The 57354-nt window shown below is 43.9% G+C and carries 56 protein-coding genes, 2 pseudogenes, 1 riboswitch and 1 other annotated feature (2 of these 60 running past the window's edge); of the genes and pseudogenes, 39 read left to right on the top strand and 19 right to left on the bottom strand.

All coding sequences use genetic code 11. The annotated features are described in order from the left end of the window. The 3 genes and pseudogenes from cotS to G4P54_RS21670 all read left to right on the top strand — a co-directional run. A protein-coding gene (gene cotS, locus G4P54_RS15690) for a spore coat putative kinase CotS (RefSeq protein WP_167873171.1) crosses the window boundary here: on the top strand, positions 1-804 show its 3' portion. The gene continues 252 nt to the left of window position 1, outside the view; only the last 804 of its 1056 coding nucleotides appear in the window; its start codon lies off the left edge, out of view; the stop codon is at positions 802-804. Between the two features lies 1 nt (position 805). Further along, positions 806-1087 (top strand): annotated as a pseudogene (locus G4P54_RS21675) (hypothetical protein); the annotation flags it as partial. Between the two features lie 75 nt (positions 1088-1162). After that, positions 1163-1357, top strand: a pseudogene (locus G4P54_RS21670) (hypothetical protein); the annotation flags it as partial. A gap of 74 nt (positions 1358-1431) precedes the next feature. On the opposite strand, the gene G4P54_RS15680 reads toward G4P54_RS21670, so the two are convergent. From G4P54_RS15680 to G4P54_RS15670, 3 genes are read right to left on the bottom strand one after another with little or no spacing between them, the layout of a single operon-like run. Next, positions 1432-2655, bottom strand: a complete 1224-nt coding sequence (locus G4P54_RS15680) for a glycosyltransferase family 4 protein (RefSeq protein WP_024714708.1) — start codon at positions 2653-2655, stop codon at positions 1432-1434. Between the two features lie 2 nt (positions 2656-2657). Continuing rightward, complete coding sequence (locus G4P54_RS15675; RefSeq protein ID WP_167873169.1) at positions 2658-3608, bottom strand: NAD-dependent epimerase/dehydratase family protein; 951 nt, start codon at positions 3606-3608, stop codon at positions 2658-2660. After that, the gene (locus G4P54_RS15670) at positions 3605-4891 is read right to left on the bottom strand and encodes a UDP-glucose dehydrogenase family protein (RefSeq protein WP_167873168.1); all 1287 of its coding nucleotides are present in this window, start codon (positions 4889-4891) and stop codon (positions 3605-3607) included. The genes G4P54_RS15675 and G4P54_RS15670 overlap by 4 nt, the downstream gene beginning before the upstream one ends. A 173-nt stretch (positions 4892-5064) precedes the next feature. On the opposite strand from G4P54_RS15670, the gene G4P54_RS15665 reads away from it, so the two are divergent. Continuing rightward, positions 5065-5883 carry a UTP--glucose-1-phosphate uridylyltransferase gene (locus tag G4P54_RS15665; protein ID WP_167873167.1) on the top strand — a complete coding sequence of 273 codons (819 nt, stop codon included), beginning with the start codon at positions 5065-5067 and terminating at the stop codon, positions 5881-5883. An 8-nt stretch (positions 5884-5891) separates the two neighbouring features. Here G4P54_RS15665 and G4P54_RS15660 read toward each other — a convergent pair whose 3' ends face one another. Then, positions 5892-6611, bottom strand: a complete 720-nt coding sequence (locus tag G4P54_RS15660) for a yteA family sporulation protein (protein ID WP_024714704.1) — start codon at positions 6609-6611, stop codon at positions 5892-5894. A 291-nt stretch (positions 6612-6902) separates the two neighbouring features. Here G4P54_RS15660 and G4P54_RS15655 point away from each other — a divergent pair, with 291 nt between their 5' ends. From G4P54_RS15655 to menC, 6 genes are all read left to right on the top strand, one after another. Then, complete coding sequence (locus G4P54_RS15655) at positions 6903-8318, top strand: isochorismate synthase (protein ID WP_167873166.1); 1416 nt, start codon at positions 6903-6905, stop codon at positions 8316-8318. Next, positions 8315-10057, top strand: coding sequence for a 2-succinyl-5-enolpyruvyl-6-hydroxy-3-cyclohexene-1-carboxylic-acid synthase (gene menD / locus G4P54_RS15650; RefSeq protein WP_167873165.1), 1743 nt, complete (start codon positions 8315-8317; stop codon positions 10055-10057). Before G4P54_RS15655 ends, menD begins: the two co-directional genes overlap by 4 nt. Continuing rightward, entirely contained in the window at positions 10045-10869 is an 825-nt protein-coding gene (menH, locus tag G4P54_RS15645; protein ID WP_167873164.1) for a 2-succinyl-6-hydroxy-2,4-cyclohexadiene-1-carboxylate synthase, read from the top strand. The genes menD and menH overlap by 13 nt, the downstream gene beginning before the upstream one ends. A gap of 34 nt (positions 10870-10903) precedes the next feature. Continuing rightward, on the top strand, positions 10904-11722 hold the full coding sequence (menB, locus tag G4P54_RS15640; protein ID WP_003219322.1) for a 1,4-dihydroxy-2-naphthoyl-CoA synthase: 819 nt from the start codon (positions 10904-10906) through the stop codon (positions 11720-11722). Between the two features lie 90 nt (positions 11723-11812). Continuing rightward, positions 11813-13273 carry an o-succinylbenzoate--CoA ligase gene (locus tag G4P54_RS15635; protein ID WP_167873163.1) on the top strand — a complete coding sequence of 487 codons (1461 nt, stop codon included), beginning with the start codon at positions 11813-11815 and terminating at the stop codon, positions 13271-13273. Next, complete coding sequence (menC, locus tag G4P54_RS15630) at positions 13270-14385, top strand: o-succinylbenzoate synthase (RefSeq protein ID WP_167873162.1); 1116 nt, start codon at positions 13270-13272, stop codon at positions 14383-14385. Before G4P54_RS15635 ends, menC begins: the two co-directional genes overlap by 4 nt. A 461-nt stretch (positions 14386-14846) precedes the next feature. Here the strand turns inward: menC and G4P54_RS15625 are convergent, their stop codons facing one another. From G4P54_RS15625 to G4P54_RS15615, 3 genes are read right to left on the bottom strand one after another with little or no spacing between them, the layout of a single operon-like run. Then, a complete protein-coding gene (locus G4P54_RS15625; RefSeq protein ID WP_032682083.1) occupies positions 14847-15005 on the bottom strand; it encodes a DUF1540 domain-containing protein in 159 nt (52 codons plus the stop codon). Between the two features lie 53 nt (positions 15006-15058). Continuing rightward, positions 15059-16099: a cytochrome d ubiquinol oxidase subunit II gene (locus G4P54_RS15620; RefSeq protein ID WP_024714697.1), complete on the bottom strand. Its 1041-nt coding sequence runs from the start codon at positions 16097-16099 to the stop codon at positions 15059-15061. 42 nt (positions 16100-16141) lie between these two features. Continuing rightward, positions 16142-17473, bottom strand: a complete 1332-nt coding sequence (locus tag G4P54_RS15615; protein ID WP_167873161.1) for a cytochrome ubiquinol oxidase subunit I — start codon at positions 17471-17473, stop codon at positions 16142-16144. 206 nt (positions 17474-17679) lie between these two features. On the opposite strand from G4P54_RS15615, the gene G4P54_RS15610 reads away from it, so the two are divergent. Together G4P54_RS15610 and G4P54_RS15605 are read left to right on the top strand one after the other, a co-directional pair. Then, positions 17680-17928, top strand: coding sequence for a type B 50S ribosomal protein L31 (locus G4P54_RS15610; RefSeq protein WP_024714695.1), 249 nt, complete (start codon positions 17680-17682; stop codon positions 17926-17928). A 119-nt stretch (positions 17929-18047) separates the two neighbouring features. Then, on the top strand, positions 18048-18611 hold the full coding sequence (locus G4P54_RS15605; protein WP_024714694.1) for a beta-class carbonic anhydrase: 564 nt from the start codon (positions 18048-18050) through the stop codon (positions 18609-18611). On the opposite strand, the gene yidD is transcribed toward G4P54_RS15605, so the two are convergent. After that, on the bottom strand, positions 18608-18835 hold the full coding sequence (gene yidD, locus G4P54_RS15600) for a membrane protein insertion efficiency factor YidD (RefSeq protein WP_024714693.1): 228 nt from the start codon (positions 18833-18835) through the stop codon (positions 18608-18610). The genes G4P54_RS15605 and yidD overlap by 4 nt on opposite strands. A gap of 128 nt (positions 18836-18963) precedes the next feature. Here yidD and G4P54_RS15595 point away from each other — a divergent pair, with 128 nt between their 5' ends. Both G4P54_RS15595 and G4P54_RS15590 read left to right on the top strand, forming a co-directional pair. Beyond that, positions 18964-19437 (top strand): S-ribosylhomocysteine lyase, encoded by a 474-nt coding sequence (locus G4P54_RS15595; RefSeq protein ID WP_014114882.1) that lies wholly within the window; start codon positions 18964-18966, stop codon positions 19435-19437. A gap of 119 nt (positions 19438-19556) precedes the next feature. After that, a complete protein-coding gene (locus tag G4P54_RS15590) occupies positions 19557-19994 on the top strand; it encodes a FixH family protein (RefSeq protein WP_167873160.1) in 438 nt (145 codons plus the stop codon). Here G4P54_RS15590 and ytzI read toward each other — a convergent pair. Further along, positions 19988-20128, bottom strand: coding sequence for a YtzI protein (gene ytzI / locus G4P54_RS15585; protein ID WP_024714691.1), 141 nt, complete (start codon positions 20126-20128; stop codon positions 19988-19990). The genes G4P54_RS15590 and ytzI overlap by 7 nt on opposite strands. A 130-nt stretch (positions 20129-20258) precedes the next feature. On the opposite strand from ytzI, the gene G4P54_RS15580 reads away from it, so the two are divergent. The 3 genes from G4P54_RS15580 (at position 20259) to ytkD (ending at position 21951) form a co-directional block, all read left to right on the top strand. Beyond that, a complete protein-coding gene (locus G4P54_RS15580; protein WP_024714690.1) occupies positions 20259-20696 on the top strand; it encodes a Dps family protein in 438 nt (145 codons plus the stop codon). A 166-nt stretch (positions 20697-20862) separates the two neighbouring features. Next, positions 20863-21267, top strand: coding sequence for a phage holin family protein (locus G4P54_RS15575; protein WP_167873159.1), 405 nt, complete (start codon positions 20863-20865; stop codon positions 21265-21267). Between the two features lie 207 nt (positions 21268-21474). Continuing rightward, on the top strand, positions 21475-21951 hold the full coding sequence (gene ytkD / locus G4P54_RS15570; RefSeq protein ID WP_024714688.1) for an RNA deprotection pyrophosphohydrolase: 477 nt from the start codon (positions 21475-21477) through the stop codon (positions 21949-21951). Positions 21952-21976: 25 nt separating this feature from the next. Here ytkD and G4P54_RS15565 read toward each other — a convergent pair whose 3' ends face one another. Genes G4P54_RS15565 through G4P54_RS15555 form a run of 3 tightly spaced genes read right to left on the bottom strand, consistent with a single transcriptional unit; the run spans position 21977 to position 24563 of the window. Beyond that, positions 21977-22789 (bottom strand): ABC transporter permease, encoded by an 813-nt coding sequence (locus G4P54_RS15565; RefSeq protein ID WP_167873158.1) that lies wholly within the window; start codon positions 22787-22789, stop codon positions 21977-21979. Continuing rightward, a complete protein-coding gene (locus G4P54_RS15560; protein WP_167873157.1) occupies positions 22764-23546 on the bottom strand; it encodes an ABC transporter ATP-binding protein in 783 nt (260 codons plus the stop codon). Before G4P54_RS15560 ends, G4P54_RS15565 begins: the two co-directional genes overlap by 26 nt. A 12-nt stretch (positions 23547-23558) precedes the next feature. After that, complete coding sequence (locus tag G4P54_RS15555) at positions 23559-24563, bottom strand: ABC transporter substrate-binding protein (RefSeq protein WP_167873156.1); 1005 nt, start codon at positions 24561-24563, stop codon at positions 23559-23561. A gap of 149 nt (positions 24564-24712) precedes the next feature. On the opposite strand from G4P54_RS15555, the gene G4P54_RS15550 reads away from it, so the two are divergent. Both G4P54_RS15550 and G4P54_RS15545 read left to right on the top strand, forming a co-directional pair. Then, positions 24713-25486, top strand: a complete 774-nt coding sequence (locus G4P54_RS15550) for an alpha/beta hydrolase family protein (protein WP_167873155.1) — start codon at positions 24713-24715, stop codon at positions 25484-25486. Positions 25487-25537: 51 nt separating this feature from the next. Continuing rightward, positions 25538-25780 carry a DUF2584 domain-containing protein gene (locus tag G4P54_RS15545; RefSeq protein ID WP_024714683.1) on the top strand — a complete coding sequence of 81 codons (243 nt, stop codon included), beginning with the start codon at positions 25538-25540 and terminating at the stop codon, positions 25778-25780. A gap of 38 nt (positions 25781-25818) precedes the next feature. On the opposite strand, the gene pckA is transcribed toward G4P54_RS15545, so the two are convergent. Beyond that, complete coding sequence (gene pckA / locus G4P54_RS15540; RefSeq protein WP_167873154.1) at positions 25819-27402, bottom strand: phosphoenolpyruvate carboxykinase (ATP); 1584 nt, start codon at positions 27400-27402, stop codon at positions 25819-25821. A 199-nt stretch (positions 27403-27601) separates the two neighbouring features. Then, positions 27602-27740: riboswitch (SAM riboswitch) on the top strand. Between the two features lie 167 nt (positions 27741-27907). Here pckA and metK point away from each other — a divergent pair. The 3 genes from metK (at position 27908) to alaP (ending at position 32683) form a co-directional block, all read left to right on the top strand. Beyond that, a complete protein-coding gene (gene metK, locus G4P54_RS15535) occupies positions 27908-29110 on the top strand; it encodes a methionine adenosyltransferase (protein WP_003223309.1) in 1203 nt (400 codons plus the stop codon). Between the two features lie 148 nt (positions 29111-29258). Next, entirely contained in the window at positions 29259-31157 is a 1899-nt protein-coding gene (asnB, locus tag G4P54_RS15530) for an asparagine synthase (glutamine-hydrolyzing) (protein WP_024714681.1), read from the top strand. A gap of 134 nt (positions 31158-31291) precedes the next feature. After that, positions 31292-32683 carry an alanine permease AlaP gene (gene alaP / locus G4P54_RS15525; RefSeq protein WP_167873153.1) on the top strand — a complete coding sequence of 464 codons (1392 nt, stop codon included), beginning with the start codon at positions 31292-31294 and terminating at the stop codon, positions 32681-32683. Between the two features lie 248 nt (positions 32684-32931). Here alaP and G4P54_RS15520 read toward each other — a convergent pair whose 3' ends face one another. Next, positions 32932-33447 carry a gamma carbonic anhydrase gene (locus G4P54_RS15520; protein WP_024714679.1) on the bottom strand — a complete coding sequence of 172 codons (516 nt, stop codon included), beginning with the start codon at positions 33445-33447 and terminating at the stop codon, positions 32932-32934. Positions 33448-33495: 48 nt separating this feature from the next. Here G4P54_RS15520 and ytpA point away from each other — a divergent pair, with 48 nt between their 5' ends. Then, positions 33496-34275 (top strand): phospholipase YtpA, encoded by a 780-nt coding sequence (gene ytpA, locus G4P54_RS15515; RefSeq protein WP_167873152.1) that lies wholly within the window; start codon positions 33496-33498, stop codon positions 34273-34275. A 20-nt stretch (positions 34276-34295) separates the two neighbouring features. Further along, entirely contained in the window at positions 34296-35399 is a 1104-nt protein-coding gene (gene tbcS, locus G4P54_RS15510) for a tetraprenyl-beta-curcumene synthase (protein ID WP_167873151.1), read from the top strand. Here tbcS and mnmM read toward each other — a convergent pair. The 3 genes from mnmM to G4P54_RS15495 all read right to left on the bottom strand — a co-directional run bounded on the left by mnmM (position 35384) and on the right by G4P54_RS15495 (position 38693). Then, positions 35384-35974 carry a tRNA 5-(aminomethyl)-2-thiouridylate-methyltransferase MnmM gene (gene mnmM, locus G4P54_RS15505; RefSeq protein WP_167873150.1) on the bottom strand — a complete coding sequence of 197 codons (591 nt, stop codon included), beginning with the start codon at positions 35972-35974 and terminating at the stop codon, positions 35384-35386. The genes tbcS and mnmM overlap by 16 nt on opposite strands. Further along, complete coding sequence (mnmL, locus tag G4P54_RS15500) at positions 35971-36939, bottom strand: tRNA modification radical SAM protein MnmL/YtqA (protein ID WP_167873149.1); 969 nt, start codon at positions 36937-36939, stop codon at positions 35971-35973. Before mnmL ends, mnmM begins: the two co-directional genes overlap by 4 nt. An 86-nt stretch (positions 36940-37025) precedes the next feature. Next, positions 37026-38693, bottom strand: a complete 1668-nt coding sequence (locus tag G4P54_RS15495; RefSeq protein ID WP_167873148.1) for an MFS transporter — start codon at positions 38691-38693, stop codon at positions 37026-37028. A 373-nt stretch (positions 38694-39066) separates the two neighbouring features. Between G4P54_RS15495 and G4P54_RS15490 the strand changes: the two genes are divergently transcribed. From G4P54_RS15490 to bceB, 12 genes are all read left to right on the top strand, one after another. Continuing rightward, on the top strand, positions 39067-40215 hold the full coding sequence (locus G4P54_RS15490; protein WP_240939675.1) for an ArsR/SmtB family transcription factor: 1149 nt from the start codon (positions 39067-39069) through the stop codon (positions 40213-40215). Positions 40216-40550: 335 nt separating this feature from the next. Then, on the top strand, positions 40551-40823 hold the full coding sequence (locus tag G4P54_RS15485) for a YtzC family protein (RefSeq protein WP_167873147.1): 273 nt from the start codon (positions 40551-40553) through the stop codon (positions 40821-40823). A gap of 350 nt (positions 40824-41173) precedes the next feature. Continuing rightward, positions 41174-41566 (top strand): GntR family transcriptional regulator, encoded by a 393-nt coding sequence (locus G4P54_RS15480; protein WP_167873146.1) that lies wholly within the window; start codon positions 41174-41176, stop codon positions 41564-41566. Beyond that, positions 41559-42437 carry an ABC transporter ATP-binding protein YtrB gene (gene ytrB / locus G4P54_RS15475; protein ID WP_024714672.1) on the top strand — a complete coding sequence of 293 codons (879 nt, stop codon included), beginning with the start codon at positions 41559-41561 and terminating at the stop codon, positions 42435-42437. The genes G4P54_RS15480 and ytrB overlap by 8 nt, the downstream gene beginning before the upstream one ends. Continuing rightward, a complete protein-coding gene (locus G4P54_RS15470; protein WP_167873145.1) occupies positions 42431-43402 on the top strand; it encodes an ABC transporter permease in 972 nt (323 codons plus the stop codon). The genes ytrB and G4P54_RS15470 overlap by 7 nt, the downstream gene beginning before the upstream one ends. A 31-nt stretch (positions 43403-43433) precedes the next feature. Continuing rightward, positions 43434-44411, top strand: coding sequence for an ABC transporter permease YtrD (ytrD, locus tag G4P54_RS15465; protein ID WP_167873144.1), 978 nt, complete (start codon positions 43434-43436; stop codon positions 44409-44411). Between the two features lie 14 nt (positions 44412-44425). Next, positions 44426-45121, top strand: a complete 696-nt coding sequence (gene ytrE / locus G4P54_RS15460) for an ABC transporter ATP-binding protein YtrE (protein WP_167873143.1) — start codon at positions 44426-44428, stop codon at positions 45119-45121. After that, on the top strand, positions 45111-46427 hold the full coding sequence (locus G4P54_RS15455) for an ABC transporter permease (RefSeq protein WP_167873142.1): 1317 nt from the start codon (positions 45111-45113) through the stop codon (positions 46425-46427). The genes ytrE and G4P54_RS15455 overlap by 11 nt, the downstream gene beginning before the upstream one ends. 96 nt (positions 46428-46523) lie before the next feature. Continuing rightward, positions 46524-47219 carry a two-component response regulator BceR gene (gene bceR / locus G4P54_RS15450; RefSeq protein ID WP_167873891.1) on the top strand — a complete coding sequence of 232 codons (696 nt, stop codon included), beginning with the start codon at positions 46524-46526 and terminating at the stop codon, positions 47217-47219. Beyond that, positions 47212-48216, top strand: coding sequence for a two-component sensor histidine kinase BceS (bceS, locus tag G4P54_RS15445; RefSeq protein WP_167873141.1), 1005 nt, complete (start codon positions 47212-47214; stop codon positions 48214-48216). Before bceR ends, bceS begins: the two co-directional genes overlap by 8 nt. Before the next feature lie 100 nt (positions 48217-48316). Beyond that, complete coding sequence (bceA, locus tag G4P54_RS15440) at positions 48317-49078, top strand: bacitracin ABC transporter ATP-binding protein BceA (RefSeq protein WP_167873140.1); 762 nt, start codon at positions 48317-48319, stop codon at positions 49076-49078. After that, a complete protein-coding gene (bceB, locus tag G4P54_RS15435; RefSeq protein WP_167873139.1) occupies positions 49068-51008 on the top strand; it encodes a bacitracin ABC transporter permease BceB in 1941 nt (646 codons plus the stop codon). Before bceA ends, bceB begins: the two co-directional genes overlap by 11 nt. Positions 51009-51044: 36 nt before the next feature. Here bceB and G4P54_RS15430 read toward each other — a convergent pair whose 3' ends face one another. Next, complete coding sequence (locus tag G4P54_RS15430; protein ID WP_167873138.1) at positions 51045-51791, bottom strand: sunset domain-containing protein; 747 nt, start codon at positions 51789-51791, stop codon at positions 51045-51047. A 188-nt stretch (positions 51792-51979) separates the two neighbouring features. On the opposite strand from G4P54_RS15430, the gene G4P54_RS15425 reads away from it, so the two are divergent. Continuing rightward, positions 51980-53173, top strand: coding sequence for an MDR family MFS transporter (locus tag G4P54_RS15425; RefSeq protein ID WP_167873137.1), 1194 nt, complete (start codon positions 51980-51982; stop codon positions 53171-53173). Between the two features lie 30 nt (positions 53174-53203). Here G4P54_RS15425 and ytvA read toward each other — a convergent pair whose 3' ends face one another. Next, positions 53204-53989 (bottom strand): YtvA family blue-light photoreceptor, encoded by a 786-nt coding sequence (ytvA, locus tag G4P54_RS15420; RefSeq protein WP_167873136.1) that lies wholly within the window; start codon positions 53987-53989, stop codon positions 53204-53206. A gap of 392 nt (positions 53990-54381) precedes the next feature. Here ytvA and G4P54_RS15415 point away from each other — a divergent pair, with 392 nt between their 5' ends. Further along, positions 54382-54717: a DUF4257 domain-containing protein gene (locus G4P54_RS15415; protein WP_024714660.1), complete on the top strand. Its 336-nt coding sequence runs from the start codon at positions 54382-54384 to the stop codon at positions 54715-54717. Between the two features lie 103 nt (positions 54718-54820). After that, positions 54821-55035 (top strand) — a binding site (T-box leader). Between the two features lie 109 nt (positions 55036-55144). After that, on the top strand, positions 55145-57354 hold the 5' portion of the coding sequence (gene leuS / locus G4P54_RS15410) for a leucine--tRNA ligase (protein WP_167873135.1). The gene runs 205 nt beyond the window's last position; 2210 of the gene's 2415 nt are visible here — the first part of the coding sequence; its start codon is at positions 55145-55147; its stop codon lies off the right edge, out of view.

Genomic DNA, 57354 nt, shown 5'->3' with positions numbered 1-57354 from the left:
GGGAGCTGCTTAGGCACGGATCGAGTGTCTTACAGTTTATATGACAAAGTGACAGGAAAAGAAATGATTTATTATGATGCAGAGCAAATGAAAAAAGTCTTGTCATTCGCCGGTCATTTTCACCATGCGTCAAAAGGATATGTTTGCACAGATGAAAGCAAGAAAAGAAGCAGGCTTGGCAAATGGCACAAATTGTACCGCTGGAAGCTGCAGGAATTAGAAGGGAATATGCAGATCGCGGCATCTTATCCTGATGACGTATTTTCGCAAACTTTCTTAAAACACGCTGATAAAATGCTGGCAAGAGGGAAAAAAGCTCTGCAAGCGCTGGATGAGTCAGAGTATGAAAACTGGACAAAAGAAGCGCTTGAACATGGCGGATTCTGTTTTCAGGACTTTACATTGGCGCGATTGACAGAGATTGACGGGGAGCCTTTTTTAAAGGAGCTTCACTCGATTACCTATGATTTGCCGTCAAGAGATCTTCGCATTCTGCTGAATAAAGTGATGGTGAAGCTTTCTGTATGGGATACTGATTTCATGGTTGCACTGCTTGCGGCCTATGACAAAGTGTATCCGCTCACAGAAAAACAGTATGAGGTGCTATGGATTGATCTCGCGTTTCCGCATTTATTCTGTGCAATCGGCCATAAATATTATTTGAAGCAAAAGAAAACGTGGTCAGATGAGAAATACAACTGGGCGCTGCAAAACATGATTTCTGTTGAAGAATCTAAAGATGTGTTTTTGGATAAACTGCCGGAACTGTATAAAAAAATAAAAGCGTATCGGGAGGCGAATTGACATGAGGTCATCGAGACAAAAATCCTCCATTTCTAAACTCGATCTCGACCAATTCGTATTCACACCGCCTGGATCGATGGGATGGCAGGCTCATGACTCAATCTCAGCTGAGAAGGAAGAAGAGGAGATGCATTTAGCTGCGGGCAGCATCCGGGAGCTTCCTTACATTAATGCACCGAACGAATATCAAGAAGAGAAGAAGGAAAAGGAAACAGACCGCGAAGTCACGGATGATGAAGCAACGAAATTCGAAACCGTTCGAGAGCCTGAGGAGGAGCGTGCTTCAAAGCGTTCAGCGCCGCCAGTTGAAGAGGAAGAAGAGAAGGAAAAGGAAACAGACCGTGAAGTCACGGATGATGAAGCAACGAAATTCGAAACCGTTCGAGAGCCTGAGGAGGAGCGTGCTTCAAAACGCTCAGCGCCGCCAGTTGAAGAGGAAGAAGAGGAGGAAGAGCCGGAACAAATGGAGGATGACAGAGTGGAAATCATCATTCTTCCAAGTGATTCTGCACCTGCTCCATGGGTTTCTAATGCTGTAAAACGCAAGGCATAAAATCACTTTTATGCCTTTTTTTATGTGCCTACACACCAAAAAAACAGCCCGAATTGCAACACGAGCTGCAGGTATTATGATTTTGCTTTCACAAAAAGCTGTTTGATCGACGATAAATCTAGGTTTTGCGTCAAAAAAGGCGGCGGAAATTGTATATTTTCCGGTGTCAGAACGGATTGGTAAACGGCATTAAGGCGCTTGGCAGCATGGATAAAGGTAAATGAAGATTCTACACGGCGCCGGCCGTTTTTTGTGATTTTGCTCATTAACTCTTTGTCTGTAAAGGCTCTGTCAATTGCATTCGCAAAGGAAGAGGGCTTGTTGTATCTGTCGATCACAAGGCCGTTGACTTCGTGTTTTACGACTTCGCCGTTTCCGCCCCGATTTGTAGTAATTAAGGGCGTTCCGGCCGCCATCGCTTCATAATTCACACGGGCGAGGGGTTCATTCCATTGTGAGCTGCACACAAATACATCCGCCATCAAAAAGAGGTTTGGAATATCGTCTGCGGGGATGAATTTCGTAAAGATGACGTGCTCTCTGTATGGCAGCGCAAGCTTTCGCAGATAGGTGACATATTGGTTTTCGCCGTCATCGCTGAACCACTTCCCGCCTGCTATGACCAGCACAGCGTCGGGATGCCCCTGCAAAATCCGTTTCATGCTGTGGATGAGAAGGTGAGGCCCTTTTGCCGGGCTTAAACGGCCGGCAAATAAAATGACTTTTTTATCCTCAATACCGTATTTTTCACGGTATGCCTTCCTGACAGCCGAACCTTTTATCGTCCAGACAGGCGGATAAGAGTGGATGTCAACGCCGGAGTATACGACTTTTGTAATGTCCTTGGCTTCAGGGAACCGTTCAATGACGGTTTGTTTAATAAACTCGCTGACGGTTGTGATCATGGAGACATTGTCGAGTACTTCTTTTCCTTGCGCGAAGGTCATCTTTTTTTCAGAAAACATTTCGTTATGCAGGCTCAGAACGATCTTGCTGTTTGGTGAGGCTTTTTGATATAAAGAGACATTTAAAGGCCTGTTGAACACATGAATGAGGTCAAAGGAAGAGGCGCGAAGTTCTTCGGCTACCGCCTCGCGATAGTGCTCTTTTGGCAGATGGATATATTGTACGCCGTTTTTCGTTTCTCTTTTTGGAAGCGCCGGATCTTCTATGGAAAAAATAGTGAGGTCGTACCGGCTGCTGAAATAAGGCGTGACACCGTCTATCATCATTTGAATAGCGCCGCCGCGCACCGCGGGCGCCGGCAGCTTTTCTGTACAGATAAAGGCAAGCTTCATTTTCATTCCCCCTGATACAGCGACGATAAATAAGCGACTTCGTTGGCCAAACCATCCTTTAAGGATGTGGCGGGATCGTAATGCAAGAGTTGTTTTGCTTTTGAAATATCGGCCCACGTTTTGCTTGGTTCTCCAGCGATTTTGTCCGAAAAGTGCAGTGCTGCTTTTTCACCTGAAATGTCTTCAATGAGGGAGATAATCTTTAAAACTGAGGCAGGCTCTGCGCCGCCGATATTCACCGTTTCGCCAATAAGGCGGGGCTTACCAAGTACAGCGGTGATCCCTTTGATGCAGTCGCCGATATAGGTGAAGTCTCTTGATTGCCGCCCGTCGCCAAATATGGTGAGCGGTTTATGCAAAAGGTGCTGCTTGATGAACCGGTGAAAAGCCATGTCCGGCCGCTGTCTCGGCCCGTATACGGTAAAGAAACGGAGAATCACAATTGGAAGGCCAAAGCTTTGTTGATACACATGGCAAAGCTTTTCGCCCGTAAGCTTTGTTACGCCGTACGGAGACAAAGGGGAAAGTGCCGCATCTTCACTGACTTTCCCTTGTTTTTCGCCATAGACGGAGGAAGTGGAAGCAAAGACGAACGTTTGAATCGGATGTTCCCGGCATGCCTCAAGGAGCCTTTGGAGCGCTTGTATATTATGTGCGGCATATGGGTGGAAATGATTGCCCCAGCTTGAACGGACACCGGGTATGGCCGCCAAATGGAAGATGACGTCCACTCCTTCCAGCAAGGGAGAAAGATCTGCTGTCAGCAGATTATCCTTTATGAACGTAAATCGCTTTTCTGGCAGCAAGTCTTCAAGGTTTTTTAATTTGAAGGAAAATGGAGTCGGTCCGATAAAGTCGTCGATTCCGATCACGTGATGTGTCTCATCCTTTAGCAATTCTTCGCAAAGGTGGGAGCCGATAAAACCCGCTGCTCCTGTGACGAGTATTTTCATGGGCGGCCAACTCCTGTGCAGATCAGCCCGCAAGCTTCGAGCAGGTCTTTTTTCAATACATTGCGCCCGTCGATCACAAGACGCCCTTTCATGGTGCTTGCTGCCTTTTTCCAATCTAATGCTAAAAATTCAGGCCATTCTGTCGCCAAAAATAAAAAGTCACTCTCTTCTATCGCATCAAAAGCTTGAGAATGCTGAGCCACAAGCTGCTGCAAATGTTCTGGAAGAACAGCTTCAGGATCATAAGCATGAACATCACATCCCAGCTCTGTCAGCCTTTCCATCAGTCTGACGGCTTGAGAATTCCTGATGTCATCGGTATGCGGCTTGAAGGAAATGCCGAGCACTGCTGCTTTTTTGCCGTGAAGTGTATCGAAGTAGGACTGTATTTTTTTCATATACAGGCCGAGCTGGGTGTCATTGATGTACTGTACGGCTTGGAGCAGGCGGGTCTCCGTGTTTTTTTCCTGAGCGGCGAATTGCAGCGCCTGCAGATCCTTTGGAAAACAAGAGCCGCCATATCCGATACCGGCCTGCAAAAAGTGTCTTCCGATTCTAGGGTCAAGTCCGATGGCGCGGGAAATATCTGAGATATCTGATTGATAGGCTTCACATATGCGGGCCATCTCATTAATGAACGAAATTTTGGCTGCCAAGAAGAAATTGTTAGCATACTTGATCAGCTCAGCTCCCGCTAAGCTTGTAATGATATAAGGGGTGTCAATGTGTTTATAAATGGATTTGACGATTGCTGCCGATATGTGATCTCCTTCCTGAATCCCGATGACTGTTTTGTCAGGATGCATCATGTCATGCAAGGCATTGCCTTCCCGCAGAAACTCCGGATTGGATACGATGTTAAACAAATCTTCAGACACTCCGGAGGCCATCAGCTGTTTGGCTATGTTTTCGTTTGTCCCGGGCGGAACAGTGCTTTTCGTAATGATGGTTTTATACGATTGGATTGCCTCGCTCAAATCGCTGATGACAGACTGCAGGGCTTTCGTGTTTGCTGATCCGTCTGAACGCGGTGGAGTTCCGACTGCGATAAAAACAACGGGACATTCCTCCATGCTCGTTTTTACTTCAGAAGAAAACGAGAGATTGCGGCAACGAAGTATTGCATCTGAAAGCCCAGGCTCATAAAAGGGAACGACTCCTTTTTTCAGCTGCTCGATTTTTTTAACGTCTTTGTCTGTGCATATCATGTCATGTCCGATGGATGCCAGTGCCGCTGATAAGGTTAAACCGACATACCCTGCGCCAACCACACAAATTTTCATCACCTGAGCTCCTTTACAAGATTACTGGTCATATATCAATATCCTATTAAAAAAGGGTTGGTTCGTGATTCCGCTTTCTGCCCAGTTGCTTCCGCCTAATTTTAAATAGACAAACATCGGGGGCTGCTCATGGAATATCATGTAATAAACAAGAGCTGAGGGGAAAAAATAACATGATAAAAAAAGCGATCATTCCTGCCGGCGGATATGGAACGAGAAATCTGCCTGTAACGAAGGTGATTCCGAAAGAAATGTTTCCGGTTGGGTCTAAGCCTGTGATTCATTATATTGTCGAAGAGCTGAAGGAGTCAGGCATTGAAGATATTTTGATGGTTGTATCGAGCCACAAAAATCTGATTGTCGACTATTTTGATTCCTCTTTGGCGCTAGAAGCTTTTCTGGCTTCCCGGAATAAACTGCATTTACTCAGTGAACATCCGATTCCGGATATACGGATTCATTATGTGCGGCAGCCTTATGCAAAAGGGCTTGGCGACGCGATTTCTTTAGGAAAGCAATTTGCAGGCGGAGAGCCTTTTGCCGTCGTTTTGCCTGATGATCTGATCTTTTCCGCTCATCAGCCGGCATTGGGGCAGCTGATTGAGGCGTATACGAAATATCGGTGCAATATGATTGGCTTAAAAGAAACAAAAACGGAGGATTTGCACCATTACGGGGTCATAAAAGGGGAGTTTGTTGAAAAAGGGCTTTATCGCATTCAGGATATTGTGGAAAAGCCTAAACAAAATCCGCCGTCTCATTTTGCCGCAGCAGGGCGTTACATTTTTACACCGGATATTTTTAATGAGCTGGATGCATTAGAAGCTGATAGCGGAGGAGAAGTGCAGGTAACGGATGCGATTAAAGCTTCACTCGGGGCATGCAATGTTTACGGAAAACTGCTGGAGGGCGAGCGGTATGACATCGGCCTGCAAAAGGATTATTTGAAGCTGATTACCGATATACTGAAAACGGAAAAGAACCCCCGATAACCGGGGGTTCAATCAGCGTGGAGATCGCCGAATGTTGTCATGATTCCCTCTTCATCGAGTTCTTCCTCATAACGCTCATGAGCTCTGCTTTGATAAACTGTTATTTCTTTGCCTGTAATATCTGTAGCGATGAAATTTTCGTACGACTCCGTATTGCCGATATTTTCTTCGGCATTCATCGTCATGTCATCATAGCTGAGCGGAGGGTTTTCCATATCCTGCGGTGTTGATGAGTTCCCGTATTTTTCGACGTCCTGGTAGGAATCTTCACTGTCGTAAGGCGCTCTGATTTCTTCATCATCGTCAAATTCAAATTGCCCGAAAGGCGTTTCCTCTTCGATCGGTCGGTCTTTGGAAACGACATCCTGTGACGAATACTCTGCGAGCGTTGTAGCAGTCGGGAGCGCTTCAAGACGATCGTAAGGGATTTCCTTTCCGCTGACTTCACAAATACCGTACGTACCGTTTTCGATCGCCTTCAATGAATGTTCAATGTCCCGGAGATGCTCTCGCTCATGCAAGTCGAGAGCGATGTCTTTTTCACGCTCGTAAAGCTCTGTCGCCTGATCGCCGGGGTGGTTGTCATAAGCGGAAAGTTCACCCCATGAATCATAAGGAAAGGCTGAGTTAAGCTGAAAATGGTCATTGTCTTTGAAACGGTTTAAGATATCTTTTTTCGTTTGTTCCAGTTCGTGTTTTAAATGCTGGAGCTGATCTTTTGTAAGCAACATAATCCCCTCGTTTCTCTGTGATGCATACCTTTAGTATGAACAGATCGACTGAGAACTTTCATAAATATCGGGTGGAGGAATATAGGAGATTTTCCTTATATGGTAAGCGGATACAACCTTTGCTATCAGTGGAGAAAGAAATTTAAGGTTTGTTTCTTTTTCATTTCTGAAATTAGGTTTATAATAGGTAAGGCAGGCCATTTGAACTGCATGATCTGTGTGTTTGACACAAAGAAGACACAGGTGTATGGTATTAAAAGCATTTTAAGGATTATGGAGGAATGTCTCATGGTGACAACGATGCAGCGTACGTTCCGAAAGGAAGTTCTACATGCATTACATACAGCCAAAGAAGTCAACCATGCTGTCTTAATAAGCTATTCGAGACAAATTGAGTCTCTTGACCCTCTATCATTTTTCAATTACGGAGCAAAAAAATATACAGGCAATCGATTTTTTTGGTCAGATCCTGAAAGTGAATTGACAATAGTCGGTCTTGGCAAAGAAGCGGTTTTCCAGACGAATCAAAAAAACAGCGAGCGGTATCGCGAGGTCTTTGAACAATGGGAGCGCTTTAAAAAGACGGCTTTTCATATTTATGAAGAAGAAAAGCTGCAGCATTCTGCAGTGGGACCTGTGTTATTCGGAGGATTTTCTTTTGACCCTTGCGAAGAAAGAGGTACACAATGGGACCATTTCTCGGAAGGGGATTTCTTTGTGCCTGCGCTTATGCTGACGATGACTGCTGAAGGCCCGTTTTTAACAGTCAACAGGTGGGTAAGCGGAGAGGAAAAAGCAGAGGCTGTTTTAGAAGGGTTAAAAGCTTTTGCGGCGGAAATGAAGGTTCCTGGATTCAATCATGGAGATCAGGCTGCGATAGCAGCATCTCAAGAGCTGGATAAGGATGATTGGCTAAAAGCAATCGAAACGGCTACAAGCCAAATTAAAGAAAAACAATATGACAAAGTGGTTCTTGCACGCGAGCTTTTGCTTACGTTTGACGGCCCGGTCCAAATAGAACCTGTGCTTAAAACGCTTCTGAACGATCAGCAGACAAGCTATGTTTTTGCGATCGAACAGGAAGGGAAAACCTTTGTCGGCGCGTCTCCGGAAAGACTGATCAAAAGAGACGGCAGCACTGTTATGTCTTCTTGTCTTGCAGGCTCCATTAAACGAGGCGCGGATAAAGAAGATGACTACCGGCTAGGTCTTGAATTATTAAACGATGAGAAAAATCTGCTGGAGCATGATATTGTGGTGGGCATGATCCAAGACGCTTTTGAATCAAGCTGCTCTGAGATTGAAAAGCCTGACGGACCAGTATTGTACAAAACGAAAAGCGTCCAGCATTTATTTACGCCGATTGTCGGACAGCTTCGCGAGTCGGCGTCGCTCTTTGACTTAATTGAGAAACTGCATCCGACCCCGGCACTCGGAGGAGCACCACAGAAAAAAGCGGTTGAAGTGATCAGAGAGATCGAACCGCTGTCCCGCGGCTGGTATGCGGCTCCTATAGGCTGGATTGACAGCCAGGATAACGGAGAATTCGCAGTAGCCATCCGTTCAGGGCTGATTGAAGGCAGCACAGCAAGGCTGTTTGCCGGATGCGGCATTGTAGAAGACTCTGATCCGCAATCGGAATATGAAGAAACACAGATTAAATTGAAGCCGATGATCTCTGCATTAGGAGGTGAGAGGCGTTGACAGCCAACCCGATTACCCATTATATCGGAAGTTTTATTGATGAATTCGCCCTTTCCGGAATTACGGACGCTGTTGTTTGTCCGGGCTCAAGATCCACACCGCTGGCTATTCTTGCGGCCGCACATCCCGATATCAGCGTCCATGTCCAAATTGATGAAAGATCTGCCGGTTTTTTTGCTTTAGGGCTGGCGAAAGCGAAGCAGCGTCCCGTGCTTTTGATCTGCACATCAGGAACAGCCGCAGCCAACTTTTATCCGGCTGTGATTGAAGCCCATTATTCAAGAGTGCCAATTATTGTGTTAACTGCTGATCGGCCCCACGAGCTGCGCGAAGTAGGCGCACCGCAGGCTATTAATCAGCACTTCTTATTCGGCAACTTTGTTAAGTTTTTCACAGACTCTGCTCTTCCAGAAGAGTCTCCGCAAATGCTGAGATATATCCGAACGCTGGCAGGCCGCGCAGCCGGAGAAGCGCAAAAACGCCCAATGGGTCCTGTGCATGTGAATGTGCCGCTGCGGGAACCGCTGATGCCGGATCTTTCAGATGAGCCGTTTGCAAGAATGAGAGCAGGCCGTCATGTGTCTGTAAAAACGGGTATGCAGTCTGTTGATCACGAATCCCTGTCTGATGTGGCAGCAATGCTCGGAGAGGCTGAAAAAGGAATGATCGTCTGCGGAGAGCTCCATAGTGATATAGATAAGGAAAACATTATCGCGCTGTCAAAGGCGCTTCAGTATCCGATTTTAGCGGACCCGCTGTCCAATCTGCGGAACGGCGCTCATGATAAAAGCACTGTCATTGATGCGTACGATTCATTTTTAAAAGATGATGAACTGAAATCGAATTTGCGTCCTGATGTTGTTATCCGTTTTGGGCCGATGCCTGTTTCGAAGCCTGTTTTCTTATGGCTCAAGGATGATCCTGACATTCAGCAGATTGTGATTGACGAGGATGGAGGGTGGAGAGACCCGACACAGGCAAGCGCGCATATGATTCATAGTAATGCGTCGGTTTTTGCCGAAGTCATCTTGGCTGAACTTACTGACATGACCAGACCGTCAGAATGGCTGGAAAAGTGGCAGCTTGTCAATGAGCGTTTTCGTGCGCATCTGCAAACAATCAGCAGTGAAGAGGTTTCGTTTGAAGGCAATCTCTATCGAATCCTTCAGCACCTTGTGCCGGAAAACAGTTCGCTCTTTGTCGGCAACAGCATGCCGATCAGGGATGTTGATACGTTTTTTGAAAAGCAGGAGCGCAATTTCCGGATTTATTCAAATCGGGGTGCAAACGGGATAGACGGTGTCGTCTCCTCTGCTATGGGGGTATGTGAAGGAACAAAAGCGCCTGTCACCCTCGTGATTGGAGATTTATCTTTTTATCACGATTTAAACGGACTGCTGGCAGCTAAAAAGCTGGGCATTCCTCTTACTGTGATTCTCGTGAATAATGATGGCGGAGGGATTTTCTCCTTTTTGCCGCAGGCTTCTGAGAAGACACATTTTGAAGATTTGTTCGGCACGCCGACAGGGCTTGATTTCGAGTATGCGGCGGCGCTTTACGGCGGAACGTATTCCTGTCCGGCTTCGTGGGATGAATTCAAAGCAGCTTACGCGCCGCAGGCGGACGAGCCCGGACTCCATTTGATCGAAATCAAAACGGATCGCCAATCGAGAGTCCAGCTTCATCGCCATATGCTGAATGAGGCTGTGCGGGAAGTGAAAAACCAATGGGAACTGTAAGCATAACTGTTTCAGACGGTGTCCGTTATGCTGTGGCAGACGAGCGGCCAAAGGCTTCAGAGGCCGTCGTCTGCCTGCACGGTTTTACCGGCAGCAAACAATCATGGACTTTTCTTGATGAGATGCTGCCTGATTCCCGTTTGATCAAAATAGATTGTTTAGGGCATGGTGAAACAGATGCCCCGCTGAATGGGAAAAGATACAGCACGAGCCGGCAAGTTTCTGACCTTGCCGAGATTTTTGATCAATTAAAACTTCACAAAGTGAAATTGATTGGGTATTCTATGGGAGGAAGACTTGCTTATTCTTTTGCAGCAGCATATCCTGAACGGGTATCGGCCCTTGTGCTTGAAAGCACAACGCCGGGTCTCAAAACGCTTGAGGAACGGCGGGACCGGATCATGCGGGACCGGAAGCTTGCAGATTTTATTTTGCGTGACGGGATCAAAGCATTTGTTGAGTATTGGGAGAACATTCCTTTGTTTACATCGCAGCAGCGGCTGGCTGAAGATATTCGGCACAGCATACGGTCTGACCGTCTGCGAAACAATAAGATTGGGCTTGCAAACAGTTTAACGGGTATGGGGACCGGTTCACAGCCCTCCTTGTGGAGCCGTGTGGATGAATTGGCGGTGCCTGTGCTTCTGATCTGCGGGGAGTGGGACAAAAAGTTTTGCACCATCAATCAAGAGGTGCACAAGAAGCTTCCATCTAGTAGAATAGAGATTGTTCCAGAAGCCGGACATACAGTCCATGTGGAACAGCCGCAATTGTTTGGTAAAATAGTGAGTGAGTTTTTGACAAGCATCTGACTCATTCACATAGAGAATAAAAGGAGGTCATCATATGGCTGCAGAATGGAAAACAAAACGGACATACGATGAAATATTGTATGAAACGTATAATGGCATTGCAAAAATAACAATCAACCGCCCTGAGGTACATAACGCGTTCACCCCTAAAACGGTTGCTGAAATGATTGATGCGTTTGCTGACGCGAGAGATGATCAAAACGTTGGAGTGATCGTGCTTGCCGGTGCCGGGGACAAAGCATTTTGTTCCGGCGGAGACCAAAAAGTGCGCGGCCACGGCGGATATGTAGGAGACGACCAAATTCCGCGTCTGAACGTACTGGATCTTCAGCGTTTAATCCGCGTCATTCCGAAACCGGTTGTCGCGATGGTATCCGGATATGCGATCGGCGGAGGCCATGTGCTTCACATCGTATGTGATTTGACAATCGCTGCTGACAACGCGATTTTCGGACAAACAGGCCCTAAAGTCGGAAGCTTTGACGCTGGTTATGGTTCTGGCTACCTTGCTCGAATCGTAGGACATAAAAAAGCCCGTGAAATTTGGTATCTGTGCCGTCAGTACAATGCACAGGAAGCGCTGGACATGGGTCTTGTCAACACAGTCGTTCCTTTGGAACAACTTGAAGAAGAAACGATTAAATGGTGTGAAGAAATGCTTGAAAAAAGCCCGACCGCACTTCGTTTTCTTAAAGCTGCGTTTAACGCGGATACAGACGGACTTGCTGGAATTCAGCAATTTGCAGGGGATGCTACCCTTCTTTACTACACGACTGATGAAGCAAAAGAAGGCCGTGATTCCTTTAAGGAAAAACGCAAACCTGATTTCGGACAGTTCCCTCGTTTCCCGTGATCAGCAATACTTAGTAAACAAACAGCTTGAGACTTTGCGGTCCAAGCTGTTTTCTTTTCAATACAGACATTTTATTTCGGAGATGATGACATGCTGACAGAACAGCCGAACTGGCTCATGCAGCGGGCACAGCTGACCCCTGAGAGAATCGCTCTCATTTATGGAGACCAAACCGTTACATTTGCAGAGTTGTTTGCCGCGTCTAAGCGAATGGCGGCTCAGCTTGCTGCTCATTCGGTTCAAAAAGGAGACACTGCGGCTATTTTGCTCCAAAACCGTATAGAAATGGTTTATGCCGTTCACGCTTGTTTTTTGCTAGGTGTTAAAGCAGTGCTCCTGAATACAAAGCTGTCAACACATGAAAGGCTGTTTCAGTTGGAGGATTCCGGCGCCCGCTTTTTACTGACAGATTCAAGCTTTGAACAGCAAGATTATAAACACACCGTACACATTATTGATGTGGATGAACTGACGAAAGAAGACGCTGAGGAAATTGAGATCCAGGCTTATATGCAATTGGATCAAACGGCAACCTTGATGTATACGTCAGGTACGACAGGCAAGCCCAAGGGGGTTCAGCAAACGTTCGGTAACCATTATTTCAGTGCGGTGTCATCTGCGCTTAATTTGGGTATAACAGAACAAGACCGCTGGCTTATCGCATTGCCGCTCTTTCACATCAGCGGCTTGTCCGCTTTATTTAAATCTGTGATCTATGGCATGACTGTCGTGCTTCACCAGCGCTTTTCCGTAAGCGATGTGCTGGATTCTATCAACAGGCATCAAGTGACAATGATATCTGTTGTGCAGACAATGCTCGCCAGTCTTTTAGAAGAAACAAGCCGCTGCCCTGAAACCATCAGATGTATTCTGCTGGGCGGAGGCCCTGCACCGCTGCCATTGCTTGAAGAATGCCGTGAGAAAGGATTCCCCGTCTTTCAGTCATACGGAATGACAGAGACATGCTCACAAATTGTTACCCTGTCGCCGGAATTCAGTATGGAGAAGCTCGGATCTGCGGGGAAACCGCTGTTTTCATGTGAAATTAAAATAGAGCGGGACGGACAGGCGTGTGGACCGCTTGAACATGGTGAAATCATGGTCAAAGGCCCGAATGTCATGAAAAGCTATTTTAACCGGGAGAGCGCAAACGAAGCCTCCTTTCAAAATGGCTGGCTGAAAACAGGGGATCTTGGGTATTTGGACAGCGAAGGCTTTTTATATGTACTAGACAGACGTTCAGATCTGATTATATCGGGCGGAGAAAACATTTATCCGGCTGAAATAGAGTCAGTGCTGCTTTCACACCCCGCTATAGCCGAAGCCGGTGTTTCAGGGGCTGAGGACAAAAAATGGGGGAAAGTGCCCCACGCCTATCTTGTCCTTCACAAGCCTGTGAACGCAGAAGAGTTGACCGTCTACTGCAAAGAACGCTTGGCGAAGTATAAAATTCCGAAAAAATTCTTTGTGCTGGACAGCCTGCCGCGCAATGCGTCTAATAAGCTCTTGCGAAATCAGCTGAAGGATGCGCGTAAAGGAGAACTGCTATGATCGAAATCGAGAAAATTACGCTTTACCATTTGAGCATGAATTTAAAGAAACCGTTCAAAAACAGTATAGAAACGCTTCAAGAGCGTAAATTTCTGATTGTGGAAGCCATTGATACATCCGGTGTCACAGGCTGGGGAGAGGTATCTGCGTTCTCTTCGCCTTGGTACACCGAGGAAACCATTGAAACCTGTTTGCACATGCTAAAGGATTTTTTTATTCCCAATGTTGTCGGACGTGAATTCAATCATCCTTCCGATGTGCCGGACAGTCTGGCGCGCTATAAAGGAAACCGTATGGCAAAAGCGGGCCTTGAATCGGCTGTCTGGGATCTCTATGCGAAAAAGAAGGGCATATCGCTTGCCGAGGCCTTGGGCGGGACAAGAGATAAAATACCTGCCGGGGTGGTTGTCGGCTTAGCGCCCCTTGATGACATGCTGAAGGAAATTGAGAGGTATCAAAAAGAAGGATATCAAAGAATAAAAATTAAAATTCAGCCTGGTCACGATGTAGAATTGGTCAAGGCCATCCGCAGCCGGTTCCCAAACATCCCGCTCATGGCCGATGCCAATTCCTCGTATGGACTGAAGGATATCAGCCGCTTAAAGGAGCTTGATGAGTACCATTTAATGATGATTGAGCAGCCGCTTCAAGCTGACGACATCGTTGACCACCGCCACTTGCAGAAACATTTGAAAACGGCCATTTGCCTTGATGAAAGCATTTGTTCGGCCGATGATGCGAGACGTGCGATTGAGCTCGGGAGCTGCAAAATCATTAATATTAAGCCATCCCGTGTCGGCGGCTTAACAGAGGCTTTAAAAATTCACGATTTATGCAGAGAGCATCATATGCAGGTTTGGTGCGGCGGAATGCTGGAAACTGGCATTTCCAGAGCGCAAAACGTGGCGCTGGCTTCACTGCCGCAATTCACAATACCGGGTGATATTTCTTCATCCTCACGCTATTGGGATGAGGATATCGTGACCCCTGATATCCGTATTGATAATGGATTTATTTCTGTGTCAAAACAGCCTGGTTTAGGGGTAGAGGTGAACCAGGACATTATGCGAAAATATGTGACCAAAATGGATGTTTTCACACAGCATGGATAAGAAAAAAGCATTTTGTCATTTTGATAGAATGTCTGTGTGCTGTTATAGTAAAAGCGTTCGTTGAATACATCCCTTCTCGTTTGGACCGGCTGCTGATGCAGCCGGTTTTTTTATGCTAATGACGCTTGATAAAATGCGATATGTTTGCAAGCAGGAAACTTTTTGTCTCATCTGAATAAAAAAGCATGCTTTTGTCTCGCCTGATCGTCTGTGTTGCCGAAATAGATCTTCGGGCAGTTGGGGTAATCTTAATGAAGGTTATGCTGATTCTCAGCGCATTGCTCGGTGTCATGGGCTATTTTTTTGCAAATGTGCCTTACTGTTTCAAGTTCTCGGCTGGGACAGGTGAATGTTATATAGGGACCTTTTTGTTTTTTCGTGCAAACGGGGGCATGACAGAAAAACTGAGATCACTACATATGCAAAAAGAAAGAGCTTGCTGACGCAGCTCTTTCTTTTGATTACAGGTCATGCGGCTTAAACGTTTTGCAGTCTGTTTCCTTGCTGTTTTCAGCCGTTTCACCAGTATGGCTGACAACATAAATGGCATCAGCGGTGCATTTGTTTCCTTTGCCCCAATAAGAACAGTTGTTGACTTCGCATAGAATTTTCTGCTCCATGCCATCCCCTCCTCATAAAGGTTCTGGCTTAGTATAGCCGGCGGGCCTGCCCTCTATTCCTCCTGGCGGATATACCGTTTATCCCGCATAAACATTCTCCAGAAGAAATAAAAGCCTGGAAACAGAATGATAAATGCTACGATATACGTCGCAAACAGCGCTCTGAACGTTGCTGGCTCTGTGAAACCCGACATGACTGTCACATCGGGATAAATCATATACGGGAGGTGCGCCCGCCCGTACGCGTAGCTTGCGAGAAAATACTGAATCGCAATCGCAACAAGTGCAAGCCGCGGCTTTCCGATTTTTTGGCCAAAGCTCTTGTTAGGCAGAAAAAGAGCGATTCCAGCAATGACAAATGTAATGAACGATGCGATAATCCAAGAGAAATTTTTCATCATACCGCTATACAGCCAGTTTGCTTCATTCCGCATTGTCAGCATAATGCATACAGCAAACAGGAGTGAAATCGGGCCTGTAATCATGGCGCTTTTTCTGTAAGCGCGGTATGCGTCCTGTTCCTCCGCCACATTTGAAAAATCAGCAAGCAGCAGCGAGGACAAAAATAAAGTGCTTAAAATCGCAAACCCGATAAATGCATAGGCGTTCGGGCTTGAAAAGATTTTAGACATATTCAAGTTATAGATTCCGCCCGTTTTTTCTATAAACCCTCCGTGCGTGACAGGAAGCACTAAAATTAAAATAGCAGGGATGATAAAGCCGGATATGCCGGAAATATATCTTAGCACTTTCCGTTCTTTTGCTGTGTTTGAAAAAACGAGAAATCCGCTTCGGATTGCTAAAAGCAGTAAAATCATGCTGCCGGGAATTAATAAAACGGTTCCGAGTACAAAGGTCGCGCCGGGAAAAAAGCTGAAAAGCGCCACAACAATAGCCACAATAAAGACGTTTGTGACCTCCCAAGTCGGAGACAGAAAGCGGTTTGCAATATCGGTGGCCTTCATGTGCTCCTTGTTTAAATAGATCATAGACCAAAATCCCGCTCCGAAATCCATTGTCGCCATGACGGCGTAAATAAACACAAAGCCCCAGATAATTGAGATGGCGATCAGAGCGTCAGTTGAAATGTCCATTTGTCGATCTTCCTTCCATTTGGTTTCCTGATGAGAGAGCCATTACGACTCCGCTGTATTTAAATCTTCGTCAACCGGGTGTTTGCGGAAATAGTACAGCAGCACGTACACGACAGCTGCGCCTAACACAGCATAAACAAATGTGAAAAATAAGAACAGCACCCCGATTGATCCAGTCGTTGTCACGACATCCGACGTTTTCAGGAGATGATAGATGACCCAAGGCTGTCTCCCCGTACAGGCGAAAATCCAGCCGAATTCAATGCCGATGAGACTAAAAGGGCCTGCTGTCAGGAAAATGACCAAAAGCCACGTTGGGAAACGGTCTTTCTTGAGCACCTTTCTCCAAACCACTCCGATAATGGAATAAAGTATAAGCAGCATGCCTACTCCGACCATCGCATTAAACAGCGTGTGAATGAAAAGCGGCGGCCACTCATCTCTAGGAAATGCATTTAATCCTTTTACAACAGTGTCAAATCGGTTCGCTGCCAGAAAGCTTAACGCCCATGGAATTTCAATGGCCCATTTTACTTTTTCTTCATTCGCATCGGTAAAGCCACCGATCGCAAGCGGAGCGTGTGATCTTGTTTCAAACAGGCCTTCCGCACCTGCTAATTTTTCGGGCTGGTATTCGTACAGCATCTGTGCAGATTCGTGTCCGTTCAAAGCAGTCAGCAATGAAAAAATACCGCCGATCGTCAGTGCGAGCAAAAGGGCTTTCCGGTGAAAGCGATAGACTTCTTCCTTTTTTCTTGTCCGGATCATTTTATAGGCCGCCACAGAAGCCACGATAAACGCTCCCGTCATAAATGCGGATAAAACGACATGGCCGGCAGTGATAAAAAAGCTCGGATTAAAGAACGCGGCCCACGGATCAACATCTGTGATTTTTCCGTTTGAAATTTTAAAACCTGCCGGCGTTCCTTCAAAGGCATGGACATTCGTGATCAGAACGGCCGACGCTGCAGCTCCGACTAACACAAAGAAAACGGCGACAATCCTCATAGCCGGTGACAAACGGTCTGCGGCGTATACATAAATCGACATGAAAAGGGCTTCAAGAAAAAAAGCATAGATCTCAATCTGAAACGGCAGGGACATGACCCGGCCGATGACTTCCATAAATCCAGGCCATAAAAGCGCGAGCTGCGTGCCCGCGATCGTTCCGGTCGGTATGGCGACCCCCAGCAAAACGGCTTGAGCTTTCGTCCATCTTTTCGCCATGATTGCATAATGGTCATCTTTCGTTTTTTGATAGATCAATTCTGCTGCTAAAATCATGAGCGGCAGCCCGACTCCAAGCGTTGCGAAAATGATATGAAATCCCATTGTCGTGCCAAACAGGCTTCTGGCCAGAACTAAATCATCCACAATCGTAAACCACCTTTCGAAAAAAACATTTCTATATGTATTTTGGGTTATTATTTGCTTCCTCGGTTAGATTATTCTTCCTATTCTTAAATAACTTGAGGTTTATGATGAGAAAACGTAGGGAAGGATGTAAGAAGATTGACAAAATGTTTGTAAGGTTATAAAATAAAACGTAATTATTACGATTTGAATGAAAGGGGATAGACATGAAAGAAGGAATTCATCCAAAAAACCACAAAGTCATATTTCAGGATGTCAACAGCGGCTACCGATTTCTCAGCACCTCTACTAAAACATCTAATGAAACAGCAGAGTGGGAAGACGGGAGCACATATCCGGTCATTAAAGTAGAGGTCAGCTCTGACACACATCCGTTTTATACGGGCCGCCAGAAATTCAATGAAAAAGGCGGAAGGGTTGAGCAGTTCAAAAAACGATATAATATGGGGAAATAAGACAGACCCTCAGGGTTTGTCTTTTTTTCTTATTCGGTTTGATTTTGTATAAGATGACGAAAAGACAAATGCTGTGATATATTGAAGAGAAAAAAGACAAGGAAGGAATACAACTAGCTATGAGCCTGCTAAATGATATTCTTCAATTTAACAAGTCGTTTACTGAGCAAAAGGAATACGAAAAATATCAGACATCAAAATTCCCTGATAAAAAAATGGCCATTCTTTCTTGCATGGATACTCGTTTGGTCGAATTGCTGCCGCATTCGATGAATATGCGAAACGGGGATGTGAAAATCATTAAAAGTGCCGGTGCGCTTGTGACACACCCATTCGGAAGCATCATGAGAAGTTTGTTGGTCGCAGTGTACGAGCTTAACGCCGATGAGGTATGTGTGATCGGGCATCACGATTGCGGCATGAGCAAAATCAGCAGCGAAAGCATGCTTAAAAGAATGAAAGAAAGAGGAATCCCAGAAGAACGCATCGAAACATTGAGGTACTCGGGTGTGGACTTTGATCACTGGTTTAAAAGCTTTGATTCAGTGGAAGCAAGTGTGAAAGACAGCGTAAATGTGATTAAACATCATCCCCTGTTTCCGGAAAACGTTCCAGTTCATGGGCTAGTCATTGATCCTGAAACAGGAAAACTGGATCTTGTCGTAAACGGCTATAACGCTTAATGTTTTCGTTTCTTTTCAGGAACGGGATCGACTCCTCCCGGATGGAATGGGTGGCATTTCAAAATCCGTTTGATTGTCAGCCAGCCGCCTTTTAAAGCCCCATGTGTTTTAATCGCTTCGATTCCATATTGGGAGCAGGTCGGATAAAAGCGGCATGTTGGCGGCGTCAGCGGCGAGATGAATTTTTGATATCCTCTGATCAGACCGATAAATAGGGTTTTCATATTTCGTTCAGCAACCTTTCTGATGCAAGTATAAGAAAAAAAACGCGGATTGAAAAGTTATTTGATAATTCTTATCGGAAAGGTATGTTATAATGAGTATACATTTTTAGAAAAGGGAGAGTGCCATTATGCCTTCAGTAGAAAGTTTTGAGCTTGATCATAATGCAGTTGTTGCTCCATATGTAAGACATTGCGGCGTGCATAAAGTTGGAACAGACGGCGTTGTTAATAAATTTGATATTCGTTTTTGCCAGCCAAATAAACAGGCGATGAAGCCTGACACCATTCACACACTTGAGCATTTGCTTGCGTTTACGATTCGCTCTCATGCGGAGAAATATGATCATTTTGACATCATTGATATCTCTCCAATGGGCTGCCAAACCGGCTATTATCTTGTTGTGAGCGGAGAGCCGACACCAGCGGAAATCGTTGATCTGCTTGAAGATACGATGAAGGAAGCGGTAGAGATTACCGAAATTCCGGCTGCGAATGAGAAGCAGTGCGGCCAAGCGAAGCTTCATGATCTGGAAGGCGCTAAACGTTTAATGCGTTTCTGGCTGTCACAGGATAAAGAAGAATTGTTAAAAGTATTTGGCTAAACAGAAAGGGACCTTTTTGCGTTTACGCAAAAAGGTCTTTTTTGTGACGTCTTATATTTTGTGTACCATTTGCTGTAAGCGTTTGCTACTATTTAGGTAAATGATGAAAGGGTGATGGCATGAAGAAGATGTTGGTTGTTCTGCTCTTTTCTGCTTTTTTGCTGAACGGATGCGGGTCTGGCGAAAGCAAAGCAAATACAGCTGAGACGCCGGAGGTATTGGATGTCAAGCTGACCGGGCCCGAAAAAGTAAATCCCGGAGAAATCGCCGCCTATGAAGCTGCGGTATCATATGGTGACGAAGCAGTAACGGATGCTGATGAAGTGAAGTTTGAGGTGTGGAAAGAGGGAGAAAAAGACGCCGGCCAAATGTATAAAGCGAAACAGGAAAAAGGCGTATACCGATTGGATACAACGTTTAAGGAAGATGGTGTATACACAGTCCAATCCCATGTCACAGCAAAAAAACAGCATAGCATGCCGACCTTAAAAGTCCAAGTCGGAGACGCGGATGCTGCCAGCAATCAGTCTGAAGACGGGAAATCACACCATCATTGATTTTTTGAATCAGAACGGGTTTCCTGCGGAGGATCAATGGTGTGCTTTACGCCATAGGCTTTCACAGTCGTCCAAATGGTGACAAGCAAAACAGCCAGCACAATCAGAATACTTACGGTAATGAGAAGCGTCATGACATTCCACCTCCCGTTTTTTAACAATTGTAGCATAGAAGAAGAAATCATGACAGGTAAGGATAAAAAAGAGGTTTTAACGTACGATATACAGGGTATACATAGTCATATAACAAGGAGGAAGATAATCATGTCAGAACAATTGATTCAAGCAGTGAACAAACAAGTAGCGAACTGGACAGTCATGTATGTGAAATTACATAATTATCATTGGTATGTGAAAGGGAAAGATTTCTTCACTCTTCATGAAAAGTTTGAGGAGCTGTATAACGAAACAGCCACTTATATCGATGACTTAGCAGAACGTCTTTTGGCGCTGAATGGAAAACCGATTGCGACAATGAAAGAGTCCTTGGAAACGGCTTCTGTAAAAGAAGCGGCAGGAAATGAAACGGCAGAGCAAATGGTTCAAAGCGTATATGATGATTTCACAGTCATCGCGGAGGAACTGAAAAGCGGCATGGATTTAGCTGATGAGGTCGGTGACGAAACAACAGGGGACATGCTTCTAGCGATCCACCAAAATATTGAAAAACACAACTGGATGCTGAAAGCTTACCTTGGTTAAATCTAAATAGAAAGGCCGGATGTCTTTATAAAAGATGTCCGGCTTTTCTTGTTTGCAGCTGAAAAAATAGGCGACAACTAGTCCATTTTTCTGAAAAATCCAATCCGTTCGGCTTGTTTTCCATACAATATCGTAAGGCCGTTTCTGTGAAAGGATGTTGGGATAAATGGATAGAGACTTTGGCATCTTTTCGTTTTTAGCAGTCAGCGTTACAGCCGCGGGTTTTTTCTTTGGAGGATTACAGTATTCATTTCTGATTTTGCTTTCTCTTATGGCGATTGAATTTATCAGTACGACCTTGAAGGAAACGATTATTCACAAACTGGCGTTTAAAAAGGTATTTGCCCGGCTTGTCAAAAAAATAGTCACGCTCGCTCTGATCTCTGTATGCCACTTTTTTGATCAGCTGCTGAATACGCAGGGGTCAATGCGTGACTTGGCAATTATGTTTTATATTCTTTATGAAACTGTGCAAATCGTAGTGACAGCAAGCTCACTCGGCATACCGGTTCCTCAGATGCTTGTCGATCTTTTAGAAACGTTGAAAAATAAATTCAAGCGCAAACCGTAACTTTTCCCAGTTCACGGGTCATAATAAAGCCCAGAGCGCCAGTCGCATTTTTTGGCAAAAGGCATCGCAAAAAACTGTACGAGCCAGTTGCATGCAGAACCTGACGGCGTGCTGGGTTTCCCTTATTTTTTGATAAAAGGCTTCAGAAGAAACATAACTGTGGTATGATGTATGGAAGATAGCTAGGAACGGATTTGAGGGATAAACATGTACGAGTTTAAAGATTATTATCAGAATACTGTTCAGCTTTCCTTTGACGATCAGCCTTTCTCGGACAGCCCGAAGCATGTCTGGGTGATTTGCCGTTTTGGGGGCAAATGGCTTTTAACAGAACATGAGGACAGAGGCTATGAGTTTCCAGGCGGGAAAGTAGAGCCGATGGAGTGTGCAGAAGATGCAGCGCTCCGGGAAGTAAAAGAAGAGACGGGGGCGAGAGTGAAAAGCCTCAAGTATCTCGGACAGTATAAAGTTCTCGGTAAAGAAAAAGTGATTGTGAAAAATATATATTTTGCAGATATAGAAAAGCTTGAAAAGCAAGCTGATTACTTTGAAACGAAAGGCCCGGTTTTGTTTCATGAGCTTCCGGAAAACCTTTCCCGCAATAAAAAATTCAGCTTTATTATGAAGGATTCCGTTCTTCCGATCAGTTTGAAAAAACTGAAGGAAACTGGATGGATCGAATAAAACCCGGCATATGTGCCGGGTTTTTTTATGACCTGCCCTTCGTCCATTTCTTTTCCAGCAGCTCGACGCCCTGATACATCAGAGTGGCGAATATGGCGATAATCAGCAGGCTTAAGAAGACGAGCGTAAAATTGAAGACTTGGAAACCGTAAATAATCATATATCCTAACCCGACCTTAGAGACAAGGAATTCTCCTACAATGACGCCAACCCATGATAACCCGACGTTTACTTTCAATGTTGAAATGATAGCGGGGGAAGATGCGGGCAAAATCACTTCTTTAAAAATAACCCATTTCTTTGCGCCGAATGTTTTCATGACTTTTATATAGTTTTCGTCAACCTCCTGGAAGGCGGTATACACGACGATGGTTGTGATAATGACGCTGATGATAGCTCCCATCGCAATAATGCTGATAAAACTGGGACCGAGCGCGACAATCAGGATTGGGCCCAGGGCCACTTTCGGCATCGCATTCAAAATAACGAGGTACGGATCTAAAATCCTGGCAAGCCTGTTGGACCACCATAACAAAGCAGCAAGGCACGTGCCCATAAACGTCCCAAGCAAAAAGCCAAGCACTGTTTCAAATAAAGTGACGCCGATATGTGACAGTAAAGACCCGTCACCGAGTTTCTCCAGCAGTAAACGCCATACAGCTGACGGAGAACTGAAGATCAGCGGATCGATCCAGCCGAGTCTGCTGGAGATTTCCCAACCTGAGAAAAAAAGGATAAATATGGCGAATTGAAAAGAATGGACTTTCCATTTTTCCTTTTTCTGTTTGCATTGATATTGCTCGTGAAGCAGATCAATGGTTTCTTTGCTGTTTCTCAAGGGAATTCAGCTCCTTCCATATTGTTTGAAACAGGGTCTGGAAGGATGGCTCCTGGCGGGCGTCAAAAGGCTTCATCGCGGCCAATTCCTTAGGAATGGTAAAAATCTGATGGATGGTGCCCGGCTGGTTTGAAAATAAAAAGATCGTGTCGCTCATCGCTATCGCTTCCCCAATATCATGAGTAACAAGCACTGCTGTTTTTTGATACTCCTTTAATGTGCGGAATACAAGATTTTCCAGTGAAAGCTTTGTCTGAAAATCAAGCGCGGAAAATGGCTCATCCAGCAAAAGCAGACTTGGATTTGGCGCAAGAGTTCTTGCAAGCGCGGCCCGCTGGCGCATACCGCCCGACAGCTCTTTCGGATATCTGTTCTCCACATCTATGAGGCCGAACTCCGGCAATAGGCCGAGTGCGGCGGTCTTGCTTTCTTCCGTCAGCGTGTCGGCGATTTTTAAACCGAGAAGCACATTTTCTTCGATGGATTTCCAGGGAAATAAGTAATCCTGCTGGAGCATGTAGCCGATGTTATGTTCTTTTTGATTCGGCTCACGGCCTTCAATCAGAACTCTGCCTTCCGATGGCTCAATCAGCCCGGCGATAATGGAAAGCAGTGTTGTTTTACCGCAGCCGCTTGGGCCGAGAAATGAGATGAAATCACCTTTTTCGGCATCGAAATGAATATCCCGCACAGCCGTTGTTTTTTCTTTAATAGAAAAATAAGTATGGGTTACATGGTCGACATGTAAGAAAGACATAGATGGCGCCTCCTATTTTTCCGAGGTGACTTTTTCGGCAATTTGTTTATTTACAAGCTGATGATATGGAATGTGCTTCGGCAGTTCTCCCGATTGGTCCATAATGGTTTGGAGCAGCTCCCATTCTTTTTCGTTGAGGAGAGGGTCTGGCGAATACGAATGCTGTTTTTTATAGCGTTCGATGGATGTTTCGATGACTTCTGGGGCGGTATCATCAAATTCATCTTTGATGGCGTCCGTGATGTCCTTCGCTGTGTGACTTTCCACCCACTGCTGCGCCTTATAAATGGCTTTTGTAAACTTGACGGCTGTATCTTCGTGTTTCTTCAGATAGCTTTGTTTTGCCATAAAAGTCGTATACGGAACCTGGCCTGATTCTTCCCCGAACGATGCCACGATATGTCCGATGCCTTTTTGCTCAAAGAGGGAAGCTTGCGGTTCAAAGAGCTGTACATAGTCACCGGTTCCGGAAGCAAATGCATTGGCGATATTGGCGAAGTCTATGTTCTGGATGAGGTCAATATCCTTATGCGGGTCAATCTTATGTTTGTTCAGCACATACTCGCCAGCCATTTGCGGCATGCCGCCTTTTCTCTGGCCGAGAAACGTTTTCTCTTTCAGCTGATCCCAGTCGAAGTGTTCAACATCTTCTCTCGCAACAAGGAACGTTCCGTCTGTCTGGGTCAGCTGGGCGAAATTGATGACGGGGTCTTTAGCGCCTTGTGCTTCGACATAAATAGAGGTTTCTGACCCGACAAGTGCGATGTCTGCGCCATTTGAAAGAAGCGATGTCATCGTTTTGTCGCCGCCCCATGTCGTATTGACATCGACATCAAGACCTTCTTCCTTGAAAAATCCTTTAGACTCAGCCACATATAAAGGCGCGTAAAAAATCGAATGGGTCACTTCAGCTACTTTGACTTTGGTGAGCGTTTCTTCCTGCCTGCAAGCCGCCAGGGCGATCATCAGAAATGTGCTGACGACACAGGCGAAGCCCAGCCTTAACCATTTGTTCACATAGACAACCTCCTTATTTAGCATCAAGTTAATATCCTTTTTTGCTTTACATATCGTATGATGGGTATAAAAATGTGTGAATGCCTAATCAGGTTCTCCGGATGTATTGGCGGAGTAAGGAAAGCATATAGAAAAAGGAGGCGGCTGCTTTGATTGTTGAGAAAAGAAGATTTCCGTCGCCAAGCCAGCATGTGCGTCTGTATACGATCTGCTATCTTTCAAATGGCTTACGGATAAAGGGGCTTTTGGCTGAGCCGGCGGCGCCGGGACAATATGACGGATTTTTATATTTGCGCGGGGGGATTAAAAGTGTGGGCATGGTTCGGCCGGGCCGCATAATCCAGTTTGCATCCCAAGGATTTGTTGTGTTTGCTCCTTTTTACAGAGGAAATCAAGGAGGAGAGGGCAACGAGGATTTTGCCGGAGAGGACAGGGAGGATGCTTTTTCCGCTTTTCGCCTGCTTCAGCGGCATCCGAATGTCAAGAAGGACAGGGTTCATATCTTTGGCTTTTCCCGCGGCGGAATTATGGGAATGCTCACTGCGATTGAAATGGGCCGGCATGCGGCTTCATTCGTTTCCTGGGGAGGCGTCAGTGATATGATCCTTACATATGAAGAGCGGCAGGATTTGCGGCGTATGATGAAAAGGGTCATTGGCGGAACACCGAAAAAGGTGCCTGAGGAATACAAATGGAGAACACCGTTTGACCATGTAGACAAAATTCAGGCACCCGTGCTGTTAATCCATGGAGAAAAAGACCAAAACGTTTCGATTCAGCATTCCTATTTATTCGAAGAGAAGCTAAAACAGCTGCATAAGCCGGTGGAGACGTGGTACTACAGTACCTTCACACATTATTTCCCGCCAAAAGAAAACCGGTGTATCGTGCGGCAGCTCACACAATGGATGAAGAACCGCTGACGGTGAAATATGGTATGATAAAGAAAAAAGAGAACGAAAGGGGATCTCACTTTGGGAATGCCTGTAGAATTTAATACACTGATTGTGACAAAAGGAAACGAAGTTCGCATAGATGAAAATATATTCACGTTAGAGAAAGACGGATACCGGGTGTATCCGATGGAGATTCCGATGGATGTGCAAAAAACAAAGTTCGGAGAAAAGTCAGGCACAGCTGAAGTGCAGAAACTTCAATGGGAAAACGGCCGGACCATCATTACGTACAAGCTGACTTCTCTGCATTCTGTTAATTAAAACAAGCCAAGGGCGTAATCGCTCTTGGCTTTTGCTTTTTAAACGAGAGGGCCGCCTGCCTGTGCAATGGCATCCGTATGTGTGAACTTTTTAAAATTCTCTTTGAATTCGTTTGCGAGATAGACAGCCTTTTCTCTGTATTCTTCCTTATTGTTCCACGTGTTTTCCGGCTGAAGAATATGATCAGGAACACCAGGAACGTGAATCGGAATGTGCAGGCCGAAAATATCGTCAGTCATCATTTCAGCACCCTCTAATTTGCCTTCAATTGCAGCTTTGACCATCGCTCTCGTGTAAGAAAGCTTCATGCGTTCGCCTGTGCCGTAGCCGCCGCCGGTCCAGCCGGTATTGACCAAGAAAACCTCTGCGCCGTGTTCATCGATCTTTTTCCCGAGCATTTCAGCATAGACGTGAGCAGGAAGCGGCAAAAACGGTGAGCCGAAGCATGTGGAGAACGTCGTCTCAGGAGACGTTACACCGCGTTCGGTTCCGGCTAGCTTGCTCGTATACCCGCTCAAGAAATGGTACATCGCCTGCTCCTTCGTCAATTTGCTGATCGGCGGCAGGACTCCGAATGCATCAGCCGTCAAAAATACAATGGCTGACGGGTGGCCTGCCATGCTCGGGGTCACAATGTTGTCAATCATATGAATCGGGTAAGCCGCCCGCGTATTTTCGGTATAGAAAGAATCATCGTAATTGGCTTCACGTGTATCCTCATCAATAACAACATTTTCGAGAACAGATCCGAAGCGGATCGCGTTAAAGATTTGAGGCTCCTTTTCTTCGCTTAAATGAATGCACTTGGCGTAGCATCCGCCTTCAATATTAAAGACGCCTGTGTCAGACCAGCCGTGTTCATCGTCGCCGATCAGCTTGCGGTCAGCGTCGGCTGACAGTGTGGTTTTGCCTGTTCCGGACAACCCGAAGAAAAGAGCGACATCGCCTTTGTCACCGACATTGGCTGAGCAGTGCATGGATAAAATATCTCTTTCAGGGAGCAGGAAATTCATAATGGAGAAAATGGATTTCTTCATTTCTCCGGCATACTCTGTTCCGCCGATTAAAATCGTCCGCTTTTCGAAAGAGACAATAATAAACGTTTCGGAGTGTGTGCCGTCTGTTTTTGGATCCGCTTTGAAATGCGGAGCAGAAAGAATGGTAAACGGCTGTTCAACTGTTTTCTTATCATTGCCTTCCGGGCGGATAAACAGCTGTCTGGCGAATAAATTGTGCCATGCGAACTCATTTACGACAGTGATCGGCAGCCTGTATTTTTCGTCTGCCCCGGCAAATCCTTCGAAAACAAACAGCTCATCCCGCTGTTTCAGGTAGCTGACAACTTTCGTGTACAGCCGGTCGAACGCTTCTTCTGAAATCGGCTGGTTCACCATACCCCAATCGATCTTATGTTTCGTGCTTTCTTCCTCCACGATAAATTTGTCTTTAGGTGAACGTCCTGTATAAGCCCCTGTAGTCGCCCGAACGGCACCCGTGGATGTTAAAATGCCCTCGTTCCGCGATAGTACTTTTTCTGTAAGCTGTGCTGCTGATAAATTATGACGCACATTTGGACTTGTTAATAACGCTTGTAAATCAGCGGTCAAATCAACTGAGTTCATATGAAACCTTCCTTTATCGTTTTTTATGTTTTGCTAATTGTGAATTAGTATAACATATATTTTCGAATAGTCTATACTATTTATCGTTTTTTGTGTGTGCGTTTTCCAATCTTTTCCCTTGCGATATAGGTGCCTATTTCTTCTGAATCATATTGACATTGCAAACCCTTTTACGATAAGATATTTCATTGAGCGGATACTCTTATCCCGAGCTGGCGGAGGGACAGGCCCTATGAAGCCCAGCAACCGGTTTCTCTGTTATTTATTATGTTAAACTGTGTGAGACAACCAAGGTGCTAACCTGTTGCAAGGTTGTATGATTCCTTGAGCGATAAGAGTGAAAGGCACAAAGACCAAACCCTTTCCTCGATGGAAAAGGTTTTTTTATTTCATAAATATGCCAATTAACATTCTCTAATATAACGTTACATTGTATAAGAGGGAGCGAGTTCCGTATCATATATACAAGGTCTTTCGGGAGGCCTTGTGCAGGAGGAAGCAAATCATGAGTAAAAATCGTCGTTTATTTACATCAGAATCTGTTACGGAGGGGCATCCGGATAAAATCTGTGACCAGATTTCTGACAGCATCTTAGATGAAATTTTAAAGAAAGACCCAAACGCGCGTGTTGCTTGTGAAACATCTGTGACAACTGGTTTGGTTCTTGTCAGCGGAGAGATCACAACATCTACGTATGTTGACATTCCGAAAACGGTTCGCCAAACCATTAAAGAAATCGGATACACACGTGCGAAATACGGATTTGATGCGGAAACTTGTGCAGTTTTAACATCAATTGACGAGCAGTCTGCTGATATCGCGATGGGTGTAGACCAAGCGCTTGAAGCCCGTGAAGGCACAATGAGCGACGAAGAAATTGAAGCGATCGGTGCGGGTGACCAAGGTTTAATGTTCGGTTACGCGTGCAACGAAACGAAAGAGCTTATGCCTCTTCCAATTTCACTAGCTCATAAATTAGCCCGCCGCCTGAGTGAAGTTCGTAAAGAAGATATTCTTCCGTACCTTCGCCCTGACGGCAAAACACAGGTAACGGTCGAGTACGATGAAAATAACAAGCCTGTGCGTATTGACGCGATTGTCATTTCAACTCAGCATCACCCTGAAATTACGCTTGAGCAAATCCAGCGCAACATTAAAGAACATGTGATCAATCCAGTTGTTCCTAAAGAGCTGATTGATGAAGAAACAAAATATTTCATCAATCCTACAGGTCGTTTCGTTATCGGAGGCCCTCAAGGGGATGCAGGACTTACAGGACGCAAAATCATCGTTGATACGTACGGCGGCTATGCACGCCACGGAGGCGGCGCGTTCTCTGGTAAGGATGCGACGAAGGTAGACCGTTCTGCGGCTTATGCAGCAAGATACGTTGCGAAAAACATCGTTGCGGCTGAGCTTGCTGATTCTTGTGAAGTACAGCTTGCTTACGCGATCGGTGTTGCACAGCCAGTGTCAATTTCAATCAACACATTCGGATCCGGAAAAGCTTCTGAGGAAAAACTGATTGAAGTTGTTCGAAATAACTTTGACTTACGACCTGCCGGCATTATCAAAATGCTTGATTTACGCCGCCCGATCTACAAACAAACTGCTGCGTACGGCCATTTTGGACGCCACGATGTTGATCTTCCGTGGGAGCGTACAGACAAAGCAGAGCAGCTGCGTAAAGAAGCGTTAGGAGAATAATTTTATAGCCGCTTACTGGTTAAGCGGCTTTCCCTTTTTTACGTTGTATTCATGTTTATTTTTTTACATAACCGTGAAACCAAATACTATTCACAGCGTCTATAAATAGGGGTTCAATGATGATAATTTTAATTATGGAGGCAATACTATGTGTGGATTTGTCGGGGTTTTTAACAAGCATCCGTTAGCTCAAACCGCTGATCAAGAAGAATTAATCAAACAAATGAACCAAATGATCGTTCACCGCGGTCCTGACAGTGATGGATATTTCCATGATGAGCACGTTGGATTCGGTTTCAGACGGCTCAGCATTATTGACGTAGAAAATGGCGGACAGCCTTTATCATATGAAGATGAAACATATTGGATTATCTTTAACGGAGAAATCTATAACTATATTGAACTGAGAGAAGAACTTGAAGCAAAGGGGTATACATTCAACACGGATTCGGACACAGAGGTTCTTCTTGCGACTTACCGTCACTATAAAGAAGAAGCGGCGTCCAAACTGCGCGGTATGTTTGCTTTTCTGATTTGGAATAAAAACGATCATGTGCTTTATGGAGCAAGAGATCCTTTCGGCATTAAACCGCTGTATTACACAACGATAGATGATCAGGTTTATTTTGCCTCAGAGAGAAAAAGTTTAATGGTTGCTCAAAATGATATTGAAATAGATAAAGAGGCATTGCAGCAGTACATGTCTTTCCAATTCGTTCCTGAACCAAGCACGCTTGATGCCAATGTGAAAAAAGTAGAGCCGGGTTCACAGTTTACAATCCGCCCGGACGGCGATATCACATTTAAAACGTATTTCAAAGCGAACTTCAAGCCGGTTCAGACTGAAGAAGACAAGCTTGTGAAAGAGGTCAGAGACGCAATCTACGACTCTGTCAACGTTCATATGAGAAGTGACGTTCCTGTCGGTTCATTCCTGTCCGGCGGAATTGATTCTTCCTTTATTGTATCCGTTGCGAAAGAATTGCATCCAAGCTTAAAAACATTCTCTGTCGGATTTGAACAGCAGGGCTTCAGTGAAGTCGATGTAGCGAAAGAAACTGCAGCGGCGCTTGGCATTGAAAACATCAGCAAAGTCATTTCGCCTGAGGAATATATGAACGAGCTTCCGAAGATCGTTTGGCATTTTGATGATCCGCTTGCTGATCCGGCAGCGATTCCGTTGTACTTTGTTGCGAAAGAAGCGAAAAAACATGTAACGGTTGCATTATCAGGTGAAGGCGCGGATGAGCTCTTCGGCGGATATAACATTTACCGTGAGCCGCTTTCGCTTAAGCCGTTTGAACGCATTCCGTCCGGCCTGAAGAAAATGCTTCTGCACGTCGCGGCCGTTATGCCTGAAGGGATGAGAGGAAAGAGCCTGCTTGAGCGCGGCTGCACGCCGCTTCAAGATCGTTATATCGGTAACGCGAAGATCTTTGAAGAGTCTGTCAAAAAACAGCTGCTGAAGCATTATAATCCGAACCTTTCATATCGCGATGTGACGAAGACTTACTTTACAGAAAGCAGCTCATACAGCGATATCAACAAAATGCAGTATGTCGATATCCATACTTGGATGCGCGGCGACATTTTGTTAAAAGCCGATAAAATGACAATGGCGAATTCTTTGGAACTGCGTGTGCCGTTCCTGGACAAAGTCGTATTCGATGTTGCTTCAAAAATTCCTGATGAGCTGAAAACGAAAAACGGCACGACGAAGTATCTTCTTCGCAAAGCCGCTGAAGGAATTGTTCCTGAGCACGTATTAAACCGCAAAAAGCTCGGGTTCCCTGTGCCGATCCGTCATTGGCTGAAAAACGAAATGAACGAATGGGTGCGGAACATTATTCAGGAAAGCCAAACGGATGCATATATCCACAAGGATTATGTTCTTCAGCTTCTTGAAGACCATTGTGCGGACAAGGCTGATAACAGCCGTAAAATCTGGACTGTACTGATCTTTATGATCTGGCACAGCATCAATATCGAAAAACGGTATATGCCTGAAGAGCTGAGCCATCAGCCTAAAGAAGTCATCTTTGTGTAACAGACAACAAGGCTTTCGATTCGTCGAAAGCCTTGTTATTATCCTTTTATTCCTCCATCATCATTGATACCCAATCTGCACGGAAAATTCAGAAAAGTGATTTATTGATATTTTTTTCAAGAGGAGAAGAAAGCATGCAAAAACAAAAACAAGAGCTGCACCGCGGACTCGAAGAAAGGCATATTTCTTTAATGTCTTTAGGAGCTGCCATAGGAGTTGGATTGTTCCTCGGCTCCGCATCAGCTATTCAATTAGCAGGGCCGGGTATTTTGGCAGCGTACGCCATAAGCGGCCTGATCATGTTTTTTATTATGAGGGCACTTGGAGAAATGGCTATTCAAAAACCGGTGGCTGGCTCTTTCAGCCGTTATGCCCGTGATTATTTGGGACCGCTTGCAGGCTATTTAACTGGTTGGAACTATTGGTTTTTATGGGTAGTAACCTGTATGGCTGAGATTACGGCTGTCGGGATTTATATGGGGTATTGGTTTCCGGACGTGCCAAACTGGATTTGGGCATTATCGGCGCTGGTCATCATGACGGGTGTTAATTTCTTGGCTGTTAAAGCTTACGGAGAGCTGGAGTTTTGGTTTGCTTTGATTAAAATTGTCGCAATCTTATCAATGATTGTTGTCGGTTTATTGATGATCATCGTTGGGATCGGCAATGGAGGCATTGCAACCGGAATCAGCAATTTATGGAGCCACGGAGGATTTTTTCCTCATGGAATGAAAGGGGTTTTATTGTCACTCCAAATGGTGATGTTCGCCTATTTAGGGATCGAAATGATCGGGGTGACGGCCGGTGAGGTGAAAAACCCGCAAAAATCATTAGCAAAAGCAATCGATACAGTATTCTGGCGCATTTTGATTTTTTATGTCGGTGCTTTATTTGTCATTATGTCTATTTACCCTTGGCAGGAAATCGGCTCACAAGGAAGTCCGTTTGTCCTCACATTTGAAAAAGTGGGCATTCCATCGGCTGCAGGCATTATTAACTTTGTCGTCTTGACCGCCGCGCTGTCTTCATGCAACAGCGGCATTTTCAGCACGGGACGGATGCTGTTTAACTTAGCTGAGCAAGAGGAAGCGCCAAAAGCATACGGACAGCTGACAAAAGGCGGCATCCCGGGTAAAGCTGTTCTCGCTTCGGCGGGCGTTTTATTAGTCGGAGTGCTCTTAAACTATGTTGTGCCTGCGAAGGTGTTTACTTGGGTCACAAGCATTGCGACGTTCGGAGCGATTTGGACGTGGGCGATCATTTTGCTTTCTCAAATTAAATACCGAAAAAGCTTGCAGCCTGAAGAAAAGAAACACTTAAAATACAAAATGCCTTTCTTTCCGTTTGCGTCTTATCTGTCATTGGCATTTTTGGCATTTGTCGTTATTCTTATGGCTTACAGTCCAGATACAAGAGTGGCTGTCATTATCGGGCCGGTATGGTTTCTCATCTTACTTGCCATGTATTATGGAAAAGGTTTTCATAAGAAAAATGCGGCTGCTGCCAGCGAACGAAATATAAGCTGACAAAAAGAGCTCCCAGCGGGCTCTTTTTGTGTGAGCACATATAAATCAGGGAGCAGGTAAGAATAGGAATATGTTTTTTGCAGAGGCTGCTTCAGTTGCGTTATGATAAGATAAAAGTCATACGTTTAACGTTACATGTGAACGTTTTATGGAAAAATCAAAACCCGAACTGTCATTCCGTCCGGGTAAACAATGGTTATTGCTTTCAAACATAATTTAAAAAATGGTAAAGTAAGACGAAACAGGTCTTATGTTTGCTGAATTGATTTATAGTATTGGCCCTTTACTACATATTCAGACCGTATTCTTTGCATATCTTGCCGGTCTTCTTCCGTCAAAGGGCGGATGACTTTTGCAGGGCGGCCAAAAGCGAGATGGCCAGGCGGGATGATTTTTCCCGGCGGGACAAGACTGCCGGCACCAATAAAAGCGCCTTCGCCAATTTCGGCTCCGTCTAAGATGATTGAGCCCATGCCGATTAATGCGTTTTTGCGGATAACAGCGCTGTGAAGTGTAACCTGATGGCCTATCGTGGCGTCATCTTCAATGAGAAGCGTCCGGTTCGGGCTTTGATGGAGGCAGCTTAAATCTTGGATATTGACTCTGTTTCCGATCATTGTCGGCGCGACATCTCCCCTTATGACAACAGAAAACCAAATGCTGGATTGTTCTCCAATAACGACATCACCGGTAATGGTTGCATTATCCGCCACAAAAGCTGTTGGGTGGATATCTGGCATGTGTTCCTTATAGGGGTAGATCATAATATTCATCCTTCTTTCTCTATTTAAATTTCGTACGAGGTGAAGAGTATGTGGACCTGGAAAGCAGACAGACCTGTTGCCGTGATTGTGATCATCCACGGGGCTAGTGAATATCACGGAAGATATAAATGGCTGATTGAAATGTGGAGATCTTCGGGTTATCACGTTGTCATGGGCGACTTGCCGGGCCAGGGGACAACGACAAGAGCCAGAGGTCATATTCGCTCATTTCAAGAATACATTGATGAGGTAGATACTTGGATAGATAAAGCGCGAACGTTTGAGCTGCCGGTTTTTCTGCTCGGTCACAGCATGGGAGGTCTGGTCGCGATTGAATGGTTTAAACAGCAAAGAAATCCCCATATTACGGGAATTATTTTATCATCACCGTGTCTCGGGCTGCAAATTAAAGTGAATAAAGCGCTTGATCTTGCATCAAGAGGTTTGAATGTCATCGCCCCGTCGCTGAGGGTTGACTCGGGATTATCAATTGATATGGCGACGCGCAATGAGGACGTCATCGAGGCGGATCAAAATGACTCGTTATACGTCAGAAAAGTATCTGTCAGATGGTACAGAGAGCTGTTAAAAACAATTGAGTCAGCGATGGTGCCGACAGATGCATTTTTAAGAGTGCCGCTTCTGGTGATGCAGGCCGGTGACGACAAACTTGTTGACAAAACGATGGTCATCAAGTGGTTCTCAGGTGTTGCTTCCCGCAATAAAGCGTACAGAGAGTGGGAAGGGCTTTATCATGAAATATTTAATGAACCGGAAAGAGAAGCTGTTTTTAAAGCAGCAAGAGCGTTTACTGATCAATATATTTGAACTAGTTGGGGGTGCATGTGTTGACAGTACCGGAACATCCTTTTGGACTGATGGCAAAAGTATATCGAGATATTTTTCCGCTTGTTCATCAAGAGCTGAACGTGTGGAAGCAAAAATCGGAATCAATTCATAACAGCGAATTAAAAGCACAGGCAACCGCGAGTATTCGAGACAAAACGTTCCACTGTGAAGGCGGCGGTATACTGGCCTTGCTGTCAGGCAATCAAAAACAGAAATGCGTCGAATTTATCATCGCGTATCAAACGATCAGCGATTATCTCGATAATCTATGCGACCGCAGCACCTCGCTTGACCCGCAGGATTTTCGAATGCTCCATGCTTCGATGCAGGACGCATTGACAGTAGGGGCGGAACCGCAAAATTATTATCAATTCAGAGAAGAACAGGATGATGGCGGATATTTGCATGAGTTGGTCAAAACGTGCCAGCGTGTACTTGGTTCAATTGAACACTACGGTATGATTAAACCTTATCTGCTCGAACTGTGCGGCTATTATTGCGATTTGCAGGTGCATAAGCACGTCGTTGAGCATGAGCGTGTTCCTCGGCTTGAGAAGTGGTTTACTCAATATGAATCAGAGCTGCCTGAGATGGAATGGTATGAATTTTCCGCTTGTGCAGGCTCGACGTTAGGCATTTTCTGCCTTGTGGCGTATTCGTTCCAGCCTGATTTCACTGAAAACACCGCTGAAAAAATCCGCAATAGTTATTTTCCTTACATACAAGGGCTTCACATTCTGCTTGATTATTTGATTGATCAAGAGGAGGACTTGCTGGAAGGGGACTTGAATTTCTGCTCGTATTATGAGTCGCATGAAGAAATGATGAAGCGGCTTGAACACTTTATCCAAAAAGCCGACGAACATTTACAAGGCATTCCGCATGAAAACTTCCACCGTTTAATTAACCGCGGCTTGCTCGGCGTTTATTTGTCAGATGATAAAGTGGCGGGCCAAAAGGAAATGGGCCGGCTTGCGAAGAAGCTGATCAAAGCAAGCGGAAAAACCTCATTTTTCTTTTATATTAACGGCAGGGCCTATCGGAAATTCCAAAAAATGGCCTGGGTGAAAAATTCAAAGAAAAAAGCTCAAATCATTTGCTGATCTGAGCTTTTTTTTTCGATGGCGACAATAAATGGAGGATCATTTTGCTGGTTGATAAATCCGTATGTTAACACGCGGGCTTTTTGCTGATCCAAGTTACGGCAAAAGTCGAGCACGTCGTTTTTCTCAGCTTTGCCTTCCGGGTGGCCATGATAGACGACCAAAACAATCAGGCCTTCATCTTTCATGATGCTGAGCAGCTGTTCTATAGCTTTGATGGTTGAATGGCCGCTCGTCGTAATCGATTTGTCCCCGCCCGGGAGATATCCGAGGTTAAACACAGCAGCTGCCACTTTGCCGTGTGTTTCCGGCGGAAGAGATTCGACGATTTTATCATGGCTTTTGTGAAATAATGTTGTTCGCGCTTGATGAGACTCACTGAGTCGTTCCTGTGTATTGGCCACGGCTGATTCTTGGATGTCAAAAGCGTACACATGGCCGTTTTCTCCGACAAGTTCTGCTAAAAACCGCGTATCGTGTCCATTGCCCATCGTTGCATCTACGACGATATCTCCTTCTCCCGCAGCCATTTTCAGCAGTTCCTTACTGTAAGGGAGGATCTTTTTCAAAATCATAACGCTGACTTCTCCTCAACCTGCTGAAACCACTTTCCTTGATGGCTGCCGCGATTTTCAAGCTCTTTATTAATGGCGCCAAGCACTTCCCATTTGTTGACGCTCCACATCGGTCCAATCATCAATTCAATCGGTCCGTCACCTGTAATGCGGTGGACGATCATTTCCGGCGGGATGACCTCAAGCTGATCGCAGACAAGCTGCACATAATCATCTTGAGAAAGGAATTCCAGTTTTCCCTTTTCATATTGCTTGACCATCGGCGTGCCTTTCAAAAGGTGCAGCAGATGGATTTTGATGCCCTGCACATCCAAATTTGCGACGGCTTTCGCGGTTTCCATCATCATGTCCCGGTCTTCAAGCGGCAGTCCGTTGATAATATGCGAGCAGACACGTATGCCGTGTTTTCTTAATTTATTGACACCCTTTACATAGCAGTCAAAATCATGTGCGCGGTTGATCAGAAGAGCAGTCCGTTCATGAACCGTTTGAAGCCCGAGCTCAACCCACAAATACGTGCGTTCATTCAGCTCGGCCAAATAGTCAACGACATCATCAGGCAGACAGTCTGGGCGCGTGGCGATCGAAATGCCAACGACATCATCGAGCGCGAGGACAGATTCGAATTTCTCACGAAGCACCTCAACCGGCGCATGCGTGTTGGTGAAGGCCTGAAAATAGGCGATGTATTTGCCGTCCTTCCATTTTTCGTGCATGCGGTTTTTGATGTCATGGAATTGCGTAATTAAATCATCGGCCCGGTTTCCGGCGAAATCGCCAGAGCCTGCTGCGCTGCAAAATGTACAGCCGCCGTGGGCAACGGTGCCGTCCCGGTTCGGGCAGTCAAAGCCGCCGTCAAGCGCCACTTTAAACACCTTATGGCCGAAATGGTCTCTAAGATGGTAATTCAATGTATGATAGCGTTTTTCCGTATTTGAATAAGGAAAAGGATTAGTCTCGTTCAATGTTCAAAAAGCCTCCCTCACATCAGATGCATCCTAAAATTGTAGCATGAATGACAGAGCGGAACAATGAAACAATTATGGAACGGTCAAGACGTGATATCTACCTGGCTTTTCTGTTGTTGTTTTAATCTTTTTGGAGATATATCACTGAACAGTGCAAAAATAATTCCTAATATAAGCATTAAACCGCCTGTTTTGAAAGTAACATTAAAACTGTCACTCATTTTTTCATTATATATATTTGAAATTTTTTTCTGGATAGCGATAACTTCCTTCTTTTGAATATCGAAGCTTCTTTGGACTTTTTCCTTATATGCATCAGGAGTTACTGAGAGAATTTCATCCTCTTTTTTGTTTAATGTAGCAATGCTTTTTTTTCGATCGAAACTTTTACCGTCAGAATGCTTTAAGTGGGTTATTATCTCTTTTTTTGCATTTTTATCAAAAACCTGATTGTTTTCTACAATTTTAATGGCTTCTTTTTTGGCGGAAACTGTTTGGTCATTTATATTCATTGTAAGCACAGATGTAAGTATCGCAATGCCTAGTGCCTGCCCAACTGTTCTCATCATATTAAGAATACCAGAGGCAATTCCTACTTTTTCAGGAGGAATAAGTCGTATCCCTGAACTCATAGCCGGACCTATTACAAGCCCTAAGTCTAAGCCGGTCAAACATAATAGAATAATTACTTTTGTTATAGAACTGTCGTACCGTATGTATCCATATAAATATGTTGTGATTGTTAAACCGAGCATTCCTAAGCCCGAAAGCCAAATGCCCCCAAGTTTATCAGAGAGCTTTCCAGAAAGGACAGAGGTAAACATAGATGATAGAGCCAATGTAGAAACAATTAACCCCGCTTCTAATTCAGTTTTCCCCATTAAATTCGTGAGGAGTAAAGTAATAATAAGGGTACCGCTTGTTAATCCAAGGCCTTGCATAAAGAGTGTGAATGAACTGAAACTAAACGTACGTATCTTCAGCATGGATAAGGGAATCATCGGGTTTTTAATTTTAGATTCAATAAAGAAAAACAAACAGAATAATAATATAGAGATTACAAATAGAGTGATAATTAATGATGATGACCAGCCTAAGTCAGATACTTTCGCAAAACCAAAGGTTAAACAGAAAAGAGCTCCGGATAAAATAAGAATCCCCATGTAATCAATTTTTTTACTTACTGTCTCATCATAACTCTCAGTAATAAAAAATGCTGCTAAAAAAAGAGAAATCAGACCTAAAGGAATATTTATGAAGAAGATAGCTTGCCAATTAAAATTTTCAGTTAATAATCCTCCAAGTACAGGTCCTAAAGTAGCTGCTAATCCTGAGAAAGCCCCCCAAATTCCAATGATCAATCCTTTTTTATTTTGAGGAACGATGGCCAACGCAATAGGCATTGTAACTGGAACAATGAAAGAAGCAGATAATCCCTGAATCACTCTAATTGTGATAAGCATTTCAATTGAAGTGCTCAAACAGGCAATAATCGATGTCAAAATAAAAAGTGTTAATCCAAATATAAAAGCTTTTTTTCTTCCAAAATGGTCTGCCAGTTTTGAGGCACCTACTAATAATACTGCAAAAGCTAAAGTATAACCTGTAGCCACCCAAGCTACTTGAGAAAGGTTACTCGAAAAATAATCCAGCATCTTAGGTAAAGCTATATTTACTATAGTGGTGTCCATTACCGAAATGAATGTACCTAATAATAATGCAGATAACACAATTAATTTTTTGAAATTCAATATACTTGCATCTCCTTTAGATAATTATCTAATAAAATATTTGATATTAATCTAAAAACATGATAAATATAATTTAAAGGGGTGTCAATATTATTCATAGTTTGTTTTTTTATCCACTTGTTTAAAAACTTATTTTTAAGAAACTGAAATTGAAATATACTTGTAAACTAACTGGGAGATGAATAAGGGTTCTAACAGGGAGACCAAACCGCAGGAGAGTAATTTAAATCAGGATCATGCTCAGCACGGGTAGCCGAAGCATTTATATCACGAAGTACAATGCAAAAATCCTTAAAAACAGGAAATGAATATTCTATGAAATTTCTCTTTTGATTGATAAGATTAATAAAAATGTAATATGTCTTACGGGAAGATGGTAAAACGTTTTGATCTGCGAAAAAAAGACTTTATGGGGTGTTTAGAAGTGCAGTTAATAATTAATGACAGTGTTTCAGATTTTTTTGATAAGATATCCTCTATTCTATTCCTAAACCACGAAGAATTCTTCAAAGATTATACTTCAAAGATGGGTTTAAATTTAGATAATGAGTATTTTTTATTACTAGATGATCTTAAAAAAATAAAAGAGCTTGATAGTGAGTTTTTAAATTTTTATTTTGGCAGCTTTTGCGACTACAAAGATGTTAGGAATGCAAACATTTTTTGTTTAGCGACAACTTTTTTTAAAATCCCAAAGATCTATACGAAGGATTTTTTTGAAATAATTGAATATTTGTCTGCAGCTACAGATGAAGAAATAAGAAAAAATATTTTAGAGTCCTTAATTTATTTGCATGGAGAGCTTAAAACCGAAACATCTGCCCAACAATATTTAAATGATAGGGAAAGTTTATTTGAGCTGCTTAATAATTTGAATATAAAGCCCGAATACAAATGGATCATATTTAAGGTAATGAAATCTCCTAAAACTTATGTAGATCAATTTTGCAACAAATTATTGTTGGTGAATGGTTATCTTAACGAGGCGATTTATAATTTAATTAAATTTAGAGATGAGTGGATGAATCAATTAAAAAACATCAATATGGATTTTCCGAAAAAGATAATCAGTACGTTAAAAGGTAAGGAATACTTATCTTGTGATTATATTAATATATATCCAACACTTTTACCTTATACTGCAACTATTACGAAAAGTGAAGATAACATTTATGTTGGACTTGGTTATAAAGTTGATCAAATTTTTGAAAATACATTAGAGAAAGCAGAGATGAATCACATCATTGATTTTTTGAAGCTTCTATCAGATAAAAGTAAGTTCAAGATATTAATCTTACTTAGTCATAAAAAAATGTATGCTAATGAGATTGCTGAACAGCTCAATTTAACCAACGCAACGATTTCACACCATATGAGAATTTTGACATTGCAAGGTTTAGTTGAGAGTACGAGACATCAAAATAAAACATACTATTATCTTAATTCTTCTAAATTTCATTCCCTTTTGAATGGTTTATTGAAAAAATTTAAAGGTGTTTCAATTTTAGGTAAAGAAGAGTAAAACAAAGTGTAAAAACCGTCTTGATTTTATGGTTGGTGCTGAAATTCGAAATGAATTCTGGGTGTTTTACAAAATAGGACGATTATGTCGAGGGGAAACTTGCGATAAATGTAAAAAAATAAGGCACCATATCAATCGAGTTATGCTCGTTAAAGTGCAATGTCCTAAAAAGGCGGGTATTTAAAAAGAATTCATTATGTCTTGATTAAATTATACATTTGATCGTATGTTATACTTTCTCTGTCGTGTAACTGAATTACCTGATATTTCATGTGAGAATTTGTTTGGAATTAGAAATACTATTGATATGACATTATCAATAGGAGGACCTGTTTATGGCAACAAGACAATCAGTAGATGAACATCTCCAAAGAAGCGAACAGGCGTATGAATTTGCGAGTGAGCAATTTAAAACCGCTTCAAAACAAGAGCATTATAATGATAATGAGTATAGTGAAGCGCAAATGATGCTTGAAAACGCGGTGAATGAATTAAACAAGCTGTCATTATCTGCGAATGATCAGCAGAGAGAGCAGCTTTACCGAATGAGGCTGCAGCTGCAGACTTTGCAAAACAATATGATTTTGCAGCGTAATTTCGATTACTGACCGCGCTGTCTCCGATGGTGCAAAAAAACCTGCCGGAATCCCGGCGGGTTTTTTTGTATTTCTTTTCAAAAAAGAATTGACAATAAGGCGGAGTGTGTTTATTGTATTATGTGTACTACTTGATGTAATACACTACAAACACTCAAAAAAATAAAAACGACATAGAAATGCTGAGCAAAGGAAAGGAGAGCTTTCATGAAAAACAAAAGATCCATAAAACAAGATGTGCCTCTTATTATCGCCGCTTCGGTTTTGGCCAGCAGTCTGTTTGTCATTCTTGTCGTCATCGGTTTTCAGTGGCAGAACATTTAAAGAAATCGAGCAGCCCGTAACAGAAAGAAGGGAAGTAAATGATTCAAATCGACCCGAGAAGCTCAACTCCGATTTATGAGCAAATCATACAGCAATTGAAAGAGCTTTGTTTGAAAGGGATCATGAAGCCGGGGGATAAACTTCCTTCTGTCAGAGAATTGGCAACGATCATTATCGCCAATCCGAATACAGTCAGCAAAGCGTACAAGGAGCTTGAACGCGATGGCGTCATTGAAACGCTGAGGGGAAGAGGAACGTATATATCGGAGAATGCAAAAAAGACATTGGTTGAAGGGAAGATGACGATGATAAAAGAGCAACTCAAACAGCTCATCATCGATGCCCATTATGCAGGGGTTGAGCTGGAAAAACTGCAGGAATGGATAAAGGAAATCAGCGCTGATGTGAAAGAAGGTCAACAAGATGATTGAATTACGGCAGCTGTCAAAAACGATTGACGGCAATCAAGTATTAAAGGACGTTTCGTTAACAATCGAAAAAGGAGAAATCTTTGGATTGCTTGGCCGTAATGGATCAGGCAAAACGACAATGCTTCGCTTAATCCAGCAAATCATTTTCGCGGACAGCGGGACCGTTTTGTTTGACGGTGTAGAAATCAAAAAGCATCCGAAGGTGAAACAGAATATCATCTACATGCCTGTTCAGAATCCGTTTTACGATAAGTATACATACAAGCAGCTGGTCGATATCCTGAGAAGAATATATCCGAAGTTTGATGTCACGTATGCGAATGAATTGATGAACAGATACGAAATTCCGGAAACGAAAAAATACCGCGAGCTGTCGACAGGCTTGAAAAAACAGCTGTCGCTTGTACTCTCGTTTGCGGCGAGACCGGCGCTGATTCTTCTTGATGAGCCGACGGACGGGATTGACGCGGTGACAAGGCATGATGTGCTTCAGCTGATGGTCGATGAAGTGGCGGAGCGCGATACAAGCATTCTCATCACTTCTCACCGGCTTGAGGATATAGAACGGATGTGCAACCGAATTGGGTTTCTCGAAGACAACAGGCTGACCAATGTCATGGATATGGATGAGTTAAAAGAAGAATATATCAAAATTCAAATGGCTTTTGACACAGATGTCAATTTGGCGATCAGAGAGCAAAATATTCCGATGCTTGATCAGGCCGGCGTGTTTTACACGGTGCTGATACCGAAAAGCGATGAAGAGAAGAAGAGCTTTTTAAAAGAGCTGAAGCCAAAAGTGTGGAACGAGCTTCCTGTCAACTTGGAAGAAGTGTTTATTGCGAAGTTTGGAGGGAAGCGGAGATGGTAGACCGAGGTCTCCTCTATCGAGAGTGGAAGCAGAATCAAGTGGTGATTTTGCTGAGTATTGTGTTTTTAGTGTTTGCAAATCCTTTAATGGTTTATCACAGATATACAAGCAGCCAGGCGTGTCTGGCACATTCAGATCCGCAGTATTGTTCTTTTATTTTGAATTACCATATCAGCAGCAACATTCAAATAAATTGGGTGGTAGGGATTATATTGGCAGTTTTCTTGATGGGGCTCGAACGTTCGAAAGGTTCAATGGATTTTTTGTTAAGTCTTCCATATACAAGAAGGAAAATTTTTCAAACGAAATTTTGGTTAGGCGCTGTTGTTATTGTATTTTCACAATTGATTGGGTTTATATTGGCATGGCTGCTTATTTTAATTTTAAAACCCGAACAGGTAAACTATTTTGAACATGGAAGCATCGGTATGATCATCACAAGCTTTATGTTTTACTCATTAGTAATGGCCGCTGGGACATTAGCTGGGAATGCTTTTGCTCAGTTGTTGACAGCTTTTGCAACGGCAATATTGCCATACTTAATTATCACGTTGCCGATTTATCATATAGGCATCCTTTCAGGGCTTCAAGCTTGGAATTTTTTCTCTTATGAATTTGACCATAAATTGATGGACTTTACACCAATTTTTTATATGGATTCAAGTTGGGTGGAGGAAAGTAAATATTTATTACTTATTCCTGCAGTGATGAGTATTCTCTTTTATCTCATTGCATCCATCAGTTTTACAAAGCATCACAATGAACGAAATGGGCACTTCTTTTTGTGGAGAACATTGGATCGTCCTATACATATCCTTGTCATTGTGTTAGGTATCCTTAGTTTCGGTTTAATGGGGTATTCTACGGGCAAATCGATAGTGGGTTACATTATCGGAATGATTATCGGGGGAATTGTAGGATTTTTGATCAGCTATTTTTCCATCTATAAAAAAGTAAGACATTAAGAAACGGCTTAGCGTTTGGAGGGACATACAAATGCCGGATTACGGCCTGCTTTATAAAGAGTGGAGGCAAAATAAAGCTCTGTTAGTCATCATCATTTTGGTTTCAATTCTAGGCAATCCTTTATCGATTTTCAATATGTACCTTACCTATCAAGGCTGTGTCACCGGAAAAGAAAATTGGGTCGGTCCCTGCGTATTCAGTGTTGATTACTTAAACGGCACATTCATCTCATTCTTTTGGATTTTGGGTGTCGTTTTGGCGGTCAGCCAGCTTGGGATTGAACGAAGCAAGGGCTTGTTTGATTTTACTTTAAGCCTTCCATATACACGCGGGCAGATATTTAATGCAAAGTTTATGCTCGGCGGAATGGTGATTGTGGTGCCGCAGCTCATAGGTTATGTTTTATCCTTGTTGCTGATCATGCTTTTGAAGCCTGATCAGGCCGTTTATTATCACCACTACAGTCTAGGAATGATCATTGTCAGTTTGCTGGCTTATTCTTTGATTATGGCTGGCGGAGCTCTGACGGGCCATATTTTTGCACAGCTTTTGGTCTCATTTACCGTGGCCATTTCGCCGTTTTTACTTATCGGCCTGCCTGCGCTCAACCTCGAGATCCTTTTTGGCGGATCAATAGAGCTTATTCATGGTCCGGTATCCAAATGGGCGCAGTACTTAATTCCAATAACCTTTGTAGATTCGAAATGGGTTGAGAATTCACCACAGTATTTAGTGAGTCCAGCTATCATGACTTTCATCTTTTACATCATCGGCTATATTAGTTTTGTCAAACTGTCTAATGAAAGAAACGGTTTTTTCTTCTTATGGAAGCCGCTTGACCGTCCGGTGCAGATCATCGTTATTATCATAGGAATCATGGGATTTGGGTACTTTGGATTTTCTGCCAGCGAGAGCTTTTCCGGCTACCTAATTGGCATGGCCGCAGGTGCTGTCATTGGTTTTTTGATCAGCTATTTTGCAATTTATAAAAAAACGAAACTATTGTAAGGGAGAGAGAAAATATGATTGATGTTCAGCATATCTACCATTCTTTCACGATCGGAAAAAAAGGCCGTGAGAATGAAGTTCCAGTATTGAAGGATGTTTCATTAAGCGTGGCGAAAGGGGAAATCGCCTGTATTGTCGGGCGAAGCGGCTCAGGAAAATCAACGCTTCTGAATTTAATTTCCGGCTACATCTCGCCGACAAAAGGGCGGATTGTCATTAATGGCACTGATGTGACAGGCTTTAATGAAAAGGAATGGGCCCAGTTTCGGCTTGACCATTTCGGGTTTATTTTTCAAAGCTTTCAGCTCATCCCGGGGCTAACGACGTATGAGAATGTTGAAATGCCGCTGGCGTTAAAAGGGATGAAACCATCTGAACGAAAGCAAAAGGTGCAGGACATGCTCAAACGCGTCGGTCTGGAAAATCACGCCGCTCATTATCCGAATGAACTGTCAGGCGGCCAGCAGCAGCGTGTCAGCATTGCGCGAGCGTTGATTTTAAACCCATCTATTATTTTAGCGGATGAGCCGACGGGAAGCCTTGATTCAGAAACGGAACAGGAAGTACTGGATTTGATCCAGCAGCTGAATCGCGAGCGGGGCATTACATTTGTGATCATCACTCACGATGATGAGGTCGCTTCTATCGGACATTCAAAATTTCAGCTTCATGACGGTGTGTTAAAAGGGGGAACTACCGATGAGGTTTAAAGATCAGGTTCATTTTATCAGAAGAAATATGAAGAAAAACAGGCTCCGCGTCTTTATGACGATTCTTGCGACAACAATGGCATGTGCGTTTTTGGTGGTGCTGTCGTCGGTTGGATTTGGGATTCAAAAGACGATTACAGATATGACGATGAGCCAGCAGGTTGTAACAGAAATCCAGGTGTACGGAAAATCAGACGGGAAAGATGTTAAAAAGGCTGATTTAGAGAAATATGACAATGTAAAAGCAGTGGTAGAAAGAACGACGGTAAACGAACCGGTTAAAGCGAAGCTCGGGGATCGAACCAATACGAATTCCACTTTGGTTTTCACAAACATGGACGATGAATTAAAATCGAATATGGAGCTGGAAAAAGGACGCACTGCAAAGTCAGAAAACGAAATTGTAGTAGGGTATAATTTTGCTAAGTATTTATGGACGAAAAAAGATTCCGAAGATTATGAAAAAGAAATCAGCAAATCCCAAGTGAATTATGATGAAATCAAACAGCCAAAAGGGTTTACAAAAGATGTGCTGAATAAAACGATTCAGCTCAATGTCACTAAAACAAATGATGAAACCGGCAAAGTTGATGGAGAAAAGTCGTACGATTTTAAAATTGTCGGTATTACGAAGAAACCGAATACAGATTGGCAGGAAGATAACAGCATTTTTGTGAGCAACAGCTTCAAGCGCGATTTTTCGAAGTTTCTTGATTTATCAAAAGACAGCAGCTCTGTTGAAAAAAGCACAAAAGTGTATGCAGACAAGTTTGATCATGTTGAACAGCTGTCAAATGATTTGATGGATGACGGTTATCAGGTCATGTCCGTGACAACACAGCTAAAAGGAGCCAATACCTTCTTCTTGGTCTTCAAAATCGGACTGATCTTTGTCGGATGTATCGCCGTTATCATTTCTGCAATCGGTATTTTTAACACGATGACGATGGCGGTAACAGAAAGAACGCAGGAAATCGGGATTATGAAGGCGATTGGGGCGAGTCCGTCGATCATTCGCCGTATGTTCTTGATGGAAAGCGCGTATATCGGGATTTTAGGCTGTGTCATTGGAATTATCATTTCTTACGGCGTGAGCTACCTTGTCAACCTGGTTGTTCCGATGATTCTCGCGGCGACTAGCGGAAGTGATGCGGGTGATTTGAATTACACATTCTCCTACATTCCTCTGAGCCTTGTCGTAATTGCCGTTGTGATTTGCGGAGGGGTTGCGGTGCTTTCCGGAATGAACCCGGCGAGAAAAGCGACGAAAACCAACGTGCTGACAGCGTTGAGAAGAGAATTATAATATGTAAAAGCCGGCTGAGCAAGCCGGCTTTCTCTATAGCGCAGGATGGCGTTTTGCTATACACTTGATAAAAAAGGAAAAAGTGCGGTGAGTCGATTGTTTAAACTTTTGCTGATTGAAGATGATGAATCGCTGTTTCACGAAATCAAGGATCGTTTAACAGGATGGTCCTATGATGTATACGGCATTCAGGATTTCAGTCAAGTGCTGCAGGAATTTGCGGCGGTTCAGCCTGATTGCGTCATTATTGATGTCCAGCTTCCTAAATTTGACGGGTTTCATTGGTGCCGGCTGATCCGCTCCCGGTCAAATGTGCCGATTCTCTTTTTATCCTCCCGGGATCATCCTGCTGATATGGTGATGTCCATGCAGCTCGGGGCAGATGATTTTATTCAAAAACCGTTTCACTTTGATGTGCTGATAGCGAAAATCCAAGCGATTTTCCGGCGCGTGTATCATTATAATACGGAGCCGAGCACGATCAAAACGTGGTGCGGTGCGGCCATAGACGCGGAGCAGAACCTCGTCAGCAATGACAACGGTTCTGTTGAACTGACTAAAAATGAAATGTTCATTCTCAAACAGCTAATAGAACAAAAAAACAAGATTGTCAGCCGGGAAGAGCTGATCAGAAGCTTGTGGAACGATGAGCGTTTTGTGAGTGATAATACGCTGACCGTCAATGTCAATCGCCTGCGAAAAAAACTGGATGCCCTGCAGCTTGGCGCATATATCGAGACGAAGGTCGGCCAAGGCTACATAGCGAAGGAAGAGGATCATTTCTATGATTAAGGCATTTCTCATTGAAAGGCGAAGCTGGATTGCCGCGTTTTTGTTTCAGCAGGCTTTGATTTTGTCCATTGCTTTTGTTGCTCCTTCCATCTCATTTGAAAATGTGCTTTATATGGTGTATTTGTGTGTGCTGTTTTTTATCATATTCCTTTGGATCCGCTATCGGAAAGAAACGGCGTTTTATAAAAGCCTGAAAACATGGGAGAACAACCTTGATGTAACAGCGATAAATGAACCGGAAACGCCGTTTGAATCAATGGTTGAAAGAAGCATTACCGGGCAAACGGAACACTTGAAGCAGACTGCTGATCGGCATCGCTTAGCATTGGAAAATGAAAAAGATGAACTGATGGCATGGATCCATGAGGTTAAAACCCCATTAACAGCAATGCATTTACTCATCGATAGAATGGAGGATCAAGCTTTAAAATCCCAGTTGTCCTATGAATGGCTGCGTATTCACCTGCTTCTTGATCAGCAGCTTCATCAAAAACGCATATCATTTATTGAAAATGACCTGTCAGTAGGGCGCATACAGCTCCGGTCTTTGATCTTCAAGGAAATCAAAGATTTACAATCGTGGTGCATTCAGAAAGGGGTCGGCTTTGATATTCAGCTGGAGGCAGAGGAAGTGCTGAGTGATGCAAAATGGCTGGCGTTTATCATCAGGCAGCTGCTGACAAACGCGGTGAAATACAGTGAAGCCTCTGACATTGAGATCAAAAGCTTTCAAAAAGGGGAACAGACGCAGCTCGAAGTGAAAGACTTTGGCAGGGGCATTGAACAAAAAGATGTGCCGCGTATTTTTGAGAAAGGATTCACCTCCACAACAGACCACCATGATCAAGCGTCCACAGGCATGGGGCTGTACTTGGCGAAAAAAGCAGCGGCGCCGTTATTAATCCATATTGATGTGTATTCGGAGTTCGGTGCAGGGACAGTTTTTACATTAACCTTTCCAAAACGGAATCAATTTGAACGTGTCATAAGCGTGTGACGAAAATGTCACATGCTTTTCTTTTTTGTTCGCCCAATCGAAGGAAAAGCCCGGCATTCCTTTTTATAATGAGATTATCCAATATAAAGGAGACTGCAAAATGATGATTTTAGAAGCAAATAAAATTCGAAAAAGCTATGGAAACAAGCTGAATAAACACGAGGTGCTGAAAGGCATCGATATTCACATTGAAAAGGGCGAATTTGTCAGTATCATGGGTGCTTCCGGATCGGGCAAAACCACTTTGCTTAATGTACTGTCTTCGATTGATCAGGTGAGTCATGGAACGATCAACATTAACGGAAACGAAATGACTGCTATGAAGGAAAAGCAGCTGGCTGAATTTAGAAAGCAGCATTTAGGCTTTATCTTTCAAGATTACAATTTATTAGACACATTGACAGTGAAAGAAAATATCCTTTTGCCGCTATCGATCACGAAAATATCAAAAAAGGACGCTAATCGCAAATTTGAGGAAGTTGCAAAAGAGCTGGGGATTTATGAATTGCGAGATAAGTACCCGAATGAAATATCCGGCGGCCAGAAGCAGAGAACATCGGCCGGGAGAGCGTTTATTCATGACCCGAGCATTATTTTCGCTGATGAACCGACCGGCGCGCTCGATTCGAAATCAGCCTCTGATTTGTTAAACAAGCTAAGCCAGCTCAATCAAAAACGCAGCGCCACGATTATTATGGTCACTCACGATCCGGTTGCGGCCAGCTACTGCGGCAGAGTCATTTTTATTAAGGACGGGCAAATGTATACCCAGCTGAATAAAGGAGGCCAAGACAGGCAGACGTTTTTCCAGGATATCATGAAAACGCAAGGCGTGCTGGGCGGGGTGCAGCATGAACATTAATCAGCTCATTCTGCGAAATCTGAAAAAGAATCTTCGGAATTACTATCTGTATGTGTTTGCGTTAATTTTTAGCGTGGCGCTTTATTTCGCCTTTGTCACGCTCCAATATGATCCTGCGATTGACGAAGTAAAGGCTTCAATCAAGGGAGCCGCGGCCATTAAAGCTGCTTCGATTTTGCTTGTCGCTGTAGTGACGATTTTTATTTTATATGCAAATACGATATTTATTAAAAGACGGAGTAAAGAAATAGGGCTGTTTCAATTAATCGGAATGACGAAGCATAAAATCTTCCGCATCTTAAGTGCAGAAAATATCATGCTGTATTTCGGCTCTTTAGCCATCGGGGTAGTGGCCGGGTTTTCAATATCAAAGCTTGTGCTCATGATCCTGTTTAAAATTGTCGATGTCGAAACTGAGGCGAAGCTGCATTTTTCTGAGCAAGCCTTGGTTCAAACGATTATAGTGTTCTGCGGCATTTACCTCTTGATCATGATGATGAATTATATGTTTATCAAAAAACAAAGTATTTTATCTTTATTTAAAGTGGCGTCTTCCACTGAAGATAAGGTGAAGAGAATATCATTTTTCCAAATGCTGATCGGCGCTTTAGGCATCGTGCTGATTTTGACAGGATACTATGTGTCTTCTGAGCTGTTTGGCGGAAAATTTAAGACCATTAACGAACTGTTTGGCGCGATGAGCTTTATCTTGGGGACTGTTATTATTGGGACGTTTCTCTTTTATAAAGGATCGGTCACATTTATTTCAAACATCATTCGAAAAAGCAAGGGCGGCTACTTAAATATTACAGAAGTACTGTCACTGTCATCGATCATGTTCAGAATGAAATCGAACGCGTTGCTGCTGACGATTATTACAACCGTTTCAGCGCTCGCCATCGGGCTGCTGTCACTCGCTTATATTTCGTATTACTCGGCAGAAAAAACCGCTGAACAAAGTGTAGCGGCTGATTTTTCATTCATGAATGAGAAGGATGCCAAACAATTTGAAAGCAGTTTGAGTGAAAGTAACATTTCGTATGTGAAAAAAGAAACTCCTGTTCTGCAAGCGGCTTTTGATGTCACAAATATCATGGATGGAAACCCGAAAGAAATGCAGGGGGATCCGAGTAAATTACAGCTTGCTGTTGTAAGCGACAAAGATGTAAACGGAGTCGATGTGGCGGCTGGAGAGGCGGTGTTCTCAGGATACACCGACTTGCTGCAAAAAGTAATGATTTTAAAAGACTCCGGCAGCGTGAAGGTGAAAAGCAAGCATGAAACGCAGCCATTACGCTATAAAGGATTAAGAGATGAGTTTCTTGTATCCTACACGTTTACAAACGGGGGAATGCCCGCAGTTATAGTGGATGACAGCTTGTATAAACGGCTCAACAAAGATAAAGACCCCCGCATTCAGCTCGCGCAGTCTGAATTTATCGGCATTAATGTGAAACAGGAGGACCAGCTTGAAAAAGCAAATGAGCTTTTTCAAAAGGTGAACAAGAAAGATCAGCATTTATCACGACTGGATACAGGCATTGTGCAAAAGTCACTGTTTGGTCTCGTGATGTTCATCGTCGGCTTCTTAGGATTAACGTTCCTGATTACATCAGGCTGTATCCTTTATTTTAAACAAATGGGTGAAAGTGAAGATGAAAAACCAAATTATACGATTTTGAGAAAACTTGGTTTTACGCGGGACGACCTGATAAAAGGGATACGCATCAAACAAATGTACAACTTTGGTATTCCGCTGGTTGTCGGCCTCTTCCACAGCTACTTTGCCGTTCAATCCGGCTGGTTCCTATTCGGGTCAGAGGTGTGGACGCCGATGATTGTGGTAATGGTGTTATATACTGGGCTCTACTCCATCTTCGGTTTTCTGTCTGTTCTTTATTATAAGAAGGTGATTAAATCATCGTTATGAAACAGCAAAAGCTCCAGAGATTCTGGAGCTTTTTGTTTATCGTTTTGGCGCCCGGTAACCTGCGGCTTCAGCTTCTTCAACTGAGCAAAACATTTCAGCCGGATCAGTTGTCCTGTCGTAGTATGTACTGCCTGGCGTGTGGTAGATGCCGTTTTTGCTTCCTTTAATATTACAGCCTTCTGCTGTGTCAGCTGCTTTGGCTTCATCAGCTTGATTGGTATGGCTTGAAGAATTTCCAGTGTCTTCGTAAGAACTTGCAGTTTGGCTTTTCGCCTCTTTTAATTGCTTTTCAAGCTTTGTTTTATCTTGTCGGAGTGTTTCATTTTCAGCCTTTGCCGTTTTTGTATCTTCTTTGAGCTGTTTTTGATTGTCTTGAAGCTCTTTCATCTCCGCTTTTAATGATTTTTGCGTCTTTTTTAGTTCACTATTTTCTTTTTCAAGCTGCTTCAGCTTGTCTTGATCTTCTGTGCTGTCTTTTAATGTCTTTGCTTCAGTGCTGACAGATTTGTATTCTTTTTCAAGTGCTTCATGCTCTTTTGTGAGACTTTGATATTCGGCGTTTAAAGCTGAATATTTTTTCTCCGCATTTGCAGCAGCAGCATCAGGCTCTGACAGTCCTGCTCCGGTGAAGAGCAGCACCAGGCCTCCTATCAAAAGCGGCCAAAAAAGTTTCTTAGAAAAACGTTTTTCTTTTTTCAGCACATATCTGACGAGGTGATACAATCCATAGCTAAGCGAAATGAGACATGCAAGAAAACCTAAGAATGCTAATGCCATTTCCATAAAATGACCCCTTTTTCTATTTATTTTACATTTTCCGAACAATATGTGTTAGATTTTTTTACGCTCATCAGTTGAAAAATGTGAGGTAGACAGATAGAATGAATGTGCTATGATCACTCGATTCGTACGGAGCCGTTTTAGGTTTCGTTTTTTTCATGAGCTTTTTTAGGTAAGAAAGGGGGATGAGTATGCCGCGTGCTCTTAAAATTTTAATCATTGGAATGTTTATTAATGTGACGGGGGCTTCTTTTTTATGGCCGCTGAATACGATTTATATTCATAATCATTTAGGAAAGTCATTAACAGTAGCCGGGCTTGTTCTGATGCTGAATTCCGGCGCCAGTGTGGCTGGTAATTTATGCGGTGGTTTTTTGTTTGATAAAATCGGCGGCTTTAAATCGATTATGCTTGGGATTGCTATTACGTTAGCAAGTTTGATGGGTCTTGTCTTTTTCCATGATTGGCCTGCCTATATTGCGCTGCTGACGGTTGTGGGCTTTGGATCCGGTGTTGTTTTTCCGGCCAGCTATGCAATGGCTGGAGCAGTGTGGCCTGAAGGGGGAAGGAAGGCATTTAATGCGATCTATGTCGCGCAAAACGCGGGGGTGGCCGTCGGCTCAGCTCTTGGCGGTGTCGTGGCGTCTTTCTCGTTTTCCTACGTATTTATGGCGAATGCCGTATTGTATCTGATCTTTTTCTTTATCGTATATTTCGGATTTCGAAATATTCAGACGAAGGATGCGTCTCAAACATCCGTGCTTGATTATGATGCTGTGAACGGCAAAGCGAAATTTGCCGCGCTGATCATATTAAGCAGCGGCTATGTACTAGGCTGGCTTGCTTATTCTCAATGGTCTACCACGATTGCTTCGTACACGCAAAGCATGGGAATATCTCTTTCCTTATACAGCGTGCTGTGGACAATTAACGGAATTTTAATTGTGATTGGCCAGCCGCTTGTCAGCTTTGTCGTAAAAAAATGGGCGGAGTCGCTGAAAGCGCAAATGGTCATCGGTTTTATCATTTTTATACTGTCCTACAGCATGCTGCTGACGGCAAAGCACTTCCCGATGTTTCTGGCTGCCATGGTGATTCTGACTATCGGAGAAATGCTTGTTTGGCCAGCGGTGCCGACGATTGCCAATCAGCTTGCGCCTAAGGGGAAAGAAGGCTTTTATCAAGGCTTTGTCAACAGCGCGGCGACAGGCGGCAGAATGATTGGCCCGTTGTTCGGCGGTTTGCTTGTCGATCATTTTGGCATCCGGGCTCTTGTTTTATCTCTATTGGTTTTGCTGCTGATCAGTATTGCCGCAACGCTTTTATACGACAAACGGATAAAACCGGCAAAAGAAACAAATAAGCAAGCCTCAATCTCTTCATAATAAAAGATCCCGCTGATGAGCGGGATCTTTTTACATGACCGGAAGAACGTTAACGGCATCCTTTACATTTAAAAATGTTTTCAACGATGAAAAATTAGCATCCAAACCATTCATTTTCATAGCCAATTCGGGCTTAATGCCGGTAATGATTAATTCGGTCCCCGTCAATTTCAGCAAATGGCTCAGCTTGAAAATCTGATCGGCGGTTTGTTCGTTCACTTGGGCTAATCCGGATAAATCGATAATTAAATAATCATCCTTGGATGTTGTTAGAATTTTCGTCAATGTGCAGATAATGGAATTGAATCGCTCCTCAGTCAGGTTTCCGACTAGCGGAAGAGCTGAAATGCCGTTGCGTATCGGGACAATAGGCGTTGAAAGTGCAGTGATTTCTGTGAGGGAATCCTCGAGAAGCTTTTCATACTCTTTTTGCTGGGTGATGTCTTTTTGGATGCCGACAAAATAGGTCTTGCCTTCAGTCTCAAGCGGATCAATATTCAATTCATTCCAGAACATTGTTCCGTCTTTTTTGTAGTTTTTGATCTGCACGGTAACAGGCTCTTTATATTGTAAAGCGGTTCTGATCGTGTCCACTTCAGCGGGATCTGTGTGTTTCCCCTGTAAGAATCGGCAGTTCTTTCCTAAAATCTCCCCGGCTTCATAACCGGTCATTTGAACAAAGCCATGATTTACGTAGACAATAGGATGATCTTCGAGCGCGGGATCTGTAATGACCACACCGACTCGCGCATGATCAAGCGCTTTTTTGATGACTTCCAGCTGTCCTTGCATGCCAAATGATTGAAAACTAGCCATTTAAATCCCCCTTAGGCTGTCATCTTACTGAACGAAAGCCTGATTTTCCCCTTTTTTAAATGAATTCTACAGTAACCCTAGCATAACGTATGTTCTGATTCAAGCAAGCGCAGTTTGTTGTTTGTCATCAAGGCTTGTCCTCGTATACACTAAAATAAGAACAGAGATTGAACATATGACCGGAAGCAGCTAAATGAGTGACTAGGTAAATGTCACTGGGGGAAAAATGAATCCAATGCATCAAGCTTATCGATCATGTGTTCACATATAATGGAAGAAACAAGCTTTTTTCAGATTTGCCAGTATGTAGATATCGAAAATCATCGGAATCGTTTAAGGGGGCTGGATGGCCTGAAGTCGCTTTACGAAATAAGGGCTTTAGGAAGGTGATGATGAAGATGCTGCATCAGGTACTTATTGCTTGTGTAATTGGAGGAATCATGGGGATTCTCGGTCATGTGAAAAAGAGAGGCAGGCTGGAGAAACCCAGAATGACGAAGCGGTTTATCTACCTTGGATTTTTGGAAGATTGGTTTATCGGAATGACAGCTTCCATTTTACTTGTATTATCCGCTGACCCCGATTCAGGAATTCAACTTGTCATCTTATCGATTATCTCAGGCTACGGCGGTGAAGCTGTTCTCAGAAGTTTTGACTTTGTGAGAGAAATGAACAGCGGCGGCGACCCAGCCGAGTCCAAACGTCAAACCAAAACTCCACCCGAATAATTGTCCTCAATCTTCGCCCGTTCAGGGTACATTCCCATTGTATACAAACCTGCTTGCACTTATGAACAGAATTCTATAAAATACAGTTAAGATTACGGTTGCGATAAGAACAATGAAGAGGAGCAGTAAGAAGCAGATATTGTTGCAGAGAGTTGACGGCTGGTGAAAGTCAATCAAGTTTGTTTCCGAACTCACCTCAGAGTTGCAGCGGTGAAAAGCCGCTGACGCATAACTGCGTTAAAAGTATCAAGTGAGTGCGGCGTATGCCGCGCTAACGAGGGTGGTACCGCGGGAAAACGAAAGTCTCTCGTCCCTTTTTGGGATGAGGGAGTTTTTTTTAGTTTGGGAATATTCTGAATATAGTTCGCTCCTTCCCGTCAATACTTGAACCATAAACGCCGTATTCAATTAGAAGGAGGTTTTTACTTTGAGTTTTCAGCACAAAGAGATAGAAAAGAAATGGCAAACATACTGGCTTGAAAACAAAACATTTGCCACTCTTGATCATAATGAAAAACAAAAATTTTACGCGCTGGACATGTTCCCTTATCCGTCAGGAGCGGGATTGCACGTCGGCCATCCTGAAGGATACACAGCTACAGATATCCTGTCCCGCATGAAGCGCATGCAGGGCTATGATGTCCTTCATCCGATGGGCTGGGACGCATTCGGCCTGCCGGCTGAGCAATACGCGCTTGACACAGGGAACGATCCAGCTGTGTTTACGAAGCAGAATATCGACAATTTCCGCCGTCAAATTCAGTCGCTTGGTTTCTCATATGACTGGGACCGTGAAATCAATACGACTGACCCTGAATACTATAAATGGACGCAATGGATTTTCTTAAAGCTATACGAAAAGGGCCTTGCTTACGTTGACGAAGTGCCTGTAAACTGGTGCCCGGCTCTCGGTACGGTTCTCGCCAACGAAGAAGTCATTGACGGCAAGAGCGAACGCGGCGGCCATCCGGTAGAGAGACGTCCGATGAAGCAGTGGATGCTGAAAATCACCGCTTATGCGGACAGGCTTCTTGAAGACTTGGAAGAGCTTGACTGGCCGGAAAGCATTAAAGATATGCAGCGCAACTGGATCGGCCGTTCTGAAGGCGCTCACGTTCATTTTGCTATAGATGGACATGATGAATCCTTTACGGTGTTTACGACAAGACCAGACACGCTGTTTGGCGCTACATACACGGTACTTGCCCCGGAACATGCATTGGTGGAAAACATCACAACGGCTGAGCAAAAAGAAGCTGTTGAAGCATATATCAAAGAAATTCAATCAAAGAGTGACCTGGAGCGTACTGATCTTGCGAAAACAAAGACAGGCGTATTTACAGGAGCTTATGCGATCAATCCTGTAAACGGAGAGAAATTGCCGATCTGGATTGCGGATTACGTTCTTGCATCATACGGAACAGGTGCTGTCATGGCTGTTCCAGGACACGATGAGCGTGATTTTGAATTCGCCAAAACATTCGGCCTTCCGGTGAAGGAAGTTGTGAAAGGCGGAAACGTTGAGGAAGCGGCGTACACTGGCGACGGCGAGCACGTGAATTCTGATTTCCTGAACGGCCTTAACAAACAGGAAGCGATTGAGAAAGTGATTGCTTGGCTGGAAGAAACGACAAACGGCGAGAAAAAAGTGACGTACCGTCTGCGCGATTGGCTTTTCAGCCGCCAGCGTTATTGGGGCGAGCCGATTCCGGTCATTCATTGGGAAGACGGAACATCAACGGCTGTGCCTGAAGAGGAGCTGCCGCTGATTTTGCCGAAAACGGATGAAATCAAACCGAGCGGAACAGGCGAATCACCGCTTGCGAACATTAAAGATTGGGTGGAAGTCACAGACCCTGAGACAGGGAAAAAAGGAAGAAGAGAAACGAATACGATGCCGCAATGGGCGGGAAGCTGCTGGTATTTCTTGCGCTACATTGATCCGCGCAATCCGGATCAGCTGGCATCACCAGAGAAGTTGGAAAAATGGCTTCCGGTTGATATGTATATTGGTGGCGCAGAACATGCCGTGCTCCATCTTCTGTATGCCCGCTTCTGGCATAAGTTCCTGTATGATATCGGCGTAGTGCCGACGAAAGAACCGTTCCAAAAGCTGTATAACCAAGGAATGATTCTCGGCGAAAACAACGAAAAAATGAGTAAATCGAAAGGGAACGTTGTCAACCCTGACGAAATCGTTGCCTCTCACGGTGCTGATACGCTCAGATTGTACGAAATGTTCATGGGACCGCTAGATGCTTCAATCGCTTGGTCTGAATCAGGATTAGACGGCGCGCGCCGCTTCCTTGACCGCGTATGGCGCCTGTTTGTAGAAGACAACGGTGAGCTTAACGGCAAAATCGTTGACGGCGCAGGTGAAACATTGGAGCGCGTGTATCATGAAACAGTCATGAAGGTCACAGACCATTACGAAGGTCTTCGTTTCAACACGGGTATATCCCAGCTGATGGTCTTTATCAATGAAGCATATAAAGCAACAGAGCTGCCGAAGGAATATATGGAAGGCTTCGTGAAGCTTCTTTCTCCTATTGCGCCTCACTTAGCGGAAGAGCTTTGGGAGAAGCTCGGCCATGTCGGCACGATTGCATATGAAGCTTGGCCTGTTTATGATGAAAC

Source organism: Bacillus tequilensis, from assembly GCF_012225885.1.
GTDB classification, from domain to species: domain Bacteria; phylum Bacillota; class Bacilli; order Bacillales; family Bacillaceae; genus Bacillus; species Bacillus tequilensis.
Note: the sequence above shows the minus strand (reverse complement) of the source record. Positions and strands in the feature narration are given on the sequence as shown.

What these genes read in the sequence shown, in the direction of transcription:
- metK (WP_003223309.1), top strand. Translation starts at nt 27,908, where the DNA reads ATGAGTAAAAATCGTCGTTTATTTACATCAGAATCTGTTACGGAGGGG.
- menB (WP_003219322.1), top strand. Translation starts at nt 10,904, where the DNA reads ATGGCTGCAGAATGGAAAACAAAACGGACATACGATGAAATATTGTAT.
- yidD (WP_024714693.1), bottom strand. Translation starts at nt 18,835, where the DNA reads ATGAAAACCCTATTTATCGGTCTGATCAGAGGATATCAAAAATTCATC.
- bceB (WP_167873139.1), top strand. Translation starts at nt 49,068, where the DNA reads ATGAACATTAATCAGCTCATTCTGCGAAATCTGAAAAAGAATCTTCGG.
- G4P54_RS15635 (WP_167873163.1), top strand. Translation starts at nt 11,813, where the DNA reads ATGCTGACAGAACAGCCGAACTGGCTCATGCAGCGGGCACAGCTGACC.
- asnB (WP_024714681.1), top strand. Translation starts at nt 29,259, where the DNA reads ATGTGTGGATTTGTCGGGGTTTTTAACAAGCATCCGTTAGCTCAAACC.
- G4P54_RS15490 (WP_240939675.1), top strand. Translation starts at nt 39,067, where the DNA reads ATGGTAAAACGTTTTGATCTGCGAAAAAAAGACTTTATGGGGTGTTTA.
- G4P54_RS15665 (WP_167873167.1), top strand. Translation starts at nt 5,065, where the DNA reads ATGATAAAAAAAGCGATCATTCCTGCCGGCGGATATGGAACGAGAAAT.
- G4P54_RS15620 (WP_024714697.1), bottom strand. Translation starts at nt 16,099, where the DNA reads ATGGACATTTCAACTGACGCTCTGATCGCCATCTCAATTATCTGGGGC.
- G4P54_RS15480 (WP_167873146.1), top strand. Translation starts at nt 41,174, where the DNA reads ATGATTCAAATCGACCCGAGAAGCTCAACTCCGATTTATGAGCAAATC.
- ytkD (WP_024714688.1), top strand. Translation starts at nt 21,475, where the DNA reads ATGTACGAGTTTAAAGATTATTATCAGAATACTGTTCAGCTTTCCTTT.
- G4P54_RS15655 (WP_167873166.1), top strand. Translation starts at nt 6,903, where the DNA reads ATGGTGACAACGATGCAGCGTACGTTCCGAAAGGAAGTTCTACATGCA.
- G4P54_RS15605 (WP_024714694.1), top strand. Translation starts at nt 18,048, where the DNA reads ATGAGCCTGCTAAATGATATTCTTCAATTTAACAAGTCGTTTACTGAG.
- G4P54_RS15415 (WP_024714660.1), top strand. Translation starts at nt 54,382, where the DNA reads ATGAAGATGCTGCATCAGGTACTTATTGCTTGTGTAATTGGAGGAATC.
- G4P54_RS15430 (WP_167873138.1), bottom strand. Translation starts at nt 51,791, where the DNA reads ATGGAAATGGCATTAGCATTCTTAGGTTTTCTTGCATGTCTCATTTCG.
- ytrE (WP_167873143.1), top strand. Translation starts at nt 44,426, where the DNA reads ATGATTGATGTTCAGCATATCTACCATTCTTTCACGATCGGAAAAAAA.
- pckA (WP_167873154.1), bottom strand. Translation starts at nt 27,402, where the DNA reads ATGAACTCAGTTGATTTGACCGCTGATTTACAAGCGTTATTAACAAGT.
- menC (WP_167873162.1), top strand. Translation starts at nt 13,270, where the DNA reads ATGATCGAAATCGAGAAAATTACGCTTTACCATTTGAGCATGAATTTA.
- G4P54_RS15670 (WP_167873168.1), bottom strand. Translation starts at nt 4,891, where the DNA reads ATGAAAATTTGTGTGGTTGGCGCAGGGTATGTCGGTTTAACCTTATCA.
- G4P54_RS15590 (WP_167873160.1), top strand. Translation starts at nt 19,557, where the DNA reads ATGAAGAAGATGTTGGTTGTTCTGCTCTTTTCTGCTTTTTTGCTGAAC.
- menH (WP_167873164.1), top strand. Translation starts at nt 10,045, where the DNA reads ATGGGAACTGTAAGCATAACTGTTTCAGACGGTGTCCGTTATGCTGTG.
- G4P54_RS15675 (WP_167873169.1), bottom strand. Translation starts at nt 3,608, where the DNA reads ATGAAAATACTCGTCACAGGAGCAGCGGGTTTTATCGGCTCCCACCTT.
- alaP (WP_167873153.1), top strand. Translation starts at nt 31,292, where the DNA reads ATGCAAAAACAAAAACAAGAGCTGCACCGCGGACTCGAAGAAAGGCAT.
- G4P54_RS15625 (WP_032682083.1), bottom strand. Translation starts at nt 15,005, where the DNA reads ATGGAGCAGAAAATTCTATGCGAAGTCAACAACTGTTCTTATTGGGGC.
- G4P54_RS15470 (WP_167873145.1), top strand. Translation starts at nt 42,431, where the DNA reads ATGGTAGACCGAGGTCTCCTCTATCGAGAGTGGAAGCAGAATCAAGTG.
- G4P54_RS15680 (WP_024714708.1), bottom strand. Translation starts at nt 2,655, where the DNA reads ATGAAGCTTGCCTTTATCTGTACAGAAAAGCTGCCGGCGCCCGCGGTG.
- G4P54_RS15575 (WP_167873159.1), top strand. Translation starts at nt 20,863, where the DNA reads ATGGATAGAGACTTTGGCATCTTTTCGTTTTTAGCAGTCAGCGTTACA.
- ytrB (WP_024714672.1), top strand. Translation starts at nt 41,559, where the DNA reads ATGATTGAATTACGGCAGCTGTCAAAAACGATTGACGGCAATCAAGTA.
- ytzI (WP_024714691.1), bottom strand. Translation starts at nt 20,128, where the DNA reads ATGACGCTTCTCATTACCGTAAGTATTCTGATTGTGCTGGCTGTTTTG.
- bceS (WP_167873141.1), top strand. Translation starts at nt 47,212, where the DNA reads ATGATTAAGGCATTTCTCATTGAAAGGCGAAGCTGGATTGCCGCGTTT.
- ytvA (WP_167873136.1), bottom strand. Translation starts at nt 53,989, where the DNA reads ATGGCTAGTTTTCAATCATTTGGCATGCAAGGACAGCTGGAAGTCATC.
- G4P54_RS15485 (WP_167873147.1), top strand. Translation starts at nt 40,551, where the DNA reads ATGGCAACAAGACAATCAGTAGATGAACATCTCCAAAGAAGCGAACAG.
- G4P54_RS15580 (WP_024714690.1), top strand. Translation starts at nt 20,259, where the DNA reads ATGTCAGAACAATTGATTCAAGCAGTGAACAAACAAGTAGCGAACTGG.
- G4P54_RS15610 (WP_024714695.1), top strand. Translation starts at nt 17,680, where the DNA reads ATGAAAGAAGGAATTCATCCAAAAAACCACAAAGTCATATTTCAGGAT.
- G4P54_RS15595 (WP_014114882.1), top strand. Translation starts at nt 18,964, where the DNA reads ATGCCTTCAGTAGAAAGTTTTGAGCTTGATCATAATGCAGTTGTTGCT.
- G4P54_RS15425 (WP_167873137.1), top strand. Translation starts at nt 51,980, where the DNA reads ATGCCGCGTGCTCTTAAAATTTTAATCATTGGAATGTTTATTAATGTG.
- mnmM (WP_167873150.1), bottom strand. Translation starts at nt 35,974, where the DNA reads ATGATTTTGAAAAAGATCCTCCCTTACAGTAAGGAACTGCTGAAAATG.
- G4P54_RS15560 (WP_167873157.1), bottom strand. Translation starts at nt 23,546, where the DNA reads ATGTCTTTCTTACATGTCGACCATGTAACCCATACTTATTTTTCTATT.
- ytrD (WP_167873144.1), top strand. Translation starts at nt 43,434, where the DNA reads ATGCCGGATTACGGCCTGCTTTATAAAGAGTGGAGGCAAAATAAAGCT.
- ytpA (WP_167873152.1), top strand. Translation starts at nt 33,496, where the DNA reads ATGTGGACCTGGAAAGCAGACAGACCTGTTGCCGTGATTGTGATCATC.
- G4P54_RS15455 (WP_167873142.1), top strand. Translation starts at nt 45,111, where the DNA reads ATGAGGTTTAAAGATCAGGTTCATTTTATCAGAAGAAATATGAAGAAA.
- G4P54_RS15520 (WP_024714679.1), bottom strand. Translation starts at nt 33,447, where the DNA reads ATGATCTACCCCTATAAGGAACACATGCCAGATATCCACCCAACAGCT.
- bceA (WP_167873140.1), top strand. Translation starts at nt 48,317, where the DNA reads ATGATGATTTTAGAAGCAAATAAAATTCGAAAAAGCTATGGAAACAAG.